Origin of the sequence: Chroococcidiopsis sp. TS-821, from assembly GCF_002939305.1 — a bacterium.
Classification (GTDB): Bacteria; Cyanobacteriota; Cyanobacteriia; order Cyanobacteriales; family Chroococcidiopsidaceae; genus Chroogloeocystis.
Window position 1 is genome coordinate 1 of record NZ_MVDI01000010.1, and the last position, 57,671, is coordinate 57,671.

General features: G+C 43.3%; 49 protein-coding genes, 1 tRNA gene and 1 pseudogene (1 of these 51 running past the window's edge). 27 read left to right on the forward strand and 24 right to left on the reverse strand.

Translation table 11 applies throughout. The features are described from left to right. Positions 1-754 (forward strand): annotated as a pseudogene (locus B1A85_RS24050) (hypothetical protein); the annotation flags it as partial. A gap of 49 nt (positions 755-803) precedes the next feature. Here B1A85_RS24050 and B1A85_RS19315 read toward each other — a convergent pair. Further along, positions 804-3,206, reverse strand: a complete 2,403-nt coding sequence (locus B1A85_RS19315; RefSeq protein WP_104548370.1) for a serine/threonine-protein kinase — start codon at positions 3,204-3,206, stop codon at positions 804-806. A gap of 806 nt (positions 3,207-4,012) precedes the next feature. On the opposite strand from B1A85_RS19315, the gene B1A85_RS19320 reads away from it, so the two are divergent. From B1A85_RS19320 to B1A85_RS19330, 3 genes are all read left to right on the forward strand, one after another. Further along, positions 4,013-4,534, forward strand: a complete 522-nt coding sequence (locus B1A85_RS19320) for an NYN domain-containing protein (protein ID WP_104548371.1) — start codon at positions 4,013-4,015, stop codon at positions 4,532-4,534. A 67-nt stretch (positions 4,535-4,601) separates the two neighbouring features. Next, positions 4,602-6,191 carry a 2-isopropylmalate synthase gene (locus B1A85_RS19325; RefSeq protein WP_104548372.1) on the forward strand — a complete coding sequence of 530 codons (1,590 nt, stop codon included), beginning with the start codon at positions 4,602-4,604 and terminating at the stop codon, positions 6,189-6,191. A 107-nt stretch (positions 6,192-6,298) separates the two neighbouring features. After that, a complete protein-coding gene (locus tag B1A85_RS19330; protein WP_104548373.1) occupies positions 6,299-7,099 on the forward strand; it encodes a class I SAM-dependent methyltransferase in 801 nt (266 codons plus the stop codon). 129 nt (positions 7,100-7,228) lie between these two features. On the opposite strand, the gene B1A85_RS19335 is transcribed toward B1A85_RS19330, so the two are convergent. Continuing rightward, the gene (locus B1A85_RS19335) at positions 7,229-8,677 is read right to left on the reverse strand and encodes a cation:proton antiporter (RefSeq protein WP_104548374.1); all 1,449 of its coding nucleotides are present in this window, start codon (positions 8,675-8,677) and stop codon (positions 7,229-7,231) included. A gap of 259 nt (positions 8,678-8,936) precedes the next feature. On the opposite strand from B1A85_RS19335, the gene B1A85_RS19340 reads away from it, so the two are divergent. Further along, positions 8,937-9,710 (forward strand): SIMPL domain-containing protein, encoded by a 774-nt coding sequence (locus B1A85_RS19340; RefSeq protein WP_104548375.1) that lies wholly within the window; start codon positions 8,937-8,939, stop codon positions 9,708-9,710. A gap of 159 nt (positions 9,711-9,869) precedes the next feature. Here the strand turns inward: B1A85_RS19340 and B1A85_RS19345 are convergent, their stop codons facing one another. From B1A85_RS19345 to B1A85_RS26300, 3 genes are all read right to left on the reverse strand, one after another. Then, positions 9,870-10,229: a single-stranded DNA-binding protein gene (locus tag B1A85_RS19345; protein WP_104548376.1), complete on the reverse strand. Its 360-nt coding sequence runs from the start codon at positions 10,227-10,229 to the stop codon at positions 9,870-9,872. A gap of 186 nt (positions 10,230-10,415) precedes the next feature. Beyond that, the gene (locus B1A85_RS19350) at positions 10,416-10,841 is read right to left on the reverse strand and encodes an ester cyclase (RefSeq protein ID WP_104548485.1); all 426 of its coding nucleotides are present in this window, start codon (positions 10,839-10,841) and stop codon (positions 10,416-10,418) included. A gap of 129 nt (positions 10,842-10,970) precedes the next feature. Then, on the reverse strand, positions 10,971-11,333 hold the full coding sequence (locus B1A85_RS26300) for an AraC family transcriptional regulator (protein ID WP_371681692.1): 363 nt from the start codon (positions 11,331-11,333) through the stop codon (positions 10,971-10,973). Between the two features lie 85 nt (positions 11,334-11,418). On the opposite strand from B1A85_RS26300, the gene ldpA reads away from it, so the two are divergent. The 5 genes from ldpA to B1A85_RS19380 all read left to right on the forward strand — a co-directional run bounded on the left by ldpA (position 11,419) and on the right by B1A85_RS19380 (position 17,008). Further along, positions 11,419-12,576: a circadian clock protein LdpA gene (gene ldpA / locus B1A85_RS19360; protein WP_104548377.1), complete on the forward strand. Its 1,158-nt coding sequence runs from the start codon at positions 11,419-11,421 to the stop codon at positions 12,574-12,576. A gap of 61 nt (positions 12,577-12,637) precedes the next feature. Then, positions 12,638-14,386: a R3H domain-containing nucleic acid-binding protein gene (locus B1A85_RS19365; protein ID WP_104548378.1), complete on the forward strand. Its 1,749-nt coding sequence runs from the start codon at positions 12,638-12,640 to the stop codon at positions 14,384-14,386. Positions 14,387-14,604: 218 nt separating this feature from the next. Further along, a tRNA-Gln gene (locus B1A85_RS19370) sits at positions 14,605-14,676 on the forward strand. A 235-nt stretch (positions 14,677-14,911) separates the two neighbouring features. Continuing rightward, complete coding sequence (locus B1A85_RS19375; protein ID WP_104548379.1) at positions 14,912-15,694, forward strand: HAD family hydrolase; 783 nt, start codon at positions 14,912-14,914, stop codon at positions 15,692-15,694. 93 nt (positions 15,695-15,787) lie between these two features. After that, the gene (locus tag B1A85_RS19380; protein WP_104548380.1) at positions 15,788-17,008 is read left to right on the forward strand and encodes a DNA double-strand break repair nuclease NurA; all 1,221 of its coding nucleotides are present in this window, start codon (positions 15,788-15,790) and stop codon (positions 17,006-17,008) included. Between the two features lie 98 nt (positions 17,009-17,106). Here B1A85_RS19380 and xseB read toward each other — a convergent pair whose 3' ends face one another. Both xseB and xseA read right to left on the reverse strand, forming a co-directional pair. Further along, positions 17,107-17,361 carry an exodeoxyribonuclease VII small subunit gene (gene xseB, locus B1A85_RS19385; protein WP_104548381.1) on the reverse strand — a complete coding sequence of 85 codons (255 nt, stop codon included), beginning with the start codon at positions 17,359-17,361 and terminating at the stop codon, positions 17,107-17,109. An 11-nt stretch (positions 17,362-17,372) separates the two neighbouring features. Further along, entirely contained in the window at positions 17,373-18,614 is a 1,242-nt protein-coding gene (gene xseA, locus B1A85_RS19390) for an exodeoxyribonuclease VII large subunit (protein WP_104548382.1), read from the reverse strand. A 278-nt stretch (positions 18,615-18,892) separates the two neighbouring features. Here xseA and recA point away from each other — a divergent pair, with 278 nt between their 5' ends. Together recA and B1A85_RS24055 are read left to right on the forward strand one after the other, a co-directional pair. Then, positions 18,893-19,960 (forward strand): recombinase RecA, encoded by a 1,068-nt coding sequence (gene recA, locus B1A85_RS19395; protein WP_104548383.1) that lies wholly within the window; start codon positions 18,893-18,895, stop codon positions 19,958-19,960. Positions 19,961-19,962: 2 nt separating this feature from the next. Continuing rightward, positions 19,963-20,139, forward strand: a complete 177-nt coding sequence (locus tag B1A85_RS24055) for a hypothetical protein (protein ID WP_168192441.1) — start codon at positions 19,963-19,965, stop codon at positions 20,137-20,139. On the opposite strand, the gene B1A85_RS19400 is transcribed toward B1A85_RS24055, so the two are convergent. The 4 genes from B1A85_RS19400 to B1A85_RS19415 all read right to left on the reverse strand — a co-directional run bounded on the left by B1A85_RS19400 (position 20,119) and on the right by B1A85_RS19415 (position 24,401). Continuing rightward, a complete protein-coding gene (locus tag B1A85_RS19400; RefSeq protein WP_104548384.1) occupies positions 20,119-20,463 on the reverse strand; it encodes a DUF1815 family protein in 345 nt (114 codons plus the stop codon). The genes B1A85_RS24055 and B1A85_RS19400 overlap by 21 nt on opposite strands. A 335-nt stretch (positions 20,464-20,798) precedes the next feature. Then, on the reverse strand, positions 20,799-21,011 hold the full coding sequence (locus tag B1A85_RS19405) for a DUF2839 domain-containing protein (protein WP_104548385.1): 213 nt from the start codon (positions 21,009-21,011) through the stop codon (positions 20,799-20,801). A gap of 214 nt (positions 21,012-21,225) precedes the next feature. Then, a complete protein-coding gene (locus B1A85_RS19410) occupies positions 21,226-22,806 on the reverse strand; it encodes a helicase C-terminal domain-containing protein (RefSeq protein WP_104548386.1) in 1,581 nt (526 codons plus the stop codon). Positions 22,807-23,060: 254 nt separating this feature from the next. Next, the gene (locus tag B1A85_RS19415; protein WP_104548387.1) at positions 23,061-24,401 is read right to left on the reverse strand and encodes a cytochrome P450; all 1,341 of its coding nucleotides are present in this window, start codon (positions 24,399-24,401) and stop codon (positions 23,061-23,063) included. Positions 24,402-24,725: 324 nt separating this feature from the next. Here B1A85_RS19415 and lysS point away from each other — a divergent pair, with 324 nt between their 5' ends. Together lysS and B1A85_RS26305 are read left to right on the forward strand one after the other, a co-directional pair. Continuing rightward, entirely contained in the window at positions 24,726-26,456 is a 1,731-nt protein-coding gene (lysS, locus tag B1A85_RS19420) for a lysine--tRNA ligase (RefSeq protein WP_104548388.1), read from the forward strand. Then, the gene (locus B1A85_RS26305) at positions 26,449-26,652 is read left to right on the forward strand and encodes a GNAT family N-acetyltransferase (protein ID WP_371681693.1); all 204 of its coding nucleotides are present in this window, start codon (positions 26,449-26,451) and stop codon (positions 26,650-26,652) included. Before lysS ends, B1A85_RS26305 begins: the two co-directional genes overlap by 8 nt. Before the next feature lie 261 nt (positions 26,653-26,913). Here B1A85_RS26305 and B1A85_RS19425 read toward each other — a convergent pair whose 3' ends face one another. The 6 genes from B1A85_RS19425 to B1A85_RS19450 form a co-directional block, all read right to left on the reverse strand. Then, complete coding sequence (locus B1A85_RS19425; RefSeq protein WP_104548389.1) at positions 26,914-27,504, reverse strand: glyoxalase-like domain protein; 591 nt, start codon at positions 27,502-27,504, stop codon at positions 26,914-26,916. 326 nt (positions 27,505-27,830) lie between these two features. Further along, on the reverse strand, positions 27,831-28,532 hold the full coding sequence (locus tag B1A85_RS19430) for a hypothetical protein (protein ID WP_104548390.1): 702 nt from the start codon (positions 28,530-28,532) through the stop codon (positions 27,831-27,833). A 180-nt stretch (positions 28,533-28,712) separates the two neighbouring features. Beyond that, on the reverse strand, positions 28,713-29,600 hold the full coding sequence (locus tag B1A85_RS19435; protein WP_104548391.1) for a DUF2267 domain-containing protein: 888 nt from the start codon (positions 29,598-29,600) through the stop codon (positions 28,713-28,715). A gap of 398 nt (positions 29,601-29,998) precedes the next feature. Continuing rightward, positions 29,999-31,396, reverse strand: coding sequence for a cell wall metabolism sensor histidine kinase WalK (locus B1A85_RS19440; RefSeq protein ID WP_104548392.1), 1,398 nt, complete (start codon positions 31,394-31,396; stop codon positions 29,999-30,001). A 186-nt stretch (positions 31,397-31,582) separates the two neighbouring features. Beyond that, entirely contained in the window at positions 31,583-32,071 is a 489-nt protein-coding gene (locus B1A85_RS19445) for a DUF1772 domain-containing protein (RefSeq protein ID WP_104548393.1), read from the reverse strand. Between the two features lie 19 nt (positions 32,072-32,090). After that, positions 32,091-32,744: an FMN-dependent NADH-azoreductase gene (locus B1A85_RS19450; RefSeq protein WP_104548394.1), complete on the reverse strand. Its 654-nt coding sequence runs from the start codon at positions 32,742-32,744 to the stop codon at positions 32,091-32,093. A 126-nt stretch (positions 32,745-32,870) separates the two neighbouring features. Here B1A85_RS19450 and B1A85_RS19455 point away from each other — a divergent pair, with 126 nt between their 5' ends. Beyond that, positions 32,871-33,746 (forward strand): helix-turn-helix domain-containing protein, encoded by an 876-nt coding sequence (locus B1A85_RS19455; RefSeq protein ID WP_104548395.1) that lies wholly within the window; start codon positions 32,871-32,873, stop codon positions 33,744-33,746. Between the two features lie 116 nt (positions 33,747-33,862). Continuing rightward, the gene (locus B1A85_RS19460; protein WP_104548396.1) at positions 33,863-34,603 is read left to right on the forward strand and encodes a WecB/TagA/CpsF family glycosyltransferase; all 741 of its coding nucleotides are present in this window, start codon (positions 33,863-33,865) and stop codon (positions 34,601-34,603) included. Between the two features lie 150 nt (positions 34,604-34,753). On the opposite strand, the gene B1A85_RS19465 is transcribed toward B1A85_RS19460, so the two are convergent. Then, a complete protein-coding gene (locus B1A85_RS19465) occupies positions 34,754-35,620 on the reverse strand; it encodes a phytanoyl-CoA dioxygenase family protein (protein WP_104548397.1) in 867 nt (288 codons plus the stop codon). 788 nt (positions 35,621-36,408) lie between these two features. On the opposite strand from B1A85_RS19465, the gene dxs reads away from it, so the two are divergent. Together dxs and mtnA are read left to right on the forward strand one after the other, a co-directional pair. Then, positions 36,409-38,316: a 1-deoxy-D-xylulose-5-phosphate synthase gene (gene dxs / locus B1A85_RS19470; RefSeq protein ID WP_104548398.1), complete on the forward strand. Its 1,908-nt coding sequence runs from the start codon at positions 36,409-36,411 to the stop codon at positions 38,314-38,316. A gap of 110 nt (positions 38,317-38,426) precedes the next feature. Beyond that, positions 38,427-39,488, forward strand: coding sequence for an S-methyl-5-thioribose-1-phosphate isomerase (mtnA, locus tag B1A85_RS19475; RefSeq protein ID WP_104548399.1), 1,062 nt, complete (start codon positions 38,427-38,429; stop codon positions 39,486-39,488). Between the two features lie 10 nt (positions 39,489-39,498). Here mtnA and B1A85_RS19480 read toward each other — a convergent pair whose 3' ends face one another. Continuing rightward, entirely contained in the window at positions 39,499-40,590 is a 1,092-nt protein-coding gene (locus tag B1A85_RS19480; RefSeq protein ID WP_104548400.1) for an ABC transporter ATP-binding protein, read from the reverse strand. Positions 40,591-41,381: 791 nt separating this feature from the next. On the opposite strand from B1A85_RS19480, the gene hepA reads away from it, so the two are divergent. From hepA to B1A85_RS19510, 6 genes are all read left to right on the forward strand, one after another. Further along, positions 41,382-43,232 carry a heterocyst formation ABC transporter subunit HepA gene (hepA, locus tag B1A85_RS19485; protein ID WP_104548401.1) on the forward strand — a complete coding sequence of 617 codons (1,851 nt, stop codon included), beginning with the start codon at positions 41,382-41,384 and terminating at the stop codon, positions 43,230-43,232. A gap of 31 nt (positions 43,233-43,263) precedes the next feature. Then, the gene (locus tag B1A85_RS19490; protein WP_104548402.1) at positions 43,264-44,178 is read left to right on the forward strand and encodes a glycosyltransferase; all 915 of its coding nucleotides are present in this window, start codon (positions 43,264-43,266) and stop codon (positions 44,176-44,178) included. Between the two features lie 32 nt (positions 44,179-44,210). Continuing rightward, the gene (locus B1A85_RS19495) at positions 44,211-45,275 is read left to right on the forward strand and encodes a glycosyltransferase family A protein (RefSeq protein WP_104548403.1); all 1,065 of its coding nucleotides are present in this window, start codon (positions 44,211-44,213) and stop codon (positions 45,273-45,275) included. A gap of 38 nt (positions 45,276-45,313) precedes the next feature. Continuing rightward, positions 45,314-46,549 (forward strand): glycosyltransferase family 4 protein, encoded by a 1,236-nt coding sequence (locus B1A85_RS19500; protein ID WP_104548404.1) that lies wholly within the window; start codon positions 45,314-45,316, stop codon positions 46,547-46,549. Between the two features lie 228 nt (positions 46,550-46,777). Next, positions 46,778-47,566, forward strand: a complete 789-nt coding sequence (locus B1A85_RS19505) for a sulfotransferase domain-containing protein (RefSeq protein ID WP_104548405.1) — start codon at positions 46,778-46,780, stop codon at positions 47,564-47,566. A 235-nt stretch (positions 47,567-47,801) separates the two neighbouring features. After that, complete coding sequence (locus B1A85_RS19510) at positions 47,802-48,356, forward strand: hypothetical protein (protein WP_104548406.1); 555 nt, start codon at positions 47,802-47,804, stop codon at positions 48,354-48,356. Positions 48,357-48,361: 5 nt separating this feature from the next. Here B1A85_RS19510 and cobO read toward each other — a convergent pair whose 3' ends face one another. Beyond that, complete coding sequence (gene cobO, locus B1A85_RS19515) at positions 48,362-49,039, reverse strand: cob(I)yrinic acid a,c-diamide adenosyltransferase (protein ID WP_104548407.1); 678 nt, start codon at positions 49,037-49,039, stop codon at positions 48,362-48,364. Between the two features lie 237 nt (positions 49,040-49,276). Between cobO and B1A85_RS19520 the strand changes: the two genes are divergently transcribed. Further along, positions 49,277-49,798, forward strand: a complete 522-nt coding sequence (locus B1A85_RS19520) for an O-acetyl-ADP-ribose deacetylase (protein WP_104548408.1) — start codon at positions 49,277-49,279, stop codon at positions 49,796-49,798. Positions 49,799-49,838: 40 nt separating this feature from the next. After that, positions 49,839-50,954 carry a deoxyhypusine synthase gene (gene speY / locus B1A85_RS19525; protein ID WP_104548409.1) on the forward strand — a complete coding sequence of 372 codons (1,116 nt, stop codon included), beginning with the start codon at positions 49,839-49,841 and terminating at the stop codon, positions 50,952-50,954. Positions 50,955-51,258: 304 nt separating this feature from the next. Here speY and B1A85_RS19530 read toward each other — a convergent pair whose 3' ends face one another. The 3 genes from B1A85_RS19530 to patD form a co-directional block, all read right to left on the reverse strand. Then, a complete protein-coding gene (locus B1A85_RS19530; protein ID WP_104548410.1) occupies positions 51,259-52,302 on the reverse strand; it encodes a fatty acid desaturase in 1,044 nt (347 codons plus the stop codon). Positions 52,303-52,565: 263 nt separating this feature from the next. Beyond that, on the reverse strand, positions 52,566-54,215 hold the full coding sequence (locus B1A85_RS19535; RefSeq protein ID WP_104548411.1) for an ABC transporter ATP-binding protein: 1,650 nt from the start codon (positions 54,213-54,215) through the stop codon (positions 52,566-52,568). A gap of 380 nt (positions 54,216-54,595) precedes the next feature. Continuing rightward, positions 54,596-54,961, reverse strand: a complete 366-nt coding sequence (gene patD, locus B1A85_RS19540) for a heterocyst frequency control protein PatD (protein WP_104548412.1) — start codon at positions 54,959-54,961, stop codon at positions 54,596-54,598. Positions 54,962-55,253: 292 nt separating this feature from the next. On the opposite strand from patD, the gene B1A85_RS19545 reads away from it, so the two are divergent. Further along, a complete protein-coding gene (locus B1A85_RS19545) occupies positions 55,254-57,542 on the forward strand; it encodes a bifunctional (p)ppGpp synthetase/guanosine-3',5'-bis(diphosphate) 3'-pyrophosphohydrolase (protein ID WP_104548413.1) in 2,289 nt (762 codons plus the stop codon). 6 nt (positions 57,543-57,548) lie between these two features. Here B1A85_RS19545 and B1A85_RS24880 read toward each other — a convergent pair whose 3' ends face one another. Further along, positions 57,549-57,671: the 3' end of a hypothetical protein gene (locus B1A85_RS24880; protein ID WP_210404604.1), read on the reverse strand. The gene runs 429 nt beyond the window's last position; 123 of the gene's 552 nt are visible here — the last part of the coding sequence; its start codon lies off the right edge, out of view; its stop codon occupies positions 57,549-57,551.

Genomic DNA, 57,671 nt, shown 5'->3' on the forward strand with positions numbered 1-57,671 from the left:
ACACCCAACTGACCCGGTAGACAACACCCCGCCAACTGACCCAGTTGACAACACGCCACCAACCGTTCCGGTAGACAACACCCCGCCAACTGACCCGGTAGACAACACGCCACCAGCGGACACCGAAACACCACTACCAACTGACCCGGTAGACAACACGCCACCAACTGACCCAGTTGACAACACGCCACCAACGGACACCGAAACGCCATTACCAACTGACCCGGTAGACAACACGCCACCAACTGACCCAGTTGACAACACGCCACCAACGGATACCGAAACGCCATTACCAACTGACCCGGTAGACAACACCCCGCCAACTGACCCAGTTGACAACACGCCACCAACGGATACCGAAACACCACTACCAACTGACCCGGTAGACAACACGCCACCAACTGACCCAGTTGACAACACCCCGCCAACGGACACCGAAACGCCACTACCAACTGACCCGGTAGACAACACACTGCCAACTGATCCGGTAGACAACACGCCACCAGCGGACACCGAAACGCCACTACCAACTGACCCGGTAGACAACACTCCACCCACGGATATTGAAGACAATGCACCGTTACCTACAGACCCAGAGACGACTCCGCCATTATTAGATGACGTTAGTCCTTTACCTATAGATGAACTTGATCCAGTAGGAAATGATGTGAAGTTACCAGCAGAATTACGACCCGACTCAGAACTGCAATCATCCACGATTTCGTATCGCTGGCAAAGATTCTTTTTGCGCTAGCAAAACAACTGCTACCGACGGTAGAGAAAATATACTAAGACAAACTAAACTACTGCGGTGGTAAAACAATTGTGGAACTTGGCTCGGCGATCTCTGTTGAGGCAATACTCCAGGGAGTTGTAGGAGTATCAGAATTTTCCACAGATGAGCTATCATCCGTCTTTAAAGTGCTAGTGTCCCAATTGACTAATTGCTCAAGCGCAGCCAACGCTTCTGATGCAGACTGATAACGTTGAGTAAAATCATGGCGCACCATTCTACATAAAACTGTGGCAAACTCGTGACTCACTTGGGCTTTGTGCATCCAGAGTATCTCTCCGGTATCTGCATCAACCTGTAACTCATGAGGAGATAATCCTGTTAAAGCTCTAATCCCTGTCATTCCCAGCGCATAAATATCACTGCTAAATTTCACGCGTCCAGCACATTGTTCGCTAGGGGCATAGCCTTGAGTACCAATTCCAATCGTAAAGGTACTTTGTCCTTCTTGATCCAATACTTGGTTACTGACTTCTTTCACAGCGCCAAAGTCAATCAAAACAAGCTTACCATCAGAGTGTCGGCGAATGATATTACTAGGTTTGATATCGCGATGAATTACGCCATGACGATGAACAAATTCTAAGGTTTGTAGAAGTTCGTATAATATTTGAATAACTGTAGCTTCTTGTAGTTGTCTACCTGGAAGAAGTTCCTGGCTAAGGGGATGACCAACGACTAATTCTTGTACAAGGTAAAATTCTTCACCCTCATCAAAGTAAGCCAAGAGTTGAGGAATTTGGTCATGGGTTCCTAGCTTCTCTAAAGTTTCTGCTTCTAGTTGAAATAACCGTTTAGCAAGTTGCAAGTGTTTTGGATTATTGCTCGCTAATTTAAGCTGTTTCACAACGCATCGTGGATTTCCTGGACGTTGTTTATCTTCGGCTACATAAGTTTCACTAAAGCCACCAGCACCTAAAACTTTGACAATTTTATAGCGCCCGCCAATGAGTTTTCCAATTGTTGCTAGCTCGCGCTGCTCTAGTAAGTACTGTAAGTCATCTTGTTGGCTAATAATTTCCTGCACAATAGGCGACGCTGCATAGCGTTCTAAACTACGGTGCAAACTCATTTTTCTTAATCTTTCACTCGCTGCACCTGTACCCAAATAAGAACAACTCGCGAGAGCGATCGCAACTAACGGAACTGCAACAGGAAAATATAACCCACTGTAGATAAAACTAAAATAACTAATACTTATCCAGCCAATGACGATTCCCACAGTTGATGCGCATTGAATGATAGTGCGCTTAGACTTTTTGATTAAAAACGCACTACCACCAACCAAAAGTAGGATAAACAAGCTGCGGGCATGAGTGTTCGGAATTCCTTCGGCGATCGCGCGGTTATTTAATAAAGTTGCGATCGCATTTGCTTGAATTTCTACTCCTGACATAGGCTGCGGATACAGCCAACTTTTGGCAAAGGGTGCTCCATGAAAGTCTTGAAGTGAAGCTGCTGTCGCTCCGATGAGAACAATTTTATCTTTGAAATATTTTCCTTGTTGTAAGTAAGTATTCCAGTTTTCTGGGTCTAATACGTGCCAGAAAGAAATCTGTTCAAACGTTCCTGCTGGACCATAAAAATTAATATACTCTGCTCGAGGTCTCACAAACCCAGGATTTATAGCTTTGACAACGGCTTCTTCAAATGAAGGAAAGTCCTTAAGTTCTACTAGGGTTTCTTGCGGATATTGCGCTCGTTGCGCCAATAGCTTAGGAAAAGTACTTGCAAAACGATGAACTTTACCGTCTGCTTCTAGCGGAAAATTAATCGTACCAATTGCTGACGACTCTGTTTGAAACAGGCGTTCGGGCTGTACCAATTGCATTAAGCTTCCTTGATGAAGTTCAGCTTCTGCATACTCGGCAGCTAACGCTACTTTACCCGGATAGCGGCGCAGTACTTCTGCTAATTGCCGATCGTCATCAATTCCGTAGCTACTGGGATTTGTAAATAAGATATCTAAAGCAACGACTTTCGCACCTGCTGAGATTAACCGCTCGACGACTTGCGCGTACGCACTCCGTTGCCATGTCCAAGCTTTCAGAGGTTCTAAGTAAGCATATTTTTGAGGATCTTCCTGCAATAATTGCTTAGGCATCGATAACGATGGCTCATCAATTGCCAAAATGACGATATCCTCCGGTGGTGCTACTGGACCGCGCAGTTCAAAAAACATCGTTTGTACCTGCGATTCCCACATCTGAACAAGCCGCCAACTTCCACCCGTCGCGATCGCAGCAGCAAGTGCCCAAGCTACAGTAAGAATATGTCCAATCCAGGCAAGACGCAATGATTGACGCGCTGTTAGTAGCGCTGTGATTTTCGTCGTTGCGTTATGCACTTTAAGCGATCGCTTCGCAGTTGAGTCTTTTTTCTGGAGCTTAGATGATGTATCGTGTTGCGTCATACTTTGCCTGGAAGCTTACTCTACCTACATCGACCTGTTTTGTCTTTTCTAAGTTAATCTCGCACAATTTCAACATCAACCAAATTTGGCTATGATATGCATAGATTAATCACAATAGCATTTATACTTAGGCTCTAAAAATATCTGGTACTATGTACCTTATCAATAATTTTATTCAATGATGGAAAATATCCTATATTAGAGAATTCTCATATGTTATCTACTTTGTTATACAAAGCCACTCGCGGTCATTAGCACAAGTAGCGGGTGAAATAGCGTTAGCATTAATAATAGAGCGTACCTTCTATCATAAAAATTTCTCTAGAGCCTAGAGACTGTTATAATTCAGCCGATGAGACTAAAGCGATATCTTAGATTTATCTTAGGGACTAAACTTAATTATGTCTTATTATCAGTTTATACCCTGCCCAGGAGCTGTTCCTGAGCTGCGTTGTTGAAGCACATTATTTGTAACATTACGTAGCTTACAGACCATTGAAGACAGTCACAACGTGTCCTCTGGTAAATACTTGTAGCAACTAGCGTTCCAACATTGAGCAGAATCCCTATGTGAAAGCATTTAATTGCGGCTAACACTGCTTACAAGTTAGGTAGTCATAGGGTATTCTTTAGCAAAAGAGAAAAAGACAACTGTATATCATCTGAAACATCAAAGGAATTAATAAAAAATGCGGCATAGTTTGCGCCTTCGAGAAAATATATTTTACTCAACCATTTCAAATACTATAAGTAGTAATAAAAATCGCTAAGGAAAATATCTATTTAAGATCTTAGGTTTAACTTTTATGGGATGCTTAATAAACCGCACGTCTATTTTTGTAGACGGCAATAATATGTTCTATGCACAACAGAAAAATGGTTGGTTTTTCGATCCAAGAAGAGTATTGGAATATTTTAAAACTGAACAACCAGAGACAATATTAATTAATGCCTTTTGGTATACAGGTCTAAAAGATCCGCAAGATCAGCGTGGTTTTAGAGATGCTTTAATTAGTTTAGGATATACGGTACGGCATAAAATTCTCAAAGAATACTATGATGACACTTCTGGTCGCTATTCACAAAAAGCAAATCTAGATATCGAAATTGTTGTCGATATGTTTAACACAGTTGAGCAGTACAACCACGTCATCTTATTCAGTGGTGATGGAGATTTTGAAAGAGCAATCGAGTTATTACGCTCAAAAGATACACACATTACAGTAGTATCTACAGAGGGAATGATTGCGCGAGAATTGCGAAATGCTACTGATAGATATATTGATTTAAATGATATCCGCGAGTATATAGAAAAAGTAGATTATTAATCAAGATTTAGTTTAACTTGTAGCGTTTATTTAAGTTTACAAAAATAAAAATACAACAAGGAGTACTATGCAGCATAGCAAACAAGACCGCATTATCATCTTTGATACGACGTTGCGCGATGGCGAGCAGTGTCCTGGTGCTACGCTCAACGTTGAAGAGAAAGTCACGATCGCCCGCCAGTTATCCCGGTTAGGCGTAGATATCATCGAAGCTGGATTTGCCTTTGCTAGCCCAGGCGACTTTAACGCGGTACAAAAAATCGCTGAAACTGTTGGGACAGAAGATGGTCCAGTAATTTGTAGCTTGGCAAGAGCAATTAAAGACGATATCAAAGCAGCTGCAGAAGCATTAAAGCCAGCAGCTAAAGCGAGAATTCATACATTTATTTCTACATCAGATATTCACCTAGAGTACCAGTTGAAGAAATCCCGCTCGGAAGTGCTGGCGATCGCCGAAGAAATGGTCGCGTATGCTAAATCGTTCATGGATGATGTGGAATTTTCCCCGATGGATGCCGTGCGCAGCGACCCAGAATATTTGTACCAAGTGCTAGAGCGCGCGATCGCTGCAGGGGCAAAAACAATTAATATTCCTGATACCGTAGGTTACACGACTCCGAGCGAATTTGGCGCATTAATTCGCGGTATCAAAGAAAATGTGCCCAACATTGACCAAGCAATTATCTCGGTTCACGGTCACAATGATTTGGGCTTGGCTGTTGCTAACTTCTTAGAAGCTGTTAAGAATGGAGCGCGACAACTCGAATGTACGATTAATGGTATCGGAGAACGTGCGGGAAATGCGGCGTTAGAAGAATTGGTTATGGCGCTACACGTTAGACGGCAATACTTTAACCCGTACTTAGGTCGCCCCGTTGATTGTGAAGAACCTTTAACGAATATTAATACGCACCAGATTTACAAAACGTCCCGCCTTGTTTCTAACTTGACAGGGATGCTAGTGCAGCCGAATAAGGCAATCGTTGGCGCGAATGCTTTTGCACACGAGTCTGGCATTCACCAAGATGGCGTGTTGAAAAACAAGCTAACGTATGAAATTATGGATGCCCAGTCGATCGGATTAACTGATAATCAAATCGTCTTAGGTAAGCATTCGGGACGTAACGCTTTCCGCACGCGGTTGAGAGAATTAGGTTTTGAACTGTCGGAAACCGATTTAAACAAAGCCTTTTTGCGGTTTAAAGACTTAGCAGACAAGAAAAAAGAAATTTCTGATTGGGATTTAGAAGCGATCGTCAACGATGAAATTCAACAAACGCCGGAACTATTTCGCTTAGAGTTTGTGCAAGTTTCCTGCGGCGATCGCGCGTGTCCTACCGCAACAGTGTCAATTCGGACTCCCCAAGGCGAAGAATTAACCGATGCCGCAATTGGTACGGGTCCTGTTGATGCGGTGTATAAAGCAATTAACCGGGTGGTGAACGTCCCCAATCAACTTATTGAGTTTTCCGTTCAGTCAGTAACTGCGGGTATCGATGCGATCGGGGAAGTCACAATTCGCCTGCGTTATGAAGATCGCGTGTATTCTGGTCATGCAGCGAATACAGATATTATCGTTGCTTCCGCACAAGCGTACGTTAATGCGCTAAACCGTTTGTATGCCGCTATCCAACATAAACAACAAGTAGCTGTGTAAATTAGGTTGGTAATTGGTAATTGGTGATTGGTCATTCAAAAGAAACTATTACCCATTACCGATTACCTACTACCTAACTCAAAAAGGTGTATTTAATTATACTCGCTATGCGCGATGATGTATTCGCTAAAGAACAACGATTCCATGACGAATGGGCTTCCACAATAGATGTCGAAGGAATTCAAGTAAAAGACTATTTTGAAGCTTGTACTGCCCCAGAAAACCGCTTCATCCTCAACCATCTTGGAGACATTCGGGGCAAGTTGTTACTCGATCTTGGTTGTGGTGCGGGTGAAAATAGCGTCTACTTTGCGAAAAAAGGCGCAAAATGCGTTGCCGCAGATTATTCACCAGGCATGGTAGAAGTTGCATTGAAATTAGCCGAGGCAAATCAGGTCAAAATTCAAGGACGCACGATGAATGCGATCGCGCTTGATTGTCCTGATAACACCTTTGATATTGTTTATGCTTCCAACCTCCTGCATCACATCCCCAACCCCCACGCTGCCATTCGCGAAATGCATCGCGTTCTCAAACCAGGCGGAAAAGCGTGTTTCTGGGATCCTTTACGACATAATCCTGTCATTAATGTCTATCGACGCATCGCGACAAAGGTACGAACCGAAGACGAAATGCCGCTGGATATTAATATAGTTGATTTTGTGCGATCGCGCTTCTCACAAACAACTTACGATACCTTTTGGCTAGCTACTTTGTGGATCTTCTTACGCTTTTACTTAATTGAAAAAGTAGATCCGAATAAAGAAAGATACTGGAAAAAAATCATCATTGAACATCAGCGACTCGCGCCTGCGTATCAACGCTTAGAAAAATTTGACAACCTGCTCAAAAAACTCCCTCTGACAAAACGCTTCGCTTGGAACATCGCTGTAGTTGCTACCAAGTAGATAAAAAAAGAGAAGTGAGGAACGAGTGGTTAGCAGCTATTGACTGCTAATGAGTACAAGAGAAGTTCGCAAGTTGAGTAGTTTTTCTCCTGAAGCCCCTCTGCGTCCTCTGCTCCTCTACTTTTTTGGCTACGGTTGTCGATTTACCGCTCGATCTAATTCAGGAACAGCTTCTGCTGTCTCAACCTCCGAGCCGGAGTCGGGAAAGACAAATCGCAACAACGGTGGTGCTAAAAAGGTCGTCAAAATGACCATCATAATAATCGCGGCTTCTAGAGGCTTAGAAAGCGCCCCACTTGCCGAACCAACGCCAGCAAAGACAAGTCCTACTTCACCGCGAGGTATCATTCCTACACCAATTGCCAAGCGATTGATTCCAGGTTGACCGAAAACTGCTAAACCGGTGACGACTTTACCGATAATTGCGATCGCAATTAAGAAGCTTGCAATCACTAAACCTTCGCGATTTGTAGGATTCGCTGGGTTTAATACTCCTAGGTCAGTTTTTGCCCCTACAGTCACAAAGAAAATTGGCACTAAGATATCAGCAATGGGAATAACTTGCCGTTGCAATTCTTTACGCTTATCCGTTTCATCCAACACTAAGCCTGCTGCGAAAGCCCCTAAAATCGCTTCGAGGTGAATCACTGCTGCTAAATATGCTAGAGCATAGGCAAAAATGATTGCTGGAATTACAATGCCGCCGCGAGTTTTGAATAGATCGACGACGGAAACAAACATTTTATTGAAAACTTTACCTAGAAGAATGGCACCGAGTAAGAAACCACTCGCACTCAGGATCAAGTAAACAACGTTACCGACATCAATCTCACCTGTTTTCGCCAAGCTAGCAACGACCGCTAAAACAATGATGCCTAATACGTCGTCAATTACCGCCGCACCTAATATAATTTGACCTTCTTTAGAATTGAGTCGCCCCAATTCAGCTAAAACCTTCGACGTAATCCCAATACTTGTTGCGGTTAAAGCAGCACCTGCAAAAATTGCCGGTATTGCTGGAACGCCAAACAAAGTCATTAATCCTGCTGTACCAACTGCAAAAGGTACAGCGACTCCGACTATCGCGACTAGCGTTGCTTGAATTCCAACTTCAAGTAATTCCTTTAAATTCGACTCTAGACCAATTTCAAACAGCAGAATCACAACGCCAATTTCTGCCAAAACACTAATCACGTCATTTTGGTCGCGAAACACCGCTGTTGCTAGCTCAGGAGTCAAACCTGCCGTAGATTCCAAAAAGCGAATAATTAAAGAACTAGAAGGCTCTACTCCAGCTTCTGGAAACGCCAAAAGATGTAAAGCCGAAACTCCGACTAACACCCCACCAACTAATTCTCCTAAAACAGGCGGTAATCCAACACGGTTTGAGAATTCTCCGCCAATTTTACTTGCTAAATAAATGACGACCAAACTCAGCAGTACTGCTGTTAGCAACAAAGTCCCGTATTCTGCTTCAGCAGGAGCTTCTGTTGCTATTTCTGTGGCGCTTGCCAGCAGATACGTACTGTTCCCCCACCCTGGGAGTTGCATCAACCAGGTTAAATTAGGCAACTGCATTTACCTTCCAATATGTGTACAAAAATCATTCTTTTTACTGTACAAGTTTGTTAAGCAAATTAGGAGTGGTTAGTGGTGACTGCGTAAATAGGTTTTTTTTATACTTACTATCAAAATGACACTACTCACTTCCTGATTTCTAACTAATTTTAAGTTACAAAAACTGTAACAATCGCAACATCACTACAATTTAATGCCAAATTAGAAGGCACATCAACCAAGATGCAATCATCAGCTAGCATTCAGTGTGAGGAAATGAATGAGTCTTTTTTATGTAAATTCTCTACGTGAAAGTAGTAATAAATATCATGCTCGCAATATCAATCCGTTACGCGAAGTATTTTTAGTAACAGGATTATTTTTGGCGTTTACTTCTCCTGTTATGGCACAACAACCGCAAATACCCGATCAAATACGTACTATTACCGTGAGCGGTCGCGGAATGGAATCAATTCCTACAACGTTGACTCAAGTGCGTCTAGGAGTAGAAGTACAAGGAAAAACAGCAGCTGAAGTTCAACAAGAAGCCGCCCGACGCTCATCAGCTGTTGTCGCTTTACTCAAGGCGCGTAATGTCGAAAGACTCGAAACTACGGGTATTACTCTTAACCCAATTTATAGCTACAGTGATAATACACAACGGTTGACAGGATATTCCGCAACAAATATTGTCAGTTTTCGGATTGCGACTGAAAGAACAGGAAATTTATTAGATGAAGCGGTAAAAGCGGGAGCAACCCGCATCGACAGTGTCAGTTTTATGGCAACAGATAGCGCGATCGCCCAAGCCCAACAGCAAGCTTTACGCGAAGCGACACAAGACGCGCAACAACAAGCAAATACTGTATTAAGTGTCTTAAATCTCTCGCCTAGCGAAGTCATCAGTATTCAAATTAATAATGCGGGTACCACCCCTCCACCACCTATTCCCTTAGCACGTCAAGCAGCGATGGCTGAGAGTGTTGCAACTACCCCTGTTGTCGGTGGGGAACAGCAAGTTGAAGCAACGGTAACGCTGCAAATTCGTTACTAGAAGGCGGGGTGAGTAGTTAGTGGTTGGTGACTAGTGAAAGAGTTTTGTCTGCAAAAAAGTGCCAGAAAAGACATTTATGCCAAGAAGTGTCTTAACTCATTACTTTCTTAAACTCATAGCTCATAATTTCCCTGACCTCTGACTTCTGACCCCTGACCTTTAGAAACTGTCGTCACTGCTAGAAAAATTAGCATTGTTATCTTGTTTAGAACCCAAAAGATCTAGCTTCTCCACAAGGATAATCGGTGACGTACGCGTTGCACCTGTGTTGCGATCGCTCCAAGTATCAAACTTTAAAGCGCCTTTGACTCCAATCAGACTACCTTTATGGACATAATTACCCGCAATTTCTGCAGTTTTACCCCATAATTCCAAGGTAAACCAGTCAGGTTCATCGCTATTACGTGACTGCCGTCTTACCGCTAACGTTAACCGACACTTGACACTTCCAGATTCAAAATACTTGATATCTGGTTCGCCACCAACACGACCTACTAAAGTTACAACATTCAGACTCATCGCTTTTTCCAGTACAAATGTACTCTTTTATAGTGTAATGGTGAATGTCCTTATTGAACCAAAATCTTGAGGAACAATCGCGTTCAACTTTTCTAGCACATAAATTCCAGTGCTATCAGTTCAGTAGTCATGTCTGCTCAATGGTAATTGCCACCGAAATTTTCTTTAATAACTTGAGGCTTTCATTCAGGCTATTAAGCCAAGCTGTTTGATAACTTCTAATAAATTACATTCGTACCACCATTCTACAATTTTGCTATTGACAATCCGCAGCAGCGTGAAATCATTGATATTCTTAGCTAATTTCCCCGTGGGAGGAATACCCAAAAATTCGCCTGTGTGAGTTCTTTCCAGCGTTGTGCGACACACTACTTTCTCGCCTTCCGCAATCACATCTTCTATCCTGTGCTTGATACTGGGGAATCCTTGAAACAAACTGGTGTTGAATGCTTTATTGGCTTCCAGCTCCACAATTGGCGTGGCGTTGCTATTAAAGGGGTAAGCTACATCAGGAGTCATTAACTCATCGCAGATTTTCTCCCAACCTTGATTTGTTCCCCATCCCGCTTGGGCAAAGCGAAGGGCGATCGCTCGATTTTGCTCACTAAGCATAGCCATTAACCTCAATTTAAATGCATCGTGCTGCATTCAGTATCGAAAATCGAACGAATTGCTGTATTCAAAGTTTTTGCGCTATTTTTCTAAGTTCTTGCTACTGCTGCTGCAAAAAGGCTTTGGGAGTTACCCCGACGATACGCTTGAAATGATAGTTAAGATGTCCTTGGCTAGCGAAACCGAACGGCAATGAATGTAATATTGGTGAGGTGCAATACCTGTGGATTGCTTGAAGAGACGGGCAAAGTGATAGGGACTCAGTTGAGTTAGACTTGCTAATTCAGTCAAGCTCAAATTTCGATCTAAATGCTCGTTAATATAATTAATGACCTGTGTGAGTTGCTGATGAGATAATCTTCTGGCATAGTGCCGAAAACTAGATTTATATGTTGAATATCGGTAAAGAAGATGGATAGCTAGAGCATTTGCTATGAAATCAGAATAACGTTTGCTAGCAATTCCGTCAGTTTCTAGTGCTGTTACTCCCAAAATTAGCTTTCACCAACATTAAAAATTTTCTACGAAATCTAACTTGCAAGCTGCTATTTTTGACGTCACACATTAGCATAGAAGTGTGACTGATTTGTATAAACCTCTATGCTCCTTGAAAGAAGGTCACTGGTTTAAGTTGATCTGCGGAGCTAGCTTTCAACATCTACCTGCGGTTAGAAATTTAACATTAGCTTACACGTTGGCTGGCGCGGACTGTATTGACGTAGCCGCCGATCCTGCTGTTATTGCAGCAGCGCAAGAAGCGTTAGCCGTTGCGAAATCGTTAGCCAGTGATGCTCAGCAGCGAGGTTTTGCTTACCAAAGTCGCCCGTGGTTAATGGTGAGCTTAAATGATGGAGAAGACCCACATTTTCGCAAAGCAGAATTTAACCCACAAGCGTGTCCAGTAGCGTGTCCTCGACCGTGTGAAAAGATTTGCCCCGCGCAAGCTATTGTATTTGACCGCGATCGCTTTTCTGGCGTGGTACAGGATCTGTGTTATGGCTGCGGTCGTTGTTTGCCGATTTGTCCTAGCGATCTCATCTACACGCGCGCGTACGTTTCTACACCAGGTGCGGTCGCGCCGTTAGTTTTATCCACTGGCGTAGATGCACTAGAAATTCACACGCAAGTAGGACGAATCACTGAATTTAAAAGACTATGGCAAGCAATCAAACCGTGGCTTAACAGGTTAAAGTTAATAGCAATTAGCTGTCCTGATGGAGACGGCATGATTGAATACTTGTGGAACTTGTATCGCATCATCGCACCGCTTTCCTGTCCGTTGATTTGGCAAACCGACGGACGACCAATGAGCGGTGATATTGGTGATGGTACAACCTTAGCTGCGGTCAAACTTGGACAAAAGGTACTCGCAGCCGGATTGCCAGGATATGTACAGTTAGCTGGAGGAACGAATGATTACACCGTTGCGAAGTTGAAAGCGATCGGACTTATAAAGGGGTCAGAAGTCAAGGGTCAGAAGTCAGGGAAGGATAATAATCCTCTTTCCTTAAAATCTAACCACCATTCACTCACTAATAACCACCCATATATATCTGGTATTGCTTACGGTAGTTACGCTCGCGTCTTACTTTCACCTATCTTAGAGCAATTAGAACATACGCCTATGAATCAAGCTACTGTAGTGCCATCAACTCGTTTAGAAGACAACCAAGAATTACTTTGGCAGGCTGTTAAGCTAGCAAATTCTTTGGTTTCTCAGCTAAAGTCAATGTAAAAATGCTGAAATTACACGCTTGCGCTCTTACTCTCTTGTTGATAACGCCACCTTAGGAAGAATGCCCAATACAGACGATCTGCAAAAATTGCTAGATATTTTGCCGTTAGAGATTCGACAAGCTTTAGAGTACCACCCTTTAAGGGATAGTTTGGTGGAAGTAGTTATGGATTTGGGACGTCTTCCCGAAGCTCGCTTCCCAAATCAAGCTGAGTATCTTTCCGATACCCCTATTTCGCAGGAACAACTTAACGAGTGTATCCAGCGTGTTGGAGAATTCGGAGGAGATAACCGCGCAGGAATTGAAAAAACATTACACCGCATTAGTGCCATCCGTAACCGTACAGGAAAAATTATCGGCTTAACCTGTCGTGTTGGTCGCGCGGTCTACGGCACAATCGGCATGATCCGCGATTTGGTAGAAACGGGTAGATCAATTTTAATGCTCGGTCGTCCTGGCGTCGGTAAAACGACTGCATTACGCGAAATAGCGCGGGTTTTAGCAGATGAACTTAATAAACGAGTTGTCATTATTGACACCTCGAATGAAATTGCCGGAGATGGAGACGTTGCTCATCCAGCTATTGGTCGCGCCCGTCGGATGCAAGTCGCACGTCCTGAACTGCAACATCAAGTAATGATTGAGGCGGTGGAAAACCACATGCCCGAAGTTATCGTTATTGATGAAATCGGTACGGAACTTGAAGCTATGGCAGCGCGGACGATCGCAGAACGCGGCGTACAGTTAGTCGGAACAGCGCACGGCAATCAAATTGAAAACTTAATCAAAAACCCAACGCTATCAGACTTAGTTGGGGGAATTCAAGCTGTTACATTAGGCGACGACGAAGCCCGACGGCGACGCAGCCAAAAAACCGTTCTAGAACGTAAAGCACCACCGACATTTGAAATTGCGGTAGAAATGCTCGAACGTCAACGCTGGGTTGTTCATGAAAGTGTCGCTGATACTGTAGATAGTCTCTTACGCGGACATCAACCCAGCCCCCAAGTGCGTACTGTAGATGATGCAGGTAAAGTCACGGTAACTCGTCAGCAACCTGTATCAGTTAGAGGGATGACCGACGAGAAGCAAGACTCTAGAACCGCTGCGTTAAATTCCTCCCCAGCACCGATAATCCAATCAAATGGTTGGCGGGCATCAGGGCAAATGTTACCACTACCGCGCCACGCTAAAGAGCAAGAAGCAGGAGTTAATGAATTTGAGCGACTTCTCGACCAATCGCTTGCTTTGCCCAATTCCTTTGGCTATAGCGCGCAAACTACTGCCGGACCCAACGGGGAAGATTTACCTCTGCATATCTATCCTTATGGCGTCAGTCGTCATCAGTTAGAACAAGTGATTCAGGTATTGAATTTACCTGTGGTCTTGACAAAAGACATCGATAGTGCTGATGCCATTTTGGCATTGCGATCGCACGTTAAAAATCACTCAAAGCTGCGTCACATTGCAAAAGTGCGGCAAGTGCCCATTCACATGATTAAAGCCAGCACCATTCCCCAAATTACGCGGACGCTGCGCCGAATGTTGGACATGGACGAACCACTCACAACTGACGAGCGCGAACTCAGTTTATTTGCCCAAGGAGGTAGCGAAGACGAAATCGATGCTTTAGAAGAAGCACGGCTAGCGGTTGAACAAATTGTCATTCCCAAAGGACAACCTGTCGAATTATTGCCGCGATCGCCCAAAGTCCGCAAGATGCAACACGAACTGGTCGAACACTATCGCTTAAAATCCAATAGCTTTGGCGAAGAACCCAATCGCCGCTTGCGGATTTATCCAGCTTGAGTGATTGCAGAAGAGGTCGGAGATCTGAGGTTGGGGGTTAGGGAAAATAAACTTTCTGAATTTATTTGTGGCTTGGAGTTGTGTAAAAAGCAATTTATCTCGGCAACACAAGGCATTAAAATTCAATTCTCTGACCTCCGACCCCTGACCTCTACTCTCGCTTAAAATACTTGACACTTTTTCAAGATTTACTGTTAATATAGTTAAGGTTGAGCCATTGGGGCGTAGCCAAGCGGTAAGGCAGCGGGTTTTGGTCCCGCCATTCCTAGGTTCGAATCCTAGCGCCCCAGTTCCATAAAATCATCAAATATATTTAGACCTTTCACAGTATGGTAAGCGGTAATAGATAAAAGGTTATTGGTAGTTTCGTCTTACAATCTTTTACCTCTTAAATAAATTGACCGCGTTTATGCGGTCGTCGCAGGCTTCATCGTGCAACGGCAAAGTACCGATGACTTGAAAAATGCTGCTAAAGCAATCTTAATGGTGTAGTAAACCGTAAACGATAAGATTGCGTAGGCAGGTATGATCGCACAACCAACGATTCTTGCACTTGATTTTGATGGAGTCATTTGCAATGGGCTAAACGAATATTTTGAGACAGCTTGGCGTACCTATTGTGAGATTTGGTCGCGGACAGACAAAACGCCACCAAATGATTTAGCCACAAAGTTTTATCGGTTGCGCCCTGTTATTGAAACTGGTTGGGAAATGCCAGTACTCATCGCCGCTTTGTTATCAGGAGTTACAGAAGACAAGATTTTGCGCGAGTGGAATGCGATCGCGCGCGCTATTTTGCAGAAAAATCAGCTTCAATCTGCCACCATTGCCCATAAACTCGATTCGTTGCGCGATCGATGGATTCGCGATGATTTAGCAAGTTGGCTAAATTTGCATAGTTTTTACCCTGGTGTTATTGCAAAGCTCAACTCTTGGCTGAATAGCCCGCTCCAAGTATTTATTGTAACGACCAAAGAAGGACGGTTTGTGCGGCAACTCCTTGCGCAACAAGGAATTCAACTATCAGAAAATTCAGTTTTTGGAAAAGAAAACAAGCGCCCCAAGTATGAAATCTTGTACGAGCTAATCACTGCGGCAAAAACATTACCGGTTAGCCTGTGGTTTGTCGAAGATCGGATGAAAACGCTAGAAATCGTCGCCCAGCAGGCAAATCTAGACGCGGTAAAACTATATTTAGCCGACTGGGGCTATAACACAAGCAATGAACGACAAGCTGCTCAGAATCACGATCGCATTCGACTCTTATCACTCGCCCAGTTTACTGATGATTTTTCAACTTGGGGTTAAACCACAGAAATAGCGGTTCTGCTACGCATTCGTACCAACCTTAATGAAAACGATATAAGCTGGTAGCTAATAGCTAATAGCTAATAGCTAACTATGCTCGACTTAACAAAACTCGCAAAAGCGATGCAAGGTATTAGCCAGCATCTTACTTTAGAGGCAGCTGCCAATCGCCAGCGTGTAGAACTAGCTGAAGAGTTATTTGCAGATGCGTGCGCGCGGCAAGCCGAACTAGTTCAACAACAGCAGAAATGGCGCGATCGCATTCTGTTTAGTATTGCCACACCCGTTGAACCGCTCGATGCTGCACTTGATATTCCCATTCCACCAGCAGTTCATACTGTGATTGCAACAGATGGCTCGCAGATTGCCCCCAATCAGCACGAAATTGCTTACTGCTACCTCCTCAATATTGGGCGCGTTATCTTGTACTACGGGCAAAATCGGCAACCATTACTCGATAGCCTACCCGAAGTGTTTTATCGCCCTGAAGACTTATACATTTCGCGTCAGTGGGGAATTCGTACCGAAGAATGGATGGGATATTGCCGTACTGCGTCGGAAGCCACGATTTTGGCAGAATTAGCTCTTGTAGAAGCGAGGGGTGAGGGAGGAGGGGTAAGGAATGGAAAAGAGGTATCATCTTCAGTACCATGCTTGGCAATGGTTGATGGTTCGCTGATTTATTGGTTTTTAGAGCAATTACCCTTAGAAGCACGCGATCGCATTTTACCGCCGATTCTAGACGCTTGGGATCAGCTCAAAAAGGCAGGAATCCCCATTATGGGCTACCTTAGTGCTTCGCGTAGCGGAGAAGCAATTAACTTCTTACGCCTACAAGCGTGTCCGCACGAAAATCCTGACTGCGTAACCTACTGCCCGAATTTAGTTGTCGAAAAAGCCCCGTGTCAGATGCTCGATCCCCTACGCGATATTGCACTGTGGACATTCACTCTGAAGCCAGGACAACGCAGTACCTTGTGGCGCAGTTCGCACCGCATACTCGATCTATACGGTTGCCATACGGTTTATTTTTGCTACGTTCATGTAGGAACAGAAATCGCCCGTGTAGAAATCCCCGCTTGGGTAGCAGAAGATTCAGCGTTGCTCGATCGATCGCTGAGCTTGATGTTGGCACAAGTACAAAAAGGTTACGGCTATCCTGTTGCACTTGCCGAGGCACACAATCAAGCTGTCGTTCGCGGTGGCGATCGCGCGCGTTTCTTTGCCTTACTCGAACAACAAATGATTAAAGCTGGTTTACGTAATGTCGGAATTTCCTATAAAGAAGCCCGAAAACGCGGCAGCATTGCTTAATGAGGGGTGAGTAAGAGAGTGGCTAGTGACTAGTGATTAGTTTTGAGTTTTGAGTTATTCGCTCCTCTGCACCTTTGCTCCCTTGCTCCTCTGCTTTTCTACACGGGTTCATCACTTAACGTTTCGATTAACAAATCAACTTGCTGCTGCCGTTGTTGGAGAAAAGTTTCGCATTGCCGTAAATACTCAACAGCTGCTGTAAATTGCTCAAAGACTTCTTCTAGTTCCAACTCGCCAGCTTCGATTTGAGCAATAATTCTTTCAACTTCTGCAACCTTAGCTTCATAATTCCAATCTGCTTGAAGCGTTGCATCTACAGCGTCAGAATTAACAACTTTACTACGTCTACCCATAATTCATTCCGTTACTTAATACTTTCATCGATGATTTCTGTCACTTCGGCTTGGACTTGACCTTCGCTCAATTGAATAAATAGTTTTTGCCCGACAGCTATATCACTAGCATGACGCGCGATCGCTCCTTGCTCTTGTCTCACTAAGGCATACCCTCGCTTGATGACTGCCCTAGGATCAAGCGTAGCTAACTTCTGCTCTAAAAACTGGCAGTGTAGCGTTGCTTGCTGTAATTGCTGCTTGGTTCGAGCAATAAGTTGTTGGCGCTTTGAGGTGAGTAACTGCCTTTGTTGGAGAATTTTTTCCTCCAAACGCAAATGCCGTAAAGAGACTTTGAATTCTAGTAGCTGATTTTCTGCGTTCTTTAACTGCTGGTATACTACCGCATGCAAAGTTGTTACTCTTTGCCGGTGTGCAAGATAAAGTTCTCGCAATTGGGGAACAACGCGTTCAGCGGCGGCGGTAGGAGTATGAACGCAAACATCGGCGACCAAGTCAGCTAATGATTCATCGCGTTGATGACCAATACCCGTAATCACAGGAATCGAGCATTGCGCGATCGCCCTGACGACTCGTTCGTCGTTAAAGCAAGCTAATTCTTCGACTGCACCACCCCCCCGCGCCAAAATTAAGACTTCTGCTCTACCATCGGCTTCGACGCGCGCGATCGCTCTTGCGATTGAACTTGGTGCTTGTTCGCCTTGTACTAAAGCTGGAGAGAACAACACGCGTAACCCTGGGTAACGACTGCGCAGCGTTTTTTGAATATCACCCCAAGCAGCACCCGCACTGGAAGTGACAACTGCAACCGCGTGCGGATGAGTTGGCAGCGATCGCTTGCGTTCAATCGCAAATAGTCCTTCAGCTTCTAAGCGGTTGCGTAGTTGGCGATAACGTAAAGCCTGTAAACCATCCCCTGCGGGTAAGACTTGCCACACTGTTAACTGATACTGTCCTCGTTGTGGATATAGCCGCAAACTTCCCAAAACAATTACCTGTTCTCCACGTTCAGGGATCTGGGCAAGTTTCTCGATTTGACTGTGCCACACCACACAGTTAATCGCAGCTTTACCTTCGGAATCTTGCAACGTAAAAAATAACCCCTTAGGATGCTTATGAGCGCTAGAAACTTCGCCAACCACCCAAACGTGACTTAACTGCGCATCTTCTTCTAATAACGCCTGAATATACGCAGTTAATCCAGCTACAGAAATCGCGGTATCTATTACTAAATCAGCTTGATAAAAAGTCATTACAAAACTCAAAGAACAGTTAGTAGTAGTTAGTGGTAGGCTTAAAACTATTATCTATTGTGCATAAACTCAGAATCTTCTTGTTAAAAATGTTACTAATCTCGCGCGCAGAATCAATGCAAAATCATGTTTCAGCGATTGATAACGCGTGACTTGTTTTACCATCAAAACTCTGCTTCAAGTTTCATGCAAAAGTCGAAAAAATCTAGTTAAAATAGTATATCTGCACTAGTCATAACTCCCAGAATAATTTTAAACCTCCATACCTAGAGGCAATAATGGCTATTGATACAACTGATACATCCGGAAAGCAAAAAGCCCTGAACTTGGTGTTAAACCAAATTGAACGCAGCTTTGGCAAAGGGGCTATTATGCGTCTTGGAGACGCCACTCGGATGCGGGTGGAAACAATTCCTACAGGCGCATTAACCCTTGATTTAGCTTTGGGCGGCGGTTTACCCAAAGGGCGAGTCATCGAAATATATGGTCCAGAGAGTTCTGGTAAAACGACAGTAGCGCTGCACGCGGTTGCAGAAGTGCAAAAAAATGGTGGTGTCGCAGCATTTGTTGATGCTGAACACGCTCTCGATCCTACCTACGCTGCTGCCTTGGGAGTTGACATTGCCAACTTACTAGTTTCTCAACCCGACACAGGGGAAGCGGCTTTAGAAATTGTCGATCAGCTTGTCCGCTCGGCGGCTGTAGATATCGTCGTAGTAGACTCAGTAGCGGCACTTGTCCCCCGTGCTGAAATTGAAGGCGAAATGGGTGATGCGCACGTTGGTCTTCAAGCACGTTTGATGAGCCAGGCGTTGAGAAAAATTACAGGTAATATTGGGAAATCCGGTTGTACTGTTATATTTCTCAACCAGTTGCGCCAAAAGATCGGCGTAACTTATGGCAACCCAGAAACAACGACTGGTGGTAACGCGCTGAAGTTTTATGCTTCAGTGAGACTTGACATTCGCCGCATTCAAACCCTGAAAAAGGGGACTGAAGAGTTTGGTAATCGCGTCAAAGTTAAAGTTGCCAAAAATAAAGTGGCTCCACCTTTTAGAGTGGCAGAATTTGACATTGTATTTGGTAAAGGTGTTTCAACTTTAGGCTGTGTAATTGACCTAGCTGAGGAAACTGGTGTCGTAGTCCGCAAAGGCGCCTGGTACAGCTACAACGGTGATAACATTGCGCAAGGTCGCGATAATGCCATCAAATACTTAGAAGAAAATTCTGAACTCGCTGAGCAAATTCAACAGCAAGTACGCGAGAAACTAGAAATGGGTGCCGTTGTTTCTGCAAATTCAGTTTCTTCGTCAGCAGAAGAAGAGGATTTAGAAGTTGACGAATAGCAATGGCACGAATTGCCTGCTTTCCGACGCTGATAAAAGTTATTTTTGTCAATCCCCTAGCTGTTTTCAGCTGGGGTTTTTGTTTTAGCTGTGCTAAACGGCAAAAACTAGGTGGCAATTTACTACCGCCACCCGTAACAACTACTAACCAATCAGCTTTAGACGTTTTTGCTGACTAATGTTGGTGATTCACTAGGGGGAACAAAGTTTTTAATTAAATTAGCAAGTTCTTGTAACTGACTAATTGCTTCGGCACCCTCTAACTTCATTAGTTCCCGATCGTCGCGCATCTCGGTCCAGGTGATGCCATAATCGGACACGAGAAACCGAATTAAATGGTTATTTCCTAAGCTAACCATAAATGAGGCACTACTCATTTGTCCACCGCAGGTATAACATGATGCGGGATATCCACGTCGCTCTAACACGATTGCCAAAGCTTGTAGATTCATCACGAGATCCTGGACATATTGTCGGTGTTGTTCTGCTAGTCTGAGAAACACGGTTGTCCTCCAAACACCACACTTAATTGTAAACCTATTTTTAGATTTTCTTTATATTTACCTAATTTGTAGAGATATTTACTCCTAAGGGCAATATTTCATCTAGATTTCAGATAAATATCCGATAAATCCAAGCTAACCGATCGCGCACTGATTGAGTGTATGCAAAAAGTCATATTTGATATATGTAGCTCTAGACGGACACTGTCGTCATGAGTTTCCAGGATTTGCAGCGGCTAGAAATAAAGAAAGCGTTAGGCTGCATTTGCCTGACGCTCAATTGTTATCAGAATGTAAATTTTTATGACTTTAATGAAAAAATTATTGATTTGCTATTAAGTTACTTGCCACCAGCCAAAGGCGGGACCAATAAACCGAACGGTGACCCACCAAATGACAAGAAAGCCAATGCCAAGCCAAGCACCGCGATTGCTCCATTTGGAAAATTGTTGGGCTTGGCTTTTGGTAATAGGAAGCCATGGCAGGATTTGAGCTTCTTTACCGTAGTTTTCGCCTAATGCTGCTTTACGACGCTTTGCTTCGCCCATAGTCTTGTTCCATGCTGTGCTTTGATAATAGCGCTCTCACTGATGTCACAGCAAGGGGTAGAGGAGTTATACAGTTTGCTTGAAAGTTTTTCCAAATAGACCGCAGGGGAGCAAAGGAAGCTTCATAATTCAAAACTCATCGCGCTGCGCAAACAATTCAAAATTCATTCACTAGCTACTAATTACCTACCTCTCGCTTCTCACTTTCAGTTTCTCAATTAGCTGGAGTTAGAAGACTAGAATCTAGATAATCGATTCTTGCCATCGGGCTGAGTGCGGCGAGAACTTGAGAGCCATAACTCCGGTGTAAAACTCGGCTATCCAGTAAAGCAACAACACCATGACGCTCGCGGACAGGAGCGATCGCGCGGGATAACTCATTTAGAGCAGCTGGCAAGAGATACAGTCGAAACCAATCTTGATGCTTGCGCTTGTAGTATGCGACTCGACCTGCGACTAAGGGGTTTTCTAAAGAAGGTAGAGGTAACGTAGCAACGATTAACAGTTGTGGAGTTGGTAGTTCACCCAAATGCTGTCGCCAAAATTCCCAACCAGCGATCAAGATACCGCGTTGATCTAAAGAAGTTGTTTTTTCTACTTGTACCCTAGAGCCAAATTCTGCAGCTAAGGCAGCGCCGACCTGTGCTTTGAGCGGTACATCACCTACCAAAATGACGGTTAATCCAGGCGACGCCGTAGTTAGGCTCAGCAGTGAATGAACTTTTTCGATGAAGGCGGTTTGAAATTCTGGCGTATTTGGTAGCGGTAAGCGATCGGGTAGATAAAGTTGAATCAGATTTTCGCGGCGATCGTCAGAAAACTTGAGACAAGTTAACTCGCCTAAACCCAAGTTTTTTCGATAAATTGGTGCTTCAGTTTCCTGATCCAAAGCACTACCCACTAAAACGACGGGCTGTCTAGACCAAATTGGTGCAAGCGTAGAAGCAACTTCGACAGGAGAAGAGTGCAAGGAGAATGAACCTTGAGAACGCGCAACTGTTGCCCAAAGCAGTTGATTATCGCTGGAACAAAGCTGCCAAAACTTACGCCAAGCATGCGGGACACCGAGCTTGCGCGTTGACATAGATGGCTCTGAGTCATGATTGTCAGTGCGTTGTGGCGCTGTACTTTGGCGACTTATCGCTAAGGTTTGGTCAAGACTATAAAGAATGTCCTGTTCTTGTTGCGAGCTTAAATAGCATTCGTAAGGATTGACAGGATGTTGAAAAATCGCTTTTGTTAGTTGAACTCGTGCATCCCGAATAGCTTCTACGTGCTTGGGAAAAGCAAGCATCAATTCATCCCAATCACTCGGTTGAATCGTTGCAGTGAGTTGCGTGCGAGTCCAAGCTTCGAGGTCATCAACACCATCAAGAATTGTTGGTATATTGCTAGGGAATCCTTTTCCTGCTAGCTGTGCTTCTAACCACGATGCTGGAGAAGTCAGCAGTAATCCCTGAAAATCATCGTCAGCCCAAGAATTACTTGTGAGAATTTGTTTCTCAGTTTGCAACCACTGTTGTAGTGGAGGAATTTCAACTCGTAGCAATCGCTGCTGTACTTCCTCAGGGGCAACTATAATCACAGCCTCTTGCCACATCAGTGCAGGAGCAAGATAACTCAGGCGATAGCGCCCTTGATAGCCACTACCAGCGCCGACTTGAATTAAAGCACTACGCTTGAGTCGCAATCCGCGTGCTACCAGCCGTGCCATTGTCAGATGATGGTGCCAGGAAGCTTCGCCTTGCGATCGCAAGAAGTTATGCAGTGAGTAATGGACTTCTGCTTCAATCACGTAGTTTTACTCGTACTATCAACTTGGTTTGCTCGCGCCTGTTTTATTATGAATGCAAATACAAGGCAGCTGAAAGTGGAATTGTCCCATCGATGATACACAACCGCTTCTTTGACTACTGTTGTATCTCAGGGAAGCTTTATGCAGTGTAGCTAAATTTCAGGCGATCGCGCCTTTCTCAAATTAATTATGTGTAAGACTAATCTACATTGTAAAAGCCTCCAGGACAGGTCAGACGCCTGCCCTTAACTCAACTATCTACGCTCTACAACCACTTTAACTCCGTACTCTGGTCGCAGCGTAATCGAGGGCTGCGGCACAATCGGAAAATCGGGGACAAGATTGAGGCGAAACTTTTGCGCGATCGCTGCGAGTAACAAAATAGCTTCCATGAGTGCAAAACCTTTGCCAATACAAACGCGCGGTCCATCTCCAAAAGGAATGTAAACGCCTCTGGGTAACTGTTTTTCTAAATCGTCCGCCCAGCGTTCGGGTTTGAAAGTCTCCGGATCTTCAAAGTAGCGAGGATCGCGATGCATGACCCACTGGCTAATCATAATTGTGCAACCCTTCGGTACGCTATAGTCACCGACTTGACAATCTACCGCAGCTTCTCTGCCAAAAATGGCAACTGGTGGGTAAAGTCGCATCGATTCTTTGACAACCATATCGGTATATCGCAACTGCGGCATATCGGCGACAGTCGGAGAACGTCCATCAAGTACTTGTTGTAACTCGGCTTCGAGTTTAGCTAGCACTTCGGGGTGTTGAGCAAGTAACATCCACGTCCAAGTCAAAGCATTTGCCGTAGTTTCATGTCCTGCAAGCATCAAAGTTGCCACTTCATCGCGTAACTGGCGATCGCTCATTCCTGTCCCATCGTCTTCATCGCGCGCCTGCATCAGCATCGAGAGTAGATCTCCAGGATCCTCGCCACTGGCACGTCGCTGCTGGATAATGCTATAAATTGTGGCATCCATTTGACTAATCGCGTTGCGATAGCGAATATTTTCTGGTCGCGGAAACCATTCCCAAATCAAGAAATTTTGCTTGCGCTTACTCTCGAACCAATCCATTGCCACATCAAGCGCGTTAGCCACAACTTGCGCATTTCCTTCATCAATGTCCTCGTTAAATAGACACTTCATCACAATATTTAGGGTAAGCCGCATCATGTCAGCGTGAATATTGCGCGTTTCTCCGTTTTGCCAAGTTGCGAGCATTCGTTCAGCATAATCAACCATTACTGTGGCATAACTCGCAATTCGCTTTTGGTGAAACACCGGTTGAGCAAGACGGCGCTGGCGAAACCACGACTCGCCTTCGCTAGTTAATAGTCCTTCACCCAATAAAGTACGTAATGCCCGAAAACCACGACTTTTAATAAAAGAATCGCGGTCTTTGAGGACTTCCTCGATTAGATCTGGATGCGTAAGGAGACACGTTGGCGTTAATCCCAAGCGCATCGGCACTATATCGCCATACTCGCGCGCGCAATGCGTTAAAAATCCTAAAGGATCTTGGCTTAAATCCAGCAGATTGCCAATTAAAGCCTTGCCTTCTGGTCCTGGTAATTCAAAAATGTCTTGTTCCATGATGACCCTGATGATTGATAATGCGATGCAACCTCTATAACTAGTTTATTGAGACGCACAGAATCAGCCTTTGGTTACAGTCAAAATCTTTGAACGCCAAGAAGTGCGATCGCAAGGGCGTCGTGTCTGCCAGTAAAATTAGAGAGATACCTGAAAGCAGAATGATTAGCCGCAAGATAGTAGTGTACTAGAGGCGATTCTCATACAGCTACTAAGTTGAAGTGTTTAGACTGCTACAGGAATTACAGTACAAGTTTATAAGTTTATAATCGAAGGCATTGCCAGTATGTATAGTTTTTCCGTGGCGCCTAACTAGTAATTACCATGTCTGCCGATCAGCCTTCCAATCCTCAAAGTACCTCAAGTTTAGAAGAAATCCGTGCTGCGCGTTTAGAAAAAGTTGCTCAACTCAAGCAACTAGGAATGAATCCTTATGCTTATCGCTGGGAAGTCACGCATCATGCTGCACAACTGCAAGAAAAATTTGCTGATTTACCTAGCGGGGAAGAAGTTGATGTAGAAGTTGCGATCGCCGGTCGCATTCTCGCGCGTCGCGTCTTTGGGAAACTTGCTTTTTTTAGCTTGCAAGATGAAACTGGCACAATTCAACTATATCTGGATAAAAAAAGAATCCAGCAAGGCATGGCAAGTACCGATCCTGATGCTTTTAATCACTTGAAGCAGCTAACGGATGTGGGAGACATTCTAGGAGCTAAAGGTACGATTAAGAAGACGGAAAAAGGTGAGTTATCTGTCAACGTCAGCGAATACGCAATTCTGACAAAGTCTTTATTACCCTTACCAGATAAATGGCACGGTCTTACGGATACGGAAAAGCGCTATCGTCAGCGGTATGTGGATTTAATTGTTAATCCAGAAGTTCAGCAAACATTTCGGCGGCGCGCGCAAATTACTGCAGGAATTCGTCGCTATCTAGAATCAAAAGGCTTCATTGAAATAGAAACTCCTGTCCTACAACCAGAGGCGGGTGGTGCGGATGCGCGTCCGTTTATCACCTACCACAATGCGCTGGACATGGAGTTGTATTTGCGAATTGCGACAGAACTACACCTCAAGCGAATGATCGTTGGTGGGTTTGAAAAAGTCTTTGAATTAGGGCGCATTTTTCGCAATGAAGGCGTCTCGACACGCCATAACCCAGAATTTACCTCGGTAGAAGTTTACCAAGCTTATGGTGACTACCATGATATGATGGCACTGACGGAGGATTTGATTGCGACCGTAGCGCAAGAGGTTTTGGGTACGCTGCAAATTACATATCAAGGTGAGGCGATTGATTTAACTCCTCCTTGGCGGCGCGTGACGATGCACGATTTAGTCAAGGAAGTAACAGGAATCGATTTCGCGACATTTTCTACGCTAGAAGAAGCAAAAACAGCAGCAACAAGCGCAGGAATTGATGTTAAAGAGTGTGATTCGATTGGCAAAGTTCTCAACGAAGCGTTTGAACAAAAAGTCGAATCGCAGCTGGTTCAACCAACATACGTTCTCGACTATCCTATAGAAATTTCACCTTTGGCAAAGCCGCATCGTTCTAAGCCTGGTTTGGTAGAGCGATTTGAATTGTTTGTTGTCGGTAGAGAAACCGCTAACGGTTTTTCAGAGTTAACCGACCCGATCGACCAACGTCAGCGCCTCGAAGCCCAAGCAGCGCGCAAAGCAGCTGGAGATCTAGAAGCACAGGGCGTCGATGAAGATTTTATCACCGCTTTAGAATACGGAATGCCGCCCACTGTGGGTTTAGGTATCGGAATTGACCGCTTGGTGATGCTGTTGACAGATTGTGCGAGTATTCGCGATGCGATCGCTTTTCCGCTGCTCAAATCGGCTAGCAGCTTGATCAAAAAATACAATTACGATCCCGCTCGGAAACTTCTCCAAATTGAATTCAAAAACGGCAGCATTTACAACTACCACGACGTTCCTGCTGATATTGCCCAAGGGTTAGAGCAGGAAACTTCTCAAGGTCAATACTTTAACGAATACATTCGCGGTAAATTTGCCTACGACCAAGTAAGGTTGAAAACTGAGTGATAGCAGGGATCAAAGGATAGGGACTCGAATGATTGAAGAGCTTAAAAAGTGTTGTATGGAAGATCAGGTTAGCCGCATTTGGGTTGGAACATCTTTGGATAATGAAGCTGCAAAGAGGATTTTTGAGGTAACAGGTGCGCGGAAAGTCGGAGAGACATATCTTGAATACATCTACTATCTTGACGAGGGTGCCTAAGGCAAAAGAAGTTCTTTAGAACTCTTGCCTAAGTCGAAAACTTATGAATGTCATTCCCAGCCGCAACGCTATCGCTCAAGGGCACGCTCCATGTAATGTAGCGCAGAATCTTGCGAGATTCGCTCTACTCAACATGACAGTTTAAGACTTGTGCAAGAAGTCTATTGAAATTGCAGCAATACAGACAGTATTAGTCCACGCAGGTGGACTTTGTGTATTTAGCCGCGACTTCAGTCGCTAGGCGTTCTGTTGCACCAACCTTTAGTTAGAAACTTCAGCTAACTCAATCACGCGTCCTTCTAAATCTTTGACTAAGAAGTTTAATGGCTTTTGACTGAGAATTTTGTGCTTTAACCCACGGACTTCCACCCGCATCAAGATTTGTTCTAAACAGTCGCGGTCAAAGCAAACATGACGTTGCTGATTTTTTTTTCCCAGCCCCGCACCAGACACTACGTGCAACTGAGTGTTTTTCTTCAGTTGATACCACAGCCCATCGGGAGCATTCAAGGTGCGAGTCGTCCCAATTCCTGGACTAGCAGACATGTATAAGGGGTCAATTCCTGCTGCACCGATAGTTTGCTCGTAATTGTAATAGTAGTGTAATGGCACATCAGCAGCTGGTAGGTCGAGTAGCCCTTCATACAACTGTCGAGCAATTTCCATATCAGACACCATCACAGTATGTACTTTGGGCGCACTTGTCAGAAATAGCCACATCGCGCCTGCATATGCGGCTAGTAACATAACCATAATTCCTTGCGTGGAAAACAAGGTGTCGAGTCCTGGAAAAAAAGCACCTACAGTTAAAGGCGAAAGAAGAAAAGACATAATACCAGAAACTAAAAACATTAATTTACAAGGGTTTAGGCGATAATTAGTATTAAAAACAGCAACTCGTATCTTGCTTGAGGGTGTAGTTGATTTACCTAGAGCAGTCCATCGTTGCTGAGTTAGATATTGTTACGTATACATTTCTAGTTTATCAATGACAAAAAGTCTAACTGTTGTCCTTCCGTTTATTATGATCTAAGCATTTATGCTGAAGCAATCAACTGAGCGCACTTGATAACGTTAACTTAGCACGAGACTTCTGCAGCAACAAAAACAACAAAGTGAGGAATCACTATCCTCACTTTTGGAAGTCTTTCGTTTGAAAGTGTGTATGAGAACGCTGACTAATTCAATAAGACTGCACCATCGGGTTGCACCCTGATTGTTGTTCGATCCTCGCCTAAGTCAGTGGTTGCATCTAATGTCACTTCTAACAACCCCATTGAAGTTGCGCTTACAGCTGGTCTGAGTAATCCTCGGTCTTGTCGAGAAAAGGTTAATGATATAGGTGCAGATAAATTGCGGAGTGTTACTTCCGACTTGCCTGCAAGACTTCGTTGTTCAGTATCGCCAATGACTTGATAGAATACAACTGCATTAGTTGCATTAGTGAGTCGAATGTTGACTCTGCCATCGACAGGCGTAACTCTGGCAATAGGCGCCTGTTGTTGTTCTGGTAATGGAGGCTGAATAACCGCTCCCGGTGCTGGGGCGGGACTGGGAGTAGTACCAGGTTCAGGGGTAGGTGTTGCATCAGTTCCAACCGGTGGGCAAGGAGAAGGCGGCGTTGTTCCTGGAGTTGTAGGTGATGCAGGTGTTGTTCCAGTTCCCGGCGCTACTGGACTTTGGGTGCGATTGTAAGGTGGTTCGTTAAAAATACTGGGTCTAGGGTTAAGAGATGGACTAGTAGGGGTAGGTTGCGCTTGGGATAATAGGTTTTCTTTAGGAGTAGCAAAGGCTGCACTTCCAGATGTGATTGGAACTATCAGAATTGTACTAATAACAGCAAAAAGTTGGGCTTTACTATGTCGAGGATCGTTAAACATTTTTACCTCTTAGGCAAACATTCATCCTAATTTCATTAAATGAACTTAATTTAAAAATTGTTCTTTTAATCAAAAGCTATTTTGCTGCAACTAAATTCTATCTTGAAGAAATTAAGTTACGAGTTAGATTTGGTTTGAATAACTCATAACTTAACTAAATCTGAAGAGTGGAATTTGCGATTAAGCTTCTTCCCAGAGTTGACGAACTTTACCAGGCAAATATTCAGCGATTTCTTTAATTCGTTCTTCAGACAATTCGTCTTTGGTTGCAGAAAAGACAGCCGAAACAACTTGTTCGCGGTCTATATCGTAACCTGTTGCGGCCATTGGCGATTCATTTTTGACACGGAACAAAAAGCGATCGTCATCAATATTAAATAATCCAGGACCACCATGTTTTTTGAAAGGTGGACGAACTCTACTCAAAAAGCCAACAATTGGATTGGTATCTTTCCAAAGGTCTGCAATTTCCATTTGTAAAGCTTTATCTTCGGTTGGTAGTGCTTCTTCGTGTAGTTCGCTTTCTACACGCTCGATCGCATCCGTTGGCATCAAGTCACGCATTACACGATAGACAACTTCTACGACATCTCTCGTGTCAAAGATATCTTCTAGTCCACCTTTAATCATCACCTTTTCGAGGAAAGGCATATCTTTTGTTGCAATGGGGACTGATACCCCTTCTTTAAGCGATTTGGGCGGATTTTCTTTCATTTTTTGCAACATCCGCTTACCTTTGTCAGTAAGCTCTGCTGATTCAAAAGTAATTAAATGAGGAAGCGGACCATCTTCTGCCCCAAAAGTATTAGCAACCCTAAAGTCAACTTCTTTAGAATCGACAACGCTGGGGACATCTTCTTGATTAGCATAAGCATTGCCGGAAAATTCAGCTTTGATGTATTGCATCTGATTGAGATAATCAAGATGTCCTAATAGCTCAGCTCTTGTTATTTGTACTCCTGGAAAGAAATCGCTTTCCTCAAACTTAACTTCGTGCATTCCTTGACCACTATCGTTAATTTTATTGAGGATGATGTAGACAATATCTTCTCTAATTGGAATTGGCATTGCACTTTTCCTATTCTTTCTAAATTGTTAACATTAGTAGCACTACGAGTGCATTTAGTTAAGCTTCCAGCAGCTTTGAGAGTCCTTCTGACTAGGCTCAATTGTGGCGGATACTACCTACAACTGATGTCAAATAATGTTAAAGAAGCAATTAGTTATGAGCGGTCAGCTTTTAGTTGAAAGAAGATGGATAAATCCGAAAGCTGAAAATTAAAGATACTATCCATGGATTCTTCAACGATAAATCGAGGAATGAATGTGATTCCGCCGATCGTTGACTAATCGCTAACCACTAGTAGCTAATTGCGCTTATGTCACTGTAAGTTATTAGGAATAATTACTACAGTGCATCTGCCACAGGAAGCATTTTGACAATTTTTTATTACTCGGTAGAAGGCTTAGAACTCAGAACTCGTAGGTAAAGTAACCGTAAAAGTAGTTCCTTTGTGAAGAGTACTTTCGACTTGAATTTGACCGTGGTGATTTTCGACAATTGCGGCGGCGATCGCCAAACCTAAGCCTGAACCTGTTGGCGTAGCGACTAAAGTTGACGCCGCGTGCGTGCGGGCAGGATCTACGCGATAAAAACGGTCAAACAAGCGCGGTAAGGCAGACTCAGGAATTCCAATACCTGTATCGCTGACTTTGACTTGTAGTAAAGCAGTACGTGAAGTGTGCGGCGCGGCGACTCTTTCTAACTCGACATCTACTTTACCGCCAGGTGGGGTATAGTGGACTGCGTTGACGATTAAGTTGGTGAATAAACGAACTAGCTGATTCCAATCGCCTTGGAGGGTAAACCAATCGTCGCTGAGCTGTGGATTGTGCGTCTCTGGAGGCTCGATGAGGTGCAGCGATAATGTAATATTTTTTTCAGTTGCTGGTAACATTTGTTCTTCTACGACTTCCATCAGTAAAGCGTCCAAAGGACACGCAGCAAAACAAGGTTGTACAATGCCACTATCTTGGCGTGCAAGAAAGAGTAAATCATCTACTAAGCGCCCTAATCGCTGAGTTAACCGTTCGATGACGGTTAACTGTTGGTAGTATTTAGCACTAGCACCCGATGTTTCTGCAAGTTCGGGATCTGTTAAGGCGACTTGAACGTTCGTTTGAATCAAAGCGATTGGACTTCTGAGTTCGTGAGAAGCATCCGCAGTAAACTGTTTGAGGCGTTGGTACGATTCGCGCACCGGTTCCATTGCTTTTCCGGAAAGAAACCACCCACACAATGCAACGGAAAATACCATTAATCCTGTACCAAGACTTAAATCAAAAATTAACTGGCGAATCGGTTTTGTGACTTCAAACCACGGGTGACTCACGCGCAAATACCCTAGCACTTGTCGCCCCATTTCAACTCTTTCGGTAACTTGTCGGAGTAATAGTGGCGTGTAATCTTGTCCATTGATTGCATCTGAATCGCGAATGACTCTCACTGTTTCACCAGTTCGATTTGGATGCACTGGAAGCCCTAAAGGTTCAGATAAAGTTGACCACAAAAGTTCACCAGTAGGACTAAACCACTCTAAATCGATATGGTCGTCATCAACTGCGTCTGCATTATCGCGAAAAGTTGCTTCGATGTTGATGCGGAATTGCTCGCTATTGGTTGTAGCGGATTCAATGACAAGCGATCGCTCAACAACTTCAACAACGTGATTGAGTGTATCGTCAATGCGCTCGATTAATGTACTGCGAACATATAAGTAAACTCCACTAGCAAACAGCAGCAATAACACCGCAGTTACAGACGTATACCACAAAGCCAAACGGCGACGAGTAGCTTGAAACATTTTATAGCAGGGTTCAGAGGTCAGAGGTCGGGGGTCAGGGTTAAACTCTCCTTAGGGAAATCACTACGAGCTTCTATCATGTCTTAACTTTATGGACTAGAGCTTTTATGACCCTAAAAAGCTTAACCCAACTATTGACGCTGCACAGAATGCTGCCATCTTTAGCGTAGGACACTTCAGACAATTTCAACTACTGAGCGCGAGGGTAAACGCTGCTGCTGCCACCAGGGCTGCGACTGTGCGAATATGGTTCCAAAACGTCCAATTGGTTAGGTAGCTAGCCCACAAGTTTGCACTCTCAGTGCTGTCAGGCTTAACGGTCGCTAGCGCTTCGTTGAGTGGCACATTAAACGCTATTGTAACTAGTACTGTACCAACAAGATAAGAGCAAGCGCCAATGAGTAAGTAGATATCACTAGGTTGATACCCTTTTGACAGCGAAGCAATAGCAAGAAGAAGGCAAGCTGCGGCTGTACCAAACAAGGCTGTCATAAAGAATGGATTGATTGCCGTGATATTAATCGATTGCATGGCGATAATCCCCTGTTGCGGTTGAAGTCGGGCAAGTGCATTCATCACGAAGGTAGAGAAGGCGAAGAAAACTCCAGCGACTAGCCCGCAGCCCAATGCCGTCACAAGCTTCAGTACAAAAGGTAAGTGATAGATCGTTGCCATAAAGATCTCCTGTGAATGACTAACCAGCGTTACGGCTTAGATCGTCGCTTGCCAGAAGTTGAACTTGGATACGCGCAGCCGCGAGCGATCGCGCTAAACTTGTACCGCCAAACTCATCATTTTCAATATGGATGAACGTAATATCAGTGATACCAATAAACCCAAAGACTGTTTTTAAATAAGGATCTTGATGATTCAGCTTCTCGTTACGTCCACCAGGTTCAAAGCCAGAACCACCCCGCGCGGTGACAATCAACATCTTCTTACCTAAAACGAGTGGTTTATAAGGGTTGGTCGCATTTTCTGGGTCAAATGCAAAGGTTCGCCCCACGCGCACAATCTGGTCAATATATGCTTTAAAAGTACTGGGAACGCTGAAGTTGCACATGGGTATGCCGATAACGTAGCGAGCGGCTGCTAAGAATTCATCAATCAGGCGATCGCTGAGAGAAATTACCGCGCATAGTTCGGGCGTGCGTTGTTCTGGTGGTGTATAAGCTGCTGCAATCCATGATTCATCGACATGGGGAATAGGATAGCGACCGATATCTCGATAGGTGACAACATCAGATGGATGCGCTTGTATCCTTGCTGCAATAAATTCTTTTGTTATCTGGCGGGAGTGCGATCTTTCTCCTCTAGGACTAGAATCAAGGTGTAGAATGCGAGCCATAGTTCTGCCTCAGTGCTTACCATTTCACCTTAAATAAACGATTTATACTGGGCTATCTGATTCTTGTGCAATTATCAAAATCTTGCGGTCAGTTTTTCGGTTACGAAGACAATTGAAGGTTAGATCGTGAAGACAACCGTCCCGGATCAGCAAGAAACAACCGGCGTACCCATTTTGTCGAGTCAAAATCAAGGTTGGGAAAATATTCTGGTTGAGCAATTCCAACATCCTGCGGGTGAGGGATGGTGTCATTTTAGCGACGATCGCGCAATTAATTTATCGCTTGCACCGCGTCCTGTCAGCTTGATGCAAATCCAAGGAGGTAAAACTTATACGGCGCTATACGGGAAAGGTGATATTTCGGTAACGCCTGCAAAGATGCCATTTTTTGCCCGCTGGGATCGAGACGATCGCTACTTGCAAATTCGGGTTGCGTCTGGCTTCATGAAGCGCGTTGCTAGTGAAGTGCTTGAGCGCAATTTCGAGCATCTGGAATTACTCGCCCAATTTCAAACTCGCGATCCGCAGCTTGAGGCGATCGCTATGCTGCTACTTGCAGAACTTCAACAGGAAAATTTAGGCGGTAAGCTTTACGTTGAATCACTAGCAAACCTGCTAGCAGTGCATTTACTCAGATTTTATTTTGCTACTCAACCTCGCGTGGCAATTTACGAAAGCGGTTTAACCCAACGTCAACTGCTGCAAGTTTTGGAATACATCAACGAATATCTCAGTCAACAAATCATCAAACTTGCAGACTTAGCGAATTTACTGGGTATGAGTCAATTTCATTTCAGCCATTTGTTCAAACGATCGCTAGGAATCGCGCCTCATCAATATCTGCTTCAGCAACGAGTCGAACGCGCAAAGCAGTTGTTGAAACAAACCGATCGCTCGATTATAGATATTGCCTTTTTGTGTGGGTTCAACAGCCACAGTCATTTGAGTAAACAATTTCGGCAACTTACGGGTATCACTCCGAAAGCATATCGAGCGCAATAAAGACAAACCTCAGCAACTGCATTCCCTAATTACCAAGAGTACGGTAAAATTTTGGCGTTTACACAAGAAGCTTGCCTTTTGCACATCAGCTTTATATGGTAGTGAGGAATTGCATAATGTCTGAGGCAGCACTTTTAGATTCTGTACTCGGGTTGCCAGTTCATCTGATGGATGACTATATCCCTTGGTTGCGATCGCGCTTGGAACAAGGCATTGGTACCCACGTGATTACGCTGAATGCGGAAATGACGATGCAAGCAGAGCAGCACACTGCGCTTGCACAAGCAATTCAACAAGCGGAATTAGTCATTCCTGATGGGGCTGGAATTGTTTTGTATATGCTGCTGCGCGGTAAACGCATCCAACGCTGTCCAGGAATTGAGCTTGCTGAGTTACTGTTGAAAAGTTTAGGGCAAACGCCGACTGCGTGTCCTGTATTTTTCTATGGAGGTTCGCCAGGAGTTGCTGCTAAAGCTGCTAAAACTTGGCAACAGCGATCGCCGCACCTTCAAATTGTTGGTACTGAGCATGGCTATGTGTCACCTACCGAAGCCGAAAAATTAGCGCAAACGTTGCAAAAGCTACAACCAAGGTTGATTTTGGTGGGACTTGGCGTCCCGCGTCAAGAATTGTGGATTACACAAAATCGTCATTTGTGTCCCCAAGCGACTTGGATTGGTGTTGGCGGTAGTTTTGATATTTGGGCAGGCGTTAAGTCTAGGGCACCGGCTTGGCTAGGGAATAATCATCTAGAATGGCTGTATCGTTTGTATCAAGAACCTTGGCGCTGGCGAAGAATGCTTGCTTTACCAAAGTTTGCTGGTAAAGCTTTAGCTAGCCGTTTGACACAAATTTAGTTGCACGCGGACAGGAATCGATAAGGTATCCAGCAATTTCTCGGATTACCTGTTATGGCAATTGAAGGGATGCTTGGGATAGGAATGTAACTTGCTTTTCACCTTGACTTGTAACCTGCGATCTCTGCCATAACTGCTACTATTCCTTAATTAACTACTCACAACTTCGATACCTTTTTGTACTGCATTTTTACCAAAGGAAAAACGTTTGCCGCGATAGTCCTTAGCAGGAGTGATGTAGCAAACCAAAGCGTATCTTTTACTTTTGTCTTGCTGATGCCATCCCTTATGTACCAATTGTTGATTGGAGATAATCATTGTCCCTGCTTTACCAAATAGAGGTACTGCCTGTCGATCGCTGTATAAGAAAGTTATATCTTCCTTATAATTGCGGCTTTTTGTTGAAGTATATAGTACGTGCTTTATCCAACCGTAAAAATAATTTAGTAACCTTCTGTATGTATGAAAATGAGATCCAGGAATAACAGTATAAGGACCGTCACCATATTCGTTGACGTCAGTTAAATAGATAAATGCTTTATACACTGTTTTCGTCACGCGGTCAGTATGATAACCCCGCTTTGAGACTGTATCTGGATTATCTATCTTAATAGAAATATTTTCCAAAACGACAGGTTCGCCAATACGCGCTTCTAAGATATCTTCAATTATGTGCGAGTGGAAGAGTTTTGCTAGCTTTTCGTCAATTTCTTGGGCATTCATAATTTGTTGAACGTCCAAGTCAACATCGTGGATATCTCTACGACATAGTAGATAGCAGTCTCCAGAAATTAAATGGCTTTGGTTAGTGGCATATAAATTAGCAACCTCGACCAAGCGATCGCATTCTTTCCGACTCAAAAACTCAGGAATCACTTCGTAACCTTGCTGTGTGAATTGATTCCGTGGTTGCTGTCGATATTCCTTACGGTCATTAATAATTCCAGTTATCTCTTGGTTCAAGACCGAAAGTTCTCGCTTAAGACGTCGACTGATTGGTTTGAGGCGTCGAAGCATCAGATAAACCCTGCTGATTTTTTAGAAAACTATGCTAAATTTTATACTCACAGGTACGTTCTGGCAATTCACTCTTCAGTATTATTTCTGAGACAATCCCAAAGGCAGAATTTTGCCAATTATTAAAATAATTATAATTTATGCTCTTATATCTTGCTCAATTATTAATTTTTGACTGATAAAAAGTTTGTTTTTGGGGGCAAAACCGAGATTTGCTAAAAAATATTGCACTCAATAATGAATTTTATCAAAAATACGCCCCATCTTGGCATATATAATTAAGACTTCTTTGACGCGATATTAAGTATAAAAATACACGATTTTTGCTAGCAGCTTAAGCAGCTAAATTGTCTAAAAGCACACCACAATGCGAGAAACGTGGAAGTGAAACACAATATACAAGTATTGAAAATTTCAGCAACTTACTTAGAAAACTAGTCAACCCTCATTTAGCAACAATCAAACTTTTTGCTATTTTGCTCTAGGTAGTTGAGCAGATCAATTATGGCAGCATTATTAGCTATATCGATAAATATACATATAGTATTCAAAGTGAAAAAATCAGTGAGAGCGAGAGTGGCGAGCGTCTTGAATGTTTTTGTCTTTTTGAAGAGTTTTATAAGTGGAGGTTGCGATCGCAACTTTTAATAGTTGGGAAAACGCAATGAAGCACTAGGGGTATTGCTGTACTTGTAGCGCGCGTAGCTGAGATACCAGTTTTCAGCAAGTTTGGGTAGGATTTTTAATGGGACAATCAATAAAGATCAAAGCCAGAGAGTACCCCGAATATGCACCTGAGTGAAATCACCCATCCTAACCAGTTGCACGGCTTATCGATTCGCCAATTGCAGCAGATCGCCCGTCAAATTCGGGATAAGCATTTGCAGACTGTAGCAGCAAGTGGCGGACACCTAGGACCAGGATTAGGTGTGGTGGAATTAACACTAGCGCTTTACCAAACCTTAGATCTCGATCGCGATAAAGTTATCTGGGATGTAGGGCATCAAGCCTATCCGCATAAACTAATTACTGGTCGCTATAGCCAATTTCATACATTGCGGCAAAAGGATGGTATAGCTGGCTATCTAAAACGCTGTGAAAGTCCTTTCGATCATTTCGGTGCGGGTCATGCTTCCACAAGTATATCGGCTGCTTTAGGCATGGCACTCGCACGCGATCTCAAAGGCGAAAAGTTCAAAGTCGTCGCAGTCATTGGTGATGGAGCCTTGACTGGTGGTATGGCGTTAGAAGCGATTAACCATGCAGGACACTTACCAAAGACGAACCTACTTGTGGTGTTAAACGACAATGAAATGTCAATTTCTCCGAATGTAGGTGCCATTTCGCGCCATTTGAATAAAATGCGTTTAAGTCCGCCAGTTCAGTTTCTTTCCGATAATTTAGAAGAACAAGTAAAACAAATTCCTTTTGTTGGTGACTCCTTAGAAACCGAACTCGAAAGGTTCAAAGAGGGAATGAAGCGGCTAGCTGTACCTAAAGTCGGAGCCGTGTTTGAAGAATTAGGCTTTACCTACATGGGTCCTGTTGATGGACATAACTTAGAAGAACTCATTACGACCTTCAAGCAAGCCCACAAAATCGGTGGACCGGTACTTGTTCATGTCGCAACCGTCAAAGGTAAAGGCTATGCGATCGCTGAACAAGACCAAGTAGGCTATCACGCGCAATCGCCGTTTAACCTGACAACAGGGAAAGCGATTCCTTCGAGTAAACCGAAACCCCCTGGATACTCCAAAGTTTTTGCCCATGCTTTGGTAAAACTTGCGGAGAACAATCCTAAAATTGTTGGGATTACAGCAGCGATGGCAACGGGGACAGGACTCGACAAATTGCAAGCGAAACTTCCCCAGCAGTATATTGATGTTGGCATTGCAGAACAACACGCTGTCACTTTAGCAGCAGGCTTAGCGTGTGAGGGAATGCGTCCTGTCGTCGCGATCTATTCAACGTTCTTGCAGCGCGGCTACGACCAAATCGTTCACGATGTATGCATCCAAAACTTACCCGTGTTCTTCTGCATGGATCGTGCAGGAATTGTGGGTGCCGATGGTCCGACGCATCAAGGAATGTACGATATTGCTTACTTGCGTTGCTTACCCAACATGGTATTAATGGCACCTAAAGACGAAGCTGAGTTACAGCGGATGGTCGTTACTGGCGTCAACTACACCAATGGTCCGATCGCAATGCGTTATCCTCGCGGTAACGGTTACGGCGTGCCTTTGATGGAAGAAGGTTGGGAACCTGTCGAAATTGGCAAAGGCGAAACGCTACGCCATGGCGACGATATTTTGCTCTTAGGATTTGGTTCAATGGTGTACCCAGCAATGCAGGTAGCTGAAATTCTTAGCGAACATGGCATTCAAGCAACCGTCGTCAACGCGCGGTTTGCTAAGCCACTTGATACCGAATTGATTCTCCCATTGGCACAACGTATTGGACGTGTCGTCACGTTAGAAGAAGGTTGTCTAATGGGTGGTTTTGGTTCAGCAGTAGCTGAGGCATTACTTGATGCAAACGTTGTTGTACCTGTCAAGCGATTTGGCGTTCCTGACGTTTTAGTAGACCATGCTTCCCCCGATCAGTCTAAGGCAGAATTGGGTTTAACGAGTCCCCAAATTGCACAAGAAGTGTTAAAAGCCTTTTTTAACAAAACGCTTTCGTCGGTAAGCTAAAAGAAGTTTATGGGCGTACTACTTGTGCGCCCCTACACAGATCGAAGCTGAGAGCCATCTTTTAATTAAACTGAAGACAAGTTGCTTAGCGCACTTTTAAGCCTCAAATTATGTCCTCTTGCCCCTCCCAAGTTTTTCCCGTTGTTTGGTATGAAAACTCAGTTCTACTGATCGATCAGACGCGGCTACCTCATGAATATGGATTTGTCGAAATTCATCGCTGCGAAGATATGGCACAGGCAATCAAAACGATGATTGTCCGAGGTGCGCCGGCGATTGGGGTTGCAGCAGCCTATGGAATGTATTTGGGAGCACGGGACATTCAAACTCAAAATCGCGAAGAATTTCTGCACCAGCTTGAGGAAGTCGCGGTGATGCTCCGCGCAACCCGTCCGACGGCGGTTAACTTGTTTTGGGCGATCGCCCGAATGTTAAAAACAGCGTATGAAACATTGGGTTCAGTTGCAGAAATTCAACGAGCGTTGCTGCAAACCGCACAAACAATCAATGCCGAAGACTTGCAAACGTGTCAAGCCATCGGCGATCGCGGTTTAGAAGTTTTACCCTCTACCCCTGAAAAACTGAATATCCTCACGCACTGTAACGCAGGGGCGTTAGCAACCGCAGGCTACGGTACAGCCTTAGGTGTTGTGCGGTGTGCTTGGGCTAAAGGAAGATTAGCAAGAGTTTACGCCGATGAAACGCGTCCGCGCTTACAAGGCGCAAAACTGACGGCGTGGGAGTGCGTTCAAGACGGAATTCCCGTGACGTTGATTACCGATAGTATGGCAGCACACTGTATGCAACGCGGATTGATTCATGCTGTCGTTGTTGGTGCAGATCGCATTGCGGCAAATGGCGACACCGCGAATAAAATTGGTACTTACAGTTTGGCAATCGTTGCTCAAGCGCATCATATCCCCTTCTTTGTTGCGGCTCCGCGCTCAACGATTGATTTTTCGTTGGCAAGTGGTAGCGAAATTCCAATTGAAGAACGCGACGCAAGCGAAGTATATGCCATTGGTGACACGACAATTACTCCAGAAGGAGTTGAGTTTTACAATCCAGCATTCGATGTCACTCCCGCAGATTTCATTACCGCAATCATTACTGAATATGGTGCTTTTGCACCAAACCAACTACAGGAGAAGTTACAAGAAAATCTTGTCTAAAAACAACACGCTAAGGATACAAGCGATCGCCTGTCGTCGAATCAAAGATAAATAGCTGGTTCAAATCAAGCTCTAGGGATAAGCGATCGCCTACGTGTAAACGGATTGCACCCGCCTGTTGAATATTGACTTGTAAGCTCGAATTGAGTAAATTTGCGCGAATTAAAGTTTCTCGCCCTAACGGTTCTACTACCTTGACTTCAACCATTAAAGCCGTAACTTCATTTCTTTGCGATCCGTTAATAAATAAATCTTCTGGACGAATTCCCAAATCTACCGCTTGTCCCTCAACGAAGTGTAAGGTATCGCGAACCTGCAGCGGGCAAGGAATGATTTGACTTTCGACTACAAAGCTTCCATTTTTGTACTTCGCAGGTAGAATATTCATTGGTGGATTGCCTAAGAAAGTCGCTACCATGCGATTCGCGGGTTGAGCGTAAACGCTTTGTGGTTCTCCGATTTGTTGAATTCTACCTTGGTTGAGAACAACGACGCGGTCTGCTAAAGTCATTGCTTCAACTTGATCGTGCGTGACATAAATTGTCGTAATCCCCAAATTTTGATGCAACTGTTTTAATTCAGCACGGGTATCGTCGCGTAGCTGCGCATCTAAGTTAGATAAAGGTTCATCGAATAAAAATACTTGCGCTTCGCGGGCGATCGCGCGTCCTAAGGCGACGCGTTGTTGTTGTCCTCCAGATAATTGCTTGGGTTTTCGTTCTAAAAGATGTTCGAGGGCTAGCGATCGCGCAACAGTTTCCACTCGCTGGCGAATGATTTTCTTGTCAACTTTGCGCATTTGCAACCCAAAAGCCATATTTTCTGCGACTGTCATGTGCGGGTAAAGCGCATAATTTTGAAATACCATCGCCACATCGCGCTGACGTGCAGGGATATTGTTAACAAGCACATCTCCAATGTACAAATTCCCGCTTGTTGCTGTTTCTAGCCCGGCGATCGTCCTTAAAATGGTAGATTTACCACATCCTGACGGTCCGACAAGTACCCAAAATTCTCCGTCAGGAACCTCAAAAGTAATATCCTCGATTGCAGTGACGTTATTGAACTTGCGTTTGATATTTTCTAGACGAACCTTAGCCATGACACCATTCCTGGCTGCTTTTATTCAAAGCGTAGATACAAACAAGCTACACGATAATTTCGGGAACTTTCTAGAAAGATTTGTATCTTGTACAAGCAAAACTACTTTGTATTGTTACCACAACTATCTCAACCAAGATTTAGTAACTAATCTAACAGAAATATTGTTGCTCAAAGTTGTTCTTATCAGAATTACCCTACATGCGGGCAGTAGATAACAGCGCATCTTACCTCATCGTCTTCTTCTTTTTAAGATTTCCTTCATTGACTTATTGTCGTACACACAAATGTTAAATAGTTTTCAGCAGAAACTTAAAGCCATATGCGTACTTTAGCTATATTATCTATCTAGTATTAGCTAAGTTCTTCTTGAGATGCACTCGCGCGTGTTAACTACAGCACGCAATACTTAACGCTTTTGGAGATAATGCTCGCCTTCTCTGGTCGGCAGTTGAGACAAAGCTTGTATAGAACATTTTTGCCAAATTCAGCAGTAAGACCTGCTTTGGTGATGGTCATCTCCTGGCATTTCTAATTTGTATAATATACTACATTGCACCTAGGAAAGAACGATGATATATTGTCTGTAATTAAAAAATTGTTAACAATAGCGGTGCTGGGAGTGTTTCCCAAACAGTTATGCCTCAACCTCCTACCCCAACCTGACAATGCCAACGCAATTATTTATGATATTTTTTTCGCATAGCTGCTTGTTTTGACAAAGAATACAATGTCATTCAAAAAGTCAACATAACGCTGCTTCCTAACTTTAATTCTATTACGATACAAGTAATGAACTCTAAAATTTCGCGATTATTTCATCAACTATTAAGTGCTACAAAAATCTGGCAAGAAAACTACTTTTTGATTAGAGAGTTTCGCCACTTTCGAGGAATTGCAATTTTAGCAATTGTTTTTACTATAGTTGCTGCGATTTTTGAAGGTATCGGGGTAGGATTTATTCTATCTTTTTTGCAAAACTTAACAGATCCTCAGGCTCAACCAATCCGCACAGGTATCGACTGGTTTGACATTTGGGTTTTGGGAGTTAATGCTCCTGTTACTGAACGAGTGTATCGAGTTTGTGCATTAATTTTATTGACGACTCTGGTTCGCTCTCTATTTACTTATTTAGGACGTCTCTACACGCAAATTACGCAATTTAAATTAGTCTACTATTTGCGAAAGCGAGTTTTTGAGTTATTTCAGTCACTTAGCCTAAAGTATTTTGCCAAGACCAGATCGGGAGGACTAGTACACAGCATCACAACCGAGATAATGCAAATTATGCAGGCTTTTAATTTCGTCTCGGTAATTCTTACGAAATTTACGATTCTATTCGTATATATTGTTTCCATGGTCTTACTGTCTTGGCAGCTGACAGTTATTTCGATACTGCTTTTTAGTTTAGTTTCAGCAGGGATTTCATCGCTTTTGGGACGCGTACGCGAAGCAAGCTTTGAAAGGACAAGAGCCGGTAAGTGGTACACGTCAGTTTCACTCGAATATATTAACGGAATTCGTACAGTTCAAGCTTTTGCAGCATACAACTTTGAACGCAAAAGATTTGATGAAGCGAATTCTAACTTTCTCAAAGCTACGACCAAAGCTGTCTCTATTACATCGATTGTCGAGCCACTTTCCGAAGGAGTTGCAACAGCAATTTTAGTTGGAATACTATTGTTTGCTTTTGTCGTTTTAATTCCTAACGGTCAATTACAAGCATCTTCACTACTCACTTTTCTCTTTGTCTTACTGCGAATTATGCCTTTAAGGCGGCAAATTGACGGAGCACGAGTCCAATTAAATAATTTTCAAGGATCGCTGAGTAATATTAGAGAACTGCTTTACCAAGATGACAAACCCTTTTTTCATAATGGCAATCGACGATTTGTGGGATTGAAGGAAAAAATTGAGTTTGTTAATGTTGATTTCGGCTACGACTCAGATGAAATTGTTTTACACGACATCAATTTAACAATTGAAAAAGGAAAGATGACAGCCCTAGTCGGAGCATCTGGCGCGGGTAAGAGTACTTTGGCAGATTTAATTCCCAGGTTCTACGATCCTACTCATGGCAAAGTGCTAATTGATGGTATTGACTTGCGAGAATTTGACGTTCACTCGCTGCGCAATAAGCTTGCGGTGGTAAGTCAAGACACTTACATTTTTAATACCTCGGTGCGTGACAATATTGCGTATGCCTTGGAAGAAGTAGAAGATGCAGCAGTAATTGAAGCAGCAAAGCTGGCAAATGCATTAGAGTTTATTCAAGATTTACCGCAAGGTTTCGATACTCAACTAGGCGATCGCGGCGTGCGCTTATCAGGAGGACAACGCCAGCGAATTGCAATTGCAAGAGCCTTATTACGCAATCCAGAAATTTTGATCCTGGATGAAGCCACTAGTGCATTAGACTCAGTCTCTGAGCGCTTGATTCAACAGTCGTTAGAAAAGCTAGCGGTCGGAAGAACAGTGATTGCGATCGCACACCGTCTCTCAACAATTGTGCGGGCTGACAAAGTAGTTGTTTTAGAACAAGGTCGTATCGTCGAGCAAGGAGGATATCAAGAATTACTAGACAAACGCGGTAAACTCTGGAAGTACCATCAAATTCAACATGAATTAAGTCAAGCAGGTTGAGCGAAGCGGATGCGCATAGATTTTAAGGAATATGCCAATAATCTCAGTCATTATTCCAGCATTCAATGCTGAAAAAACTATTGAAGAGACCGTCAAATCTGTCTTAAATCAAACTTTTTCAGATTTTGAGTTGATCGTCATTAATGATGGTTCTACAGACCGAACATTAGATATTATCAATAACATTAAAGATGCCCGCATAAAAACTTTTTCCTACCCCAACTCAGGTTGCGTAGCGGCGAGCCGCAATCGAGGTTTTACTCATGCAGTAGGCGAGTTCATTGCTTTTTTAGACGCAGACGATCTATGGAAACCAGAAAAACTAGAAGCACAATTAGCGGCTTTACAAGCAAATCCACAAGCAGCAGTTGCCTACAGTTGGGTCGATCGCATTGATGAAAATAATCAGTTTTTAGCTAAGGGAAGTCGTGTCAATATTAATGGTAATGTTTATGCAGAAATTTTGGTAAGTAACTTCTTAGATAACGGTTCTAATCCTCTAATTCGTAGAGAAGCTTTTCAAGCAGTCAAAGGTTTTGATGAAACACTACTACATGCAGAAGATCAAGATTTATACATAAAATTAGCGGCTCGATATGATTTTGTCGTTGTCCCGCATCCGCATATTTTATATCGCGTTTCTGCCAATTCAAAATCAGCAAATGTCGTCCGCATGGAAGGGCATATTTTAAAAGTTATTGAGCAAGCTTTTCAGCAGGCGCCTGCATCGTTACAGCATCTCAAAAAAGAAAGTATATCTCGGTTGTACAGACATTTAACAGTCCGCGCGCTTGATGGACTCTCAGGAAGACAAAGAGGATTGAAAGCTGCAACATTTTTTTGGAAGTCAGTCGTTAACGATCCGCATTTGTTTCAAGAGTTAAAATTTAAGCGGAGATTATTTAAAAAAGTTTTACTCGCTAATTTCTTGCCTGCCCAAAAATGAAATATCTCTTAATTTTACAATAAGCTACCTATATGCCTAAAGTTAGTGTTTTAATGAGTGTCTACAATGGAGAAATTTATCTTCAAGGCGCAATAGAAAGTATTCTTAAGCAAACTTTTCAAGATTTTGAATTTCTTATCATAAACGATGGCTCAAAAGACAGCACGCCGCAAATTCTGAGCGAGCATGCAGCAAAAGACCCTCGGATCGTCGTCATTCATAATGAAACAAATATCGGTTTAGATCGTTCCTTAAATAAAGGAATTGAACGCGCTTGCGGAGAATATCTTGCGCGCATCGATGCTGACGATCTATCTTTACCAGAACGCTTACAGCAACAAGTCGCTTTTTTAGATGCACATACAGAGATCGGCGCTGTTGGAACCGCGGTAGAGATTATCGATGAACGTGGCGTTTCTGTTGGTAAAGAGTATCCTCCCGTAAAACCCGAAAGCGTAAAGGTTTCTTTGCTGATCAATAATTATTTACATCATTGTTCAATGATGCTACGCACGCACTTGGTGCGGCAAGTCGGTGGATATGACGAAACAAAGCGTTATGTTGAAGACTACGATCTATGGTGGCGTCTGAGTCGAGTGTCAGGAGTTGCAAATCTACCTGATGTTTTGTCACAGCGACGCTATAGCGGAAAAAGCATTACTTGGACGAATCGTCAAGCTATGTTGAACGCAGCTTTGGGAATTTCTCTCAATGCAGTGCAAGAAAGTCTGCAAGCTCAACTAGATGAAGAAAGCTACAAGCGCTTTTGGTGGAGTTATCACTCTCAACGAGAAAATTTGCACGTTGAATCTGCTTTACGCAGCCACGATATCGCAAAACTCAAACCATTCTGGCAATTCCTGTCGACTTGTACAGCAGGCTCTGAATTTTGGGGACCGCGTCTGCGAACTTTAGCTTACAACCTACTGCGGCGAAAGCATACCCTCGAAGGTCTGCAACTTTTGTGGATTGCAACACATCAATTGAAAACACCTATGTTGTGGCGCTCGACACTCAAGAGCTTGATTAAACCGTATATTCCAGAAGTAGGACAGCAAATTTGGAGAAACCAGCAGTTGAAACAAAGTGGTAACTAATTAACCTTTCCAGAATTTGATTGCAATTAACTGCGTCTATGAAAGTATTACACATCAATCAATCAGATGTTGTGGGTGGGGCTGCGATCGCCGGGACTCGATTGCATCAAGGTTTGCTGTCACAAGGAATTGATTCGTATCTACTAGTAGGAAAAGCTCAAACATTTAGCGATCGCATCGCGATAACGCCTAAAAAAAACCGCATTGAACACAAACTACGCGATTATTTTGCGAAACCACTTGGGCTGACTTATTTGAATATACTAAGTTCCTTTAATATTCCGAAGTCAGATATTTTTAAGAGTGCAGATATTATTAACTTTCATAACCTCCACACTGGGTATTTTAATTATTTAGCGATTCCTTCTTTAACAGCAAATAAACCAGCAGTTTGGACGCTGCATGATATGTGGAGTTTTACAGGACATTGTAGTTATAGCTATGACTGCGATCGCTGGAAAATAGGCTGTGGTCGATGTCCTTATCCTCAGGTTTATCCAAAAATTCAACGCGATAATACTCGCATTGAATGGAAGCTCAAAGATTGGACGTACAGTCGTTCTGATTTAACAATTGTGACTCTTAGTCATTGGCTAACTGCACAAGTTAAACAAAGTATTCTCAAGCGCTTTCCCATCTACCATATTCCCAATGGAATTGATACAACACTTTATCAGCCTTTAGATCCTGATTGGTGTAAACAACAACTAGGTTTACCAAAAGGAAAAAAAGTCCTCATGTTTGGAGCAGCAAGTCTCCAAGACTCGCGTAAAGGTGGAGATTTATTACTTCAAGCACTGCAAAAATTACCTGCATCGCTGAAATCGGAAATCGTACTTCTAACCTTTGGCGGTGGAGAAGATACTATCGCGCAAACTGTAGCTATGCCAGCAATTAACCTAGGATATATAGACAGCGATCGCCTCAAAGCAGTTGCTTATTCAGCTGCCGATCTGTTCATTTTTCCTACTCGTGCTGATAATCTGCCACTGGTACTGCAAGAAAGTATGGCATGTGGCACACCTATGGTTTCTTGTAAAGTTGGTGGCGTTCCCGATCTCGTCCGTCCTGGAGTCACAGGTTACCTAGCTATACCTGAAGACCCACAAGATTTATCAGTTGGTATAACACAACTTTTAGAAGATGATACTTTACGTGAAAAAATGAGTCAAAACTGCCGAAAAATTACTCTTGAGGAATACTCTTTAGAACTCCAGGTTCAGCGTTATATAGATTTATACTCGCATTTAATTCAGAATTTTAAATACGATTGATGTCTAACCCTATAATATAAAAGTATCGTGACAAACTTTTATCGATTACAATTTAACAATTATTAAAACAAAATATGGTAACCTACTTAATTTATCAGCGTTTATTTTTAATTCAAAAAATAAATATAGCTTTAATAAAATCCCTCAGATATTACATAAATTAGTCAATAAATTTACTATTCAGTCTTCTTTTGTTTTATTTTGTACGTCTTCGCTGATAATTTAAGTATGAAACGGCTCAAATCACAAATTAAAACTTTAATCCACGGCAAATACTATAACAATAAAGGGCTATTTCCTAGAATTAGTTCTGACGAAACATACCTCATGTCTTTTCCGCGATCGGGAAACACCTGGATGAGACATTTAATTACTTGTTTAATTCACGATCGAGAAGACTACGGAGACTTTGTCAAAATTACCGTCCCTGATATTCATCGATATCGAGAAGATGGAGAAAAAAAGCCTACAACAAAACCATTAATTGTTAAAAGCCACGTACCATTTGTCGATATACCAGCAAAAGTAATTTATTTGGTACGCGATGGCAGAGAGGCAATGTTATCTTACTTCTATCTTAAAGTAAAAGAAGGCGAAATTAGTCCAGATGCTTCGCCTGTTGATTTTTATTTTAAAGAAGATATCTGGCCTTGTCCTTGGCACGTTCATATTGCGGGTTGGCTTGACGGGCTGGCTCGATGGTCACCTGAGCGTTATAAAATTATCCGTTATGAGGATTTAGTTAAGTCGCCTGCAGAACATTTATTTGCAGTTGCTGAGTTTATTGGTATACCTGTAACACAGCAAAGTGTACAAAGAGCTATAGAACTCAACAAAAAAACAAGACTCAAACATATTGAATCAAGAGATCATAAAGGTAGATTGAATAGTGTTGTTGGTTTAGATAAACAAGTTAAATGGCAAGATATTCTTTTAGATGAGGATCTTGCTCGATACGAAGCTTTAGCTGGCGCAGAACTGAAACGACTTGGCTATCCTACGAAAACTATACCGTAACGATATGACAGTACGCGGTATGAATGTGCCTTCATAATTGGTGGGATGCATAAAATGAAGTGACAATCTTCTACTTAGGTTGTCATTTTTTTTACTGAATAACTGTTGCGTTTTATTAAATTCACAAAAAAATGTAACCTCTGAAAGAAAACATTTCATAACTAATTAGTTATCCTGAGAAATAGATAAGTAATTTATTTAAACCTAAATGAAATGTTATAAGTTTCTTTCAAGAATGCTGCATCTGGTTACAGTAACGGCACTCGGTTTCACGGCTATTGTCGCTGAGTGGAAAGCTGTACCAAACTATAATATGGCATCAGCTATAGCACCTGAAACGCAGTTCAAAGCTCACCAAAAAGATTTTTCAAGTATTTTAAAAGGTAAGTTACCCGAAAAAGATGGGATATATCTCTACAGCAGTGCGCCAGCACCACAACAAATAGGACAAGAGTATTTAGTGTTTGAACTACACCAAGGTCAGGTGATTGGGGCGTTCTATTTACCTTATTCTGAATTTAGCTGCTTTGTAGGTCGTATCAACTCGCATGAGCTGGCTTTGACGATTGCAAACGCGCCCGATCTTCCTTCTGATTCAGATACAGCAACACAACAAGAACCACGACAAGTGGCTGCTGCTGGTACTACACCACGCATTGGTGAAAGCTATCATCCTATTGCCTACCCGTACTCGGTAACCTTGCAAGACTACTATCAACTTGCTGAAGTTAGTGCAAGCGATCGCCAAATCTTACAAACCTGTAAAGACTACTATTCTCAAAATCATTAACCTTACTAAAACTCAATACCAGGCTGTGCTTTTACGCCTTGTTCGCGAAACGGATGCTTAATGAGAGTCATCTCTGTAACTAAATCTGCACGTTCAATCAAGTCGGCTGGTGCGCCTCTTCCAGTTAAAATAACGTGCGAATCCTGAGGTTTTTGCTCGATTCCTGCTAGAACTTCTACAATATCTAGATATCCTAACTTTAGCGCTACATTTACTTCGTCCAGAAGCACTAACTTAAATACCGGATTGCGGATATAATTTAAAGCCGTTTTCCACGCTTCACGTGCTTTTTGGATGTCGCGTTCTCGATTTTGGGTTTCCCAGGTAAAGCCTTCACCCATTGCATGAAACATTAGTTGATCTTTCCACTGACTGAGAACTGCTTTTTCTGCAGGTTCCCAAGCGCCTTTAATAAATTGAATAATGGCTACTTTATATCCATGACCCAGCGATCGCAATACCATTCCTAACGCCGCCGTTGTTTTTCCCTTACCATTACCTGTGTTAACAATAATTAAACCTTTTTCTTGTGATGCTTGCGCGACTCGCTTTTGTTGTACTTCTTTGCGTCGCTGCATTTTGCGTTGATACTGTTCTTCTGTTAGTGATGAAGCCGTTGCTTCTTGATTCAATCGTTCGGCTTCTACATCTGGATTTAAGTTTGTGGAAGTATTAGCTGTCATTCGATTAAATAGTTAAAGCTATATTTGTGATTTCTTTATTAATAATAAATATACCACAAAGGCTTAATTCAATAAAATTAAATATCATTGTTTATAATTTTATCGATTTTTATAATATTAGTTTTTTCTTTTTTATTGACTAAAATAAATGTAGCACGCTAAAAATTCACCTCTTATTTCTTATTAAAATAATTAGTTTTATATTAATACAAATTCAATTTGAAACCAGAAATTGATATGAATCAGCAAATTAACGTCATCATCGGAGATATTACGCAACAAAATGTTGATGCAATCGTCAACGCTGCCAATAACTCGCTGTTAGGTGGTGGTGGCGTAGATGGGGCAATTCACCGTGCAGCAGGACCTGAATTACTTAAAGAATGTCGCCAACTTCAAGGTTGTGCAACAGGAGAAGCCAAAATTACCAAAGGCTACAATCTTCCAGCCAAATGGGTTATTCATACCGTAGGTCCAGTGTGGCGAGGCGGACGTCAAGGCGAAGATGAACTACTTGCGCGATGTTACCGCAATAGCTTGATGCTAGCTGTAGAATATCAAATTCAAACAATTGCATTTCCCGCCATTAGCACAGGAGCTTATGGATTTCCTGTAGATCGTGCTTCCCGAATTGCGGTAAGTGAAATTCAGCAATTTCTCCACAAGAATTATACTCTTGAACAAGTGATTTTAGTTTGCTTCAGTCAAGATGCAGGCGATCGCTACCTTCGTGCCCTCCAACAAATTGCTAAAACCTAGCTACATTAGATCGGGGCGATCTATCAATAGGAGTGAATTCATGGCAATACCTAGCAAAAAAATTACGCCAGTGCCGATACCATCAGATATTGGCGTCGTAGAATTAATTGATAACTACTTCACCGCGTACAACTCAGCACGACTGCGGGAAATTTGTCAATTACTTAGCCGCGAAATTTTACGCGAGGGTGTCACTGTAGGCATGAGTATATCAGGTGCGATGACTCCCGCCGGTTTTGGAGTTTCAGCACTTGCACCACTTATTCGTCACGGCTTTATTGATTGGATGATTAGTACAGGGGCTAATCTTTACCACGATCTGCATTATGGCTTAGGAATGAAGCTGTATAGCAGCAGTCCTTTTTTAGATGACGTTAAACTCCGCGAGCAAGGTACAATCCGCATATATGACATTATTTTTGATTATGATGTCCTGCTCGAAACCGACGCTTTCATCCGCAAAATTCTCCAAGCCGAACCGTTTCAAAAGCGTATGGGAACCGCCGAGTTCCACAACTTGCTAGGTAAATACGTCCGCGAAATCGAAAAACAAGTTGGCGTAGAGCATTCCTGTTTATTAGCAACAGCTTACGAATGTGGCGTTCCGATCTATACTTCTTCTCCTGGCGATAGTTCAATTGGGATGAACGTCGCAGCACTGGCTTTATCAGGGTCAAAAATGACGATCGACCCATCAATCGATGTCAATGAAACTGCGGCGATCGCCTACTGCGCGCGCGAATCTGGTATTCCTGATGTTGAAGGAAAAAGCGCAGCTGTGATTATCGGTGGTGGTAGCCCAAAAAACTTCTTGTTGCAAACGCAACCGCAACTTCATGAAGTCTTAGGTTTAGAAGAACGCGGACACGATTATTTTATTCAAGTTACTGATGCGCGCCCTGATACGGGTGGACTTTCCGGCGCAACTCCGAGTGAAGCCGTTAGCTGGGGTAAAGTTGACCCTGATGAGTTACCAAGTACGCTAGTTTGCTATACCGACAGCACGATCGCCTTACCCATCATCACCGCCTACGTAATGAGCCAATGTCAGCCGCGTCCGTTGAAGCGCTTGTACGATCGCCGCGAGGAAATGTACAGTAAACTCCAGGACGACTATCAGCAAGCACAATTAGTCAGTGCAAGTCGTCATGACTAGTAAATAACAAATGGTTCGAGTTAGCATTAGTTTACTTACTTACCAAGGATAAAAAGACAGCAAAACTGCATTTTTGGACTTCAAGAGCGCTAATTTCCATCCTTTTAAGGAGCAGCCACGTTTCACTGCTCCTGCTTTGCTTACACATCAGTTTGCCATTTAGTTTTTGAGTAGAAAGCTGTATAGTTCATAACAAGTTCTACAGATTAATTACCTAACCAAGGAAAGAATTTCATAACGGCATAAATAATTACGAAAGGAAAGGATAACCAAGATGGCTATCCCACAGTTTAGTTAAGTTAACTTACCGATTGATGCCATGATAATCCTGAAAAGATTGATAGAAATTTTCTGGTTCGTATAGATAACATTCATCAGTAATCTGCTGCATTAAAGACCAAGAAAATTGCGATTCTTTATGGAGATAATCTGCCCAATTTTCTTTTAAGCTGCTGTACGCTAAGCGCAAATTATACGAAGGAATAGCAGTAGAAATGTGATGCGGAACGTGAACATTAATATCGTGGCAGAGAAACTCAATCCAGCGTGGATAGTTGCAGTGAATTGTACCGGATAATTGGGCTGTAGCTGCATTCCAATCACTTGCTGCATGGAAAGGAACATCAGACACTGTGTGATGAACCAGCGTAAACGTACTCATCCAGAAATGGTAGACTAGCCACGGCATCAGCCAAAATTTCACAAAGCCCCAGATTCCAGTCGTTGCGATTAAAACTGGAAACGCGATCGCCGCAAATATCGCGACAACCAGTACTGATAGTTTGACTTTCTCGCAGTTTTTTCCCGAAAATTGTGACAGGTCAAAGTGTAAAAATGCCCAGTGTGCGATCGAGCCTAACCACCAACATCGACCGCGTACTAAGCGATAACCCCATTGGGTAAATTTATCAGAACTCGCAAAAACTTCAGGACGAAACGGTTGCCAAGCGTTGTCTATATCGAGTTTATTTGTATGTAAGTGGTGGTGATTGTGCAGTAACCGCCAACTATGAAACGGGTAAATCAACGGCAACATCAAGATATGTCCAACAAGATCGTTTACCCAACGGCGTTTTGCAAATGAGCGATGTCCGCAGTCATGCGCAATCACAAAAAAACCGGTTAGTGCTGTACCGGTAAAAATCCAAAATAGAGGTAGTGTAAACCAAGGTGCGATCGCGATACCGGCGTAACCTAAACCAACTAACAAAACACTTGTTGTTAGTCTTAACCAAGCCTTACGTCGGTTCTGCTGAAAACATTCTTTTGGTAAAGTCTTGAGAATATCTTTAAGGCGAATTGTCTGTTCATTGGTTGGAATCGAACGCGGTGTTGTTAATGTAGTCATGAATACCTAAACAAAGTGTGCCACATCGCTGCCAAACTCCTTAGCAAAGAACTTGCTGTTAAGTTTTGTAAAAGAAGCGCTTTGAGATTATACCAGTGTTAAGCAAACGCTAGAACACTGTAGTTCTACTCATTTGGAAAGAATTTATTGAAGGCGTACTGAGAAAAATTCGCTTGACAATTTGCTATTTTTATGCATGAAAAATAGTTCGGTCGAGTTAGTGACTCGTAGTTAGTGATGAGTGGTTAGCAACTAGCAACGCCTTAAGTTTTTGCAAGCATTGGTGCAGCTTGGAGTAAAGTTTGCGTGTAAGCATGTTTCGGGTGACGAAAAATATCGCGTGTAAGACCAATTTCAACAATTTGACCTGCATTCATCACCGCAATGCGATCGCATAAAAATTTAGCAACCCAAAGGTCGTGCGTAATGAATAAATACGTCAAATCAAACTCGCGCTTCAATTCCAACATCAAATCTAAAACTTGCGCTTGGACGCTAGCGTCTAGCATACTTACTGGTTCGTCGCAAATGATTAATTTGGGATGCGTAATCAACGCCCGCGCGATCGCGACTCGTTGCTGCTGTCCGCCAGAAAGGTCACTGGGGTATCGTTCGTAATACTCGGTTGCGGGATTCAAGCCAACGCGTTCGAGCATTTGCAACACTTGTTTTTTCGCGGAAGTCGGATCGGCTAAGTTGTGGATCAACAGCGGATCGGCGATACTTTGTCCCACTGTCATCGCTGGATTGAGACAGGCGTGCGGATCTTGAAACACCATTTGCATTTGTCGCCTAAAAGAACGCAATTCGGCTTTTGGTAATGCAGTGATATCGGTTCCTTGTAGCTCTACCTTACCCGCCGTTGGGCGAATCAACTGCAAAATTGTACGTGACAGCGTACTTTTACCACACCCCGACTCGCCGACTAATCCTAAAATTTCTCCTTGATACAACTCTAAACTGACGCCATCAACTGCTTTAATAGTCTGATTTTTTCCGTGCAAGAGTCGTTCGATAAAATTACTTTCTAGAGAATAATATTGTTTTAAATTCGTGATGCGCAGAAGGGGTGATTGATAATGGGTAATTGGTAATTGGTCATTTACCTTACTATCTCCGGCTTGGAGGTGTAATGCGGCTTTGAGAAGAGAACGCGTATATTCGTGCTGGGGATCGCGAAAAACCGCTTTTGCAGTTCCGACTTCAACAAGTTTTCCGCCGTACATTACGCCAATGCGATCGCAGTATTCCCCGACTAAGGCTAAATCGTGCGAAATCAACAATAGCGCCATGTCGCGATCGCGGCATAATCGAGTTAATTCTTGCAGTATCTGCGCCGCTACTGTCACATCTAAACTCGTCGTCGGTTCATCCGCAACAATCAACTTGGGATTGAGTAATAACGCTAGTGCAATAGCAACTCGTTGACGCATTCCCCCGCTAAATTCATGCGGATACTGACTCCAGCGACTTGCAGGAATTTTGACAGCTTCGAGGGTTGCGATCGCAGTTTCTTTGGCTTGGCGCTGTGATAAATGTGGCTGATGCGCTTTTAGCGTTTCAATACAGTGATCCCCGATCGTCATCAACGGATCGAGGCGTGTCATCGGATCTTGAAAAATTAACGCGACAGCTTCCCCGCGAAATTTTCGCAGTTGTACAGGAGTAAAATCAAAAACCGATTTTCCCTCAAATGTGACTTTACCTTCAATTTGCGTCGATGCTGGTAATAACCGCATCGCGGCGCGCCCCAGCGTTGACTTTCCACAACCGGATTCTCCTACTAATCCCAGTCTTTCACCGCGACTGAGTGTTAAAGACACATCATCAACAGCCCATTGTAATTGCTGCGTTGCGTAGCGTTGCGGATAAGCAACTTTGAGATTTTCAATACAAAATAAGGCTTCGCTCATAAGGGTATTTTGCAATAAACTGTTGCTGCGATATGAGTGATGTGTCACAGGCATAATTACATAAATGTCAGCCCGGCGATCGCTAATGATATTAGGTAAATATTTTTGCACCTCATCCAGCACATTTAACAAAGAAAAAGCGATGCTGATTAAAGTGTCATTTGCCCTCCTAACCCTGTGAATAAAAGTTTCATTCTTATCTCCTTCCCAATTTTGGAAAAAGTGAGGCGGGAGAACTGAACCTTTTAAAGTCCTCTTCTCGTGAGGAGTTGAACAAGCTACTCATTAATATGCACGCAAAAGGTTTTCTCGCACTGTTTATGTCAGAATTTCCAAACATTTGCGGGTATTTTGATGGCAAGTGCTCATCTAACGACCAACTATTCACTCACCTCTAACAAACCATTGCAATAATTGATTAAAGTTTGAATTCTGGTACAAATTTGTGCTTTTCGGGCTATAAGTGTCGCTGCTTGTCGCGCTGCTTGCAAAAAGCTAATATCAACACCTAATAGCCTGAGTTGTTTATCGATTTCTGTGTTGTACGAGCGTACGCGCGATGCGGCACTAGCTGCTAGACTGCTCGTATCTTTAGTCAAGATTTGCTGCCGAAATAGCTGTTGTGCTTGCTCAAAGACTTGACGCAGTTCAGCCACGTCTGGCTGGGCGCTACTAGCATTTGCTTGTAGTTGGTCTAGAAGCGCAGCAAATTCCTGATAACTCTGATAATGAAAATTAGATAACATTCAGTAACTTCTTACGATATTATTAATGTAAAGAATTTTGTCCTGTAGCATAAACTCTGTTTCAGAGCGAAAGCTTACTCATGCTTATCTACGAGTTTGAGTGAATTGTGCAATTTTTGGAAAGTTTAATATTTTTCGCAGATACTACTAAGCACAATCTACGCGATGATAATTTTACTCGATAAATTTATTAATAAATGCCTCGTTATCTCAACCCTCTTTGCATAAATGGTGGAATCTTCCACACAGATCTTACCTAACACATTTACCATCCGTATTGCCGCCCGATCCTATGAACGCTGCTGTTTCAACCGCTACTCATACTACCTCTCCCGTCGCCTTTGACGTCGAGCTTCCCGAATGGCTGCAAAAGTGTTTAATTGCAGCACCACAGGATAGCCATCAACCTTCAGAGCAAGACAATAGTCTGATTTGTCGGGCTTTCAGCTTTGCGTACGATCTACATCAAGGTCAATACCGCAAATCAGGCGAACCTTACATTTGTCATCCTGTGGCTGTCGCCGGTTTGTTACGCGATCTCGGTGGTGGTAGTGCGATGATTGCTGCAGGATTCCTTCACGATGTTGTTGAAGATACGGATGTTTCCATTGAGGAAATCGAACAGCGCTTTGGTGGTGAGGTACGTCAGTTAGTTGAGGGAGTAACGAAGCTTTCTGAATTTTCACAGAAGTTCTCTAGCAAAACGGAGCGCCAAGCTGAAAATTTTCGCCGGATGTTCTTGGCAATGGCAAAAGATATCCGCGTGATTGTGGTGAAACTTGCGGATCGCCTGCACAATATGCGAACCTTAGAACATCTAGCACCCGAAAAACAGCGGCGAATTGCCTTAGAAACACGCGAAATTTTTGCACCATTAGCAAATCGGTTAGGAATTGGGCGCTTTAAGTGGGAATTAGAAGATTTAGCGTTTAAATATCTAGAACCCGATGCGTATCGGCAAATTCAAGACTTAGTAGCTGAAAAACGCGTCAATCGAGAAGCTAGACTTACGCGCGTTATCGACGTATTGAAAGCGCGGATGGAGCAAGCTGAAATTAAATGCATCGATATCAGCGGTCGTCCGAAGCACCTCTATGGAATCTACCAGAAAATGCAGCGGCAACAAAAAGAATTTCACGAAATTTACGACATCGCTGCGATTCGGATCATTGTCAATACCAAAGAAGAATGCTATCGCGCTTTAGCCGAAGTTCACGATGCATTCAAACCAATCCCAGGTCGATTCAAAGACTACATCGGCTTACCAAAGCCTAACCGCTATCAATCTTTGCATACAGCCGTTGTCGGTTTTACTGGACGTCCATTAGAAGTCCAAATCCGCACGCTGGAAATGCACCATGTCGCCGAGTACGGAATTGCAGCGCACTGGAAGTACAAGGAAACAGGAAGTTCAAGCCACAGTCAATTAAAGGCGAGTGAGGAAAAATTTACCTGGTTGCGGCAAATCCTCGAATGGCAAAATGATTTGAAAGATGTCAACGACGCGCAAGAATATCTTGATAGCGTCAAAGATAACTTGTTTGAAGACGACGTTTATGTTTTTACCCCGAAAGGTGATGTCGTTTCGCTAACCGCAGGCGCAACACCTGTTGATTTTGCCTATCGCATTCACACCGAGGTAGGAAACCATTGTTGTGGAGCGCGCGTTAATGAACGAATGGTAACGCTTGACACGCCATTAAAAAACGGCGATATCGTAGAAATTCTGACACAAAAAAATAGCCATCCGAGTCTAGATTGGCTCAACTTTGTGGTGACGACTGGAGCAAAAAACCGCATTCGTCAGTGGTACAAGCGATCGCACCGCGAAGAAAATATTGCACGGGGACGCGAGTTGCTCGAAAAAGAACTTGGGAAAACAGGTTTTGAAGCACTGCTCAAATCAGAACCGATGCAAGCTGTCGCCGAAAAATGTAACTACCATAGCGTCGAAGATCTCTTAGCGGCGTTGGGTTACGGTGAAATTACATTAAATCTCGTTCTGAATCGTTGGCGCGAAATTATCAAAGCCCAACAACCGATCGCGCCAACGGCGGATGTCACTGTTTTACCGTCTTCTACCAAAACACCTAAAGAACCGCTACCAAGTTCGCGATCCAATTCCCCGATCGCTGGCGTCGAAGGCTTGCTATATCACTTGGCAAAGTGTTGTACGCCGATTCCAGGCGAACCGATCATTGGCGTTGTGACACGCAATAGTCGCGGTATTTCGATTCACCGTCAAGGATGCCACAATGTCGAGAATATCGAAGGCGATCGCTTAATTCCTGTTAGCTGGAATCATAACAACTCCGAAAGAAGTCGCCCGCAAACCTACACCGTCAATATCCAAATCGAAGCAATCGATCGCGTGGGAATTCTTAAAGATGTTCTCTCACGCCTCAGCGATCAAGGAATTAACGTGCGTAACGCCCAAGTGAAAACATCCGACGGTCAACCTGCTTTGATGGAATTGGGAATAGATGTCCGCGATCGCACCCAGCTCGAACAAGTTTTTGCACAGATCAAAAAAATGAGTGACATTATCAATCTACGCCGCATCGGTCAGGCTGAAGATTAACTTAGACTAACAATTCATAAATTGCGCGTAGCGTTTAGTTTTGACTTGATGAATCGAGACGTTATCGCCTTCAGAGGCTTTGCGTGCTGAGCGATATTCTGTATTTGATATTGGGCAACTTTTGCTAGG

Excerpts from the sequence above, each read along its gene's own strand:
- B1A85_RS19445 (WP_104548393.1), bottom strand. The coding sequence starts at position 32,071 with ATGGCAACGATCTATCACTTACCTTTTGTACTGAAGCTTGTGACGGCA.
- B1A85_RS19530 (WP_104548410.1), bottom strand. The coding sequence starts at position 52,302 with ATGACTACATTAACAACACCGCGTTCGATTCCAACCAATGAACAGACA.
- B1A85_RS19460 (WP_104548396.1), top strand. The coding sequence starts at position 33,863 with ATGTCTGAGGCAGCACTTTTAGATTCTGTACTCGGGTTGCCAGTTCAT.
- B1A85_RS19365 (WP_104548378.1), top strand. The coding sequence starts at position 12,638 with ATGCCCAATACAGACGATCTGCAAAAATTGCTAGATATTTTGCCGTTA.
- B1A85_RS19315 (WP_104548370.1), bottom strand. The coding sequence starts at position 3,206 with ATGACGCAACACGATACATCATCTAAGCTCCAGAAAAAAGACTCAACT.
- B1A85_RS19335 (WP_104548374.1), bottom strand. The coding sequence starts at position 8,677 with ATGCAGTTGCCTAATTTAACCTGGTTGATGCAACTCCCAGGGTGGGGG.
- B1A85_RS19415 (WP_104548387.1), bottom strand. The coding sequence starts at position 24,401 with ATGGAACAAGACATTTTTGAATTACCAGGACCAGAAGGCAAGGCTTTA.
- lysS (WP_104548388.1), top strand. The coding sequence starts at position 24,726 with ATGTCTGCCGATCAGCCTTCCAATCCTCAAAGTACCTCAAGTTTAGAA.
- xseB (WP_104548381.1), bottom strand. The coding sequence starts at position 17,361 with ATGGGTAGACGTAGTAAAGTTGTTAATTCTGACGCTGTAGATGCAACG.
- B1A85_RS19465 (WP_104548397.1), bottom strand. The coding sequence starts at position 35,620 with ATGCTTCGACGCCTCAAACCAATCAGTCGACGTCTTAAGCGAGAACTT.
- B1A85_RS19330 (WP_104548373.1), top strand. The coding sequence starts at position 6,299 with ATGCGCGATGATGTATTCGCTAAAGAACAACGATTCCATGACGAATGG.
- B1A85_RS19380 (WP_104548380.1), top strand. The coding sequence starts at position 15,788 with ATGCTCGACTTAACAAAACTCGCAAAAGCGATGCAAGGTATTAGCCAG.
- B1A85_RS19490 (WP_104548402.1), top strand. The coding sequence starts at position 43,264 with ATGCCAATAATCTCAGTCATTATTCCAGCATTCAATGCTGAAAAAACT.
- hepA (WP_104548401.1), top strand. The coding sequence starts at position 41,382 with ATGAACTCTAAAATTTCGCGATTATTTCATCAACTATTAAGTGCTACA.
- B1A85_RS19320 (WP_104548371.1), top strand. The coding sequence starts at position 4,013 with ATGGGATGCTTAATAAACCGCACGTCTATTTTTGTAGACGGCAATAAT.
- B1A85_RS19480 (WP_104548400.1), bottom strand. The coding sequence starts at position 40,590 with ATGGCTAAGGTTCGTCTAGAAAATATCAAACGCAAGTTCAATAACGTC.
- B1A85_RS19440 (WP_104548392.1), bottom strand. The coding sequence starts at position 31,396 with ATGTTTCAAGCTACTCGTCGCCGTTTGGCTTTGTGGTATACGTCTGTA.
- B1A85_RS19340 (WP_104548375.1), top strand. The coding sequence starts at position 8,937 with ATGAGTCTTTTTTATGTAAATTCTCTACGTGAAAGTAGTAATAAATAT.
- speY (WP_104548409.1), top strand. The coding sequence starts at position 49,839 with ATGGCAATACCTAGCAAAAAAATTACGCCAGTGCCGATACCATCAGAT.
- B1A85_RS19535 (WP_104548411.1), bottom strand. The coding sequence starts at position 54,215 with ATGAGCGAAGCCTTATTTTGTATTGAAAATCTCAAAGTTGCTTATCCG.
- B1A85_RS19500 (WP_104548404.1), top strand. The coding sequence starts at position 45,314 with ATGAAAGTATTACACATCAATCAATCAGATGTTGTGGGTGGGGCTGCG.
- B1A85_RS19430 (WP_104548390.1), bottom strand. The coding sequence starts at position 28,532 with ATGTTTAACGATCCTCGACATAGTAAAGCCCAACTTTTTGCTGTTATT.
- B1A85_RS19325 (WP_104548372.1), top strand. The coding sequence starts at position 4,602 with ATGCAGCATAGCAAACAAGACCGCATTATCATCTTTGATACGACGTTG.
- B1A85_RS24055 (WP_168192441.1), top strand. The coding sequence starts at position 19,963 with ATGGCACGAATTGCCTGCTTTCCGACGCTGATAAAAGTTATTTTTGTC.
- B1A85_RS19345 (WP_104548376.1), bottom strand. The coding sequence starts at position 10,229 with ATGAGTCTGAATGTTGTAACTTTAGTAGGTCGTGTTGGTGGCGAACCA.
- B1A85_RS19375 (WP_104548379.1), top strand. The coding sequence starts at position 14,912 with ATGATCGCACAACCAACGATTCTTGCACTTGATTTTGATGGAGTCATT.
- B1A85_RS19545 (WP_104548413.1), top strand. The coding sequence starts at position 55,254 with ATGAACGCTGCTGTTTCAACCGCTACTCATACTACCTCTCCCGTCGCC.
- B1A85_RS19505 (WP_104548405.1), top strand. The coding sequence starts at position 46,778 with ATGAAACGGCTCAAATCACAAATTAAAACTTTAATCCACGGCAAATAC.
- dxs (WP_104548398.1), top strand. The coding sequence starts at position 36,409 with ATGCACCTGAGTGAAATCACCCATCCTAACCAGTTGCACGGCTTATCG.
- B1A85_RS19405 (WP_104548385.1), bottom strand. The coding sequence starts at position 21,011 with ATGGGCGAAGCAAAGCGTCGTAAAGCAGCATTAGGCGAAAACTACGGT.
- xseA (WP_104548382.1), bottom strand. The coding sequence starts at position 18,614 with ATGACTTTTTATCAAGCTGATTTAGTAATAGATACCGCGATTTCTGTA.
- patD (WP_104548412.1), bottom strand. The coding sequence starts at position 54,961 with ATGTTATCTAATTTTCATTATCAGAGTTATCAGGAATTTGCTGCGCTT.
- mtnA (WP_104548399.1), top strand. The coding sequence starts at position 38,427 with ATGTCCTCTTGCCCCTCCCAAGTTTTTCCCGTTGTTTGGTATGAAAAC.
- cobO (WP_104548407.1), bottom strand. The coding sequence starts at position 49,039 with ATGACAGCTAATACTTCCACAAACTTAAATCCAGATGTAGAAGCCGAA.
- B1A85_RS19495 (WP_104548403.1), top strand. The coding sequence starts at position 44,211 with ATGCCTAAAGTTAGTGTTTTAATGAGTGTCTACAATGGAGAAATTTAT.
- B1A85_RS19510 (WP_104548406.1), top strand. The coding sequence starts at position 47,802 with ATGCTGCATCTGGTTACAGTAACGGCACTCGGTTTCACGGCTATTGTC.
- B1A85_RS19520 (WP_104548408.1), top strand. The coding sequence starts at position 49,277 with ATGAATCAGCAAATTAACGTCATCATCGGAGATATTACGCAACAAAAT.
- B1A85_RS19425 (WP_104548389.1), bottom strand. The coding sequence starts at position 27,504 with ATGTTTTTAGTTTCTGGTATTATGTCTTTTCTTCTTTCGCCTTTAACT.
- B1A85_RS19435 (WP_104548391.1), bottom strand. The coding sequence starts at position 29,600 with ATGCCAATTCCAATTAGAGAAGATATTGTCTACATCATCCTCAATAAA.
- B1A85_RS19350 (WP_104548485.1), bottom strand. The coding sequence starts at position 10,841 with ATGCTTAGTGAGCAAAATCGAGCGATCGCCCTTCGCTTTGCCCAAGCG.
- B1A85_RS19450 (WP_104548394.1), bottom strand. The coding sequence starts at position 32,744 with ATGGCTCGCATTCTACACCTTGATTCTAGTCCTAGAGGAGAAAGATCG.
- recA (WP_104548383.1), top strand. The coding sequence starts at position 18,893 with ATGGCTATTGATACAACTGATACATCCGGAAAGCAAAAAGCCCTGAAC.